Genomic DNA, 44,112 nt, shown 5'->3' with positions numbered 1-44,112 from the left:
ATTAAAAAAATAAAACAGTAAAACTGTTGAGAATAATATTAAAAGAGATAAAGATAGCACAAAATTACTGAACAAATTACTCAATACATTACTTTTTTCACCTACCGATATTATAGAGATTAATATAAAAAATAAAACAATGAAAGATATTGATAAAATATAGCCTAGTATTATATTGCACAAAAAAGAAAGGGACGAAAATATAAATAAAATAGTTAAAAAAGTTGAAATATTCGGTTTTTTTGATATGTCATTTTTTAACGTATTACTTAAAAGTCCGATAAGTTTAGGTATAAAAAATAATGACAGCAATATCATAATATTTAGTAAATAGAAACTAATAATTGCTATCAAATTATAAGATTTTGAAATGATATCTGGAAATAAAAAAGATTTGTCTATGATATCAAGATATATTCTTATATTTATAAAACCTATTACAATGCTAAAAACAGTAATAATGGGCAGTAATTTTACAAAAAACCTAAGACAGATAATAATTTATTTATTATATCATCATATTTTTTATCAATATTACCATTATTGATAGTGTTCAAAAATTTATTAAAATCCACTTCTTCTTTGGATTCCAAAATTGGATTTTCATCTTTCAATTCTTTTCTTGGCATTTTGAAGCTCTTAAATTAAAAATTAGACTCAAACAATCCTTTGTTTGAGTCTTTATTACTATATAACGTCTAGCTCCCAATCTTCTTATACTTCATCCGCTTAGGCGTGGCATCTGCCCCAAGTCGCTCTTTACGCCATTTTTCGTATTCGGTGTAGTTACCGTCAAAGAACTCTGGCGTTTCGTTTTCAAACGACAAAATGTGCGTACAAATACGGTCCAAGAACCAGCGGTCGTGGGACACCACCATGACCGTACCAGGGAACACCTGCACCGCATCTTCCAAGGCACGCAAGGTCTCCACGTCAAGGTCGTTGGACGGTTCGTCAAGCAGGATAACGTTCGCCCCTTGTTTTAGGGTTTTGGCAAGTTGCAAGCGATTTCGCTCACCGCCTGACAGACTGCCCACACGTTTTTGTTGGTCTTGACCCTTAAAGTTAAAGCGTCCGATGTAGGCACGGCTTGGCGTGGTGTATTCGCCCACGGTAATCATGTCAAGTCCGTCTGACACTTCTTCCCACACGGTTTTGTTGTCGTCAAGCTCATCTCTAACCTGCCCCACATAGGCGACTTTGACGCTCTCGCCCACTTCTACCGTGCCGGTGTCGGGCTTGTCTTTGCCCGTAATCATATTAAATAGGGTCGTTTTACCCGCACCGTTTGGTCCCACGATACCCACAATTGCCATGGGTGGCACGCTAAACGATAGGTTTTCGTACAGCAAACGGTCGCCAAAGGATTTTGAGATGTTATTAACTTCAATCACTTTATTGCCCAAACGGGGTCCTGGTGGAATATAAATCTCTGCCGTCTCGTTACGCTGTTGGAACTCACGAGAGTTCATCTCTTCAAAGCGTTCAAGGCGAGATTTGGATTTGGCTTGCTGACCTTTTTGGTTTTTACGAACCCATTCTAGCTCTTGTTTTAGAGCCTTAGCAAAGGCTTCTTCTTGCTTTTGCTCTTGTTCTAGGCGTTTGTTTTTCTGTTCTAGCCATTCGGTGTAGTTGCCTTGGTATGGGTAGCCATAGCCACGGTCAAGCTCCAAAATCCACTCGGCGACATTGTCAAGGAAATAGCGGTCGTGGGTAATCGCCACAATCGTGCCAGAGTAGTCTTTTAAGAAACGTTCTAGCCACGCCACAGACTCTGCATCCAAGTGGTTGGTCGGCTCGTCAAGCAGGAGCATATCAGGCTTAGACAGGAGCAGACGGCACAGGGCAACACGGCGTTTTTCGCCTCCTGACAGCTTGGAGACGTCAGCGTCCCACGGTGGCAAACGAAGTGCGTCCGCTGCTTTTTCAAGCTGGGTGTTTAGGTTGTGAGCGTCCCACGCCTGAATGATGTCTTCCATTTTGCCTTGCTCGGCGGCCAATTTGTCAAAATCGGCATCAGGCTCGGCATATTCGGCATAGATTTGGTTAAGGCGTTCTAGGGCATCAAGGGCTTCACGCACGCCGTCTTCCACGTTGCCACGCACGTCTTTGGTGGGGTCAAGTTGGGGTTCTTGGGGCAGATAGCCCACCTTAATGCCCGCTTGCGGACGAGCTTCCCCGCTAAATTCGGTATCCACGCCCGCCATAATGCGTAGCAAGGTGGATTTACCGGCACCGTTAAGACCCAGCACGCCAATTTTTGCCCCTGGGAAAAAGGACAATGAAATGTCTTTTAAAATTTCACGCTTAGGCGGAACAAGTTTTGACACTTTGTTCATGGTGTAGATGTATTGAGCCATACAAATCCTTGAATTAAAAGAGATTTTTAAAAATTGGTCTGATTTAGAACTTGTCAAATTTTTGCCAATTTAACCGCCTATTATCGCATGGTTTGGGCGGTGGGGCAAGGTGTTTGGTTATGAGTTAAAATCAACCCGAATGCCTTTATCTATCAAAGTATCGTGATTACCGATGAGATTTTTGATGTCATCAAATGATTTTTGACTATTTTTTCCACTTCTTGACCACATTAATGAAGAATTGTGCTTGATTTTTTCTAATTTTTTAATCAAATGCTTTTCTTTGTTGATATTGCTTTTAAGATTGTCAATACCTGTTGCTCCAAAATGAGAATACAAATGACTAATTTTACAGTTACAAGAATAACATAGCTCATCTTCAAAATTTTCACATTGTAAAATGACAATTGGTGCTAATTTACAATGCTTTTTAAGACTGCTGATATTATGAATAAAATTATTGATTTCCTGTAACTGGTCGGTATCGGCTATGACGACAATTTGTGAGCTTACCTTGATTGTTCGCAATAGTGATTTTATCTTAGCTTCTGTAGCTTGCCAAAGATTAAACTTTTTTGTTTTACCTAAAAATCTTATGGCATCCCAATATTTTTGCTCATTTTCGCCTTCAACCAATACAACGATTTCAGGAATTTTTTTAGGTTTTAACATCATTCCCCCCAAATCAATTCATCTAAAAATTGTGTAGAAGGTATGGTTTTAAAATAATTATTTCTGACATAACCTTTTAATGTTCTGTCATTTTTTGAAAAACCTAATTTTTCTGGCTGTTCTGCCATACAGTACCCATATTCTTTATGTAGAAAAACAAAGCTATGACTTGGTAGATTTAAGTCCAAAACATCGTAATTATGGGTTGTATAAAAAAATTGCGAATATCTATTTAGTTTTTGAATAATCAAATTTAAAATAGTAATCTCTAATTCAGAATGGCTTGATGACAGTTTTTCATCAAGAAAATAAATAGAGCTATAAAAGTCATTTTTAATAACAGATAATATAAAATCCGCCACGCTCAATACATCATAAGTGCCTTTTGAAAAGCGATTTTTACTTCTTTGTGTAAAAGTCTCGCCATTGTCGGTTACTTTAACAGAATCGCCATTTTCAAAAAACACTGTGTAACCCTCAATGATATCCTCATCATCTTTTCTGGTTGTCTTTAAAGGTGCTACATCAATAATAGAACAATCAAAAGACTTTAAAATTTTTAACAAAATTTCAAAATCATACTCTGTTGATAATCTAATTGGTCTGATTTCATTATTATGATTTTCTGCAAATACATAATAAAATGAAAATTCTTTATCTTGATAATATTCAGCTATTTTATCACTTTCGCTATCAATTGGATTGAGCAAATCCCTACTAAGTTTATCCTGTTCTTTTTGATTTTCTAAGCGATTTTTTGCTGTAATATTGCTATCACTTTTATTTAAAGTGATAGCGGTATGTTCAATGGTGACAATTTTACCATTTTTCAAAAACTCCAAAGAAAGTGAGATAAATTGATTGCTTTTAGAAAAAACAAATTCAATTTCAATCCGTGCAGACTTATCAATGTTACAAACCGCATCATACAAGATACTAGGAACAATAATAGAATTTCCATTTAACATCCATTGAATACCCAATAAAATTTTCCCTAGCGACGTTTTACCGCTGGCATTTGTTCCCATTAAAATGCACACTCGTTTAAATTTGAATGCTGGCACATCTTCTAAATATTCAAAGTCTAATAAGGGTTGCGAATGCTTTCTTGGGTAAGTCAAGTCAAGCTCAAAATCTTGAAATCCATATAAATTATCCACATACAGGCGAGTAATTATCATGCTAATAAATCCAATTTTTGGAAAAAATAATGAAGTTATTATACAAATTTCACGCTTTGTATGCAATCACATAATAAAATTAAATTTTAAATTTTCAATTACTTACAAATTTAAGAATGCAAAAATAGCTGTTTTAGACCCCAAAATTAGCTATAATAACAAACCTAGCTACAAAAGCAAATAACCACTTATCACTCCTGCCAGATTTATCAGAAATACAGTCATGCCCGAATTACCCGAAGTTGAAACAACCAAAGCCAGCCTTGCCCCACTCATCGGTCAGCGTGTCAGCGACATTTACACGTCCGCCCATCGCTTGCGTGAAGTGATACCAGACGACCTAGACGAGCTTGTCGGGGCGAAACTTGTGCGTGTGGTTCGCCGTGCCAAATATCTACTGCTTGATTTTAACAAAAACGGCTCGCCCCTGCGTCTGCTCATTCATTTGGGCATGTCAGGCAGTCTGCAACAACATGACTCCCTTGCCCCACGCAAGCATGACCACGTCATCTTTGGCTTTGATGACTCATCGGTGCGTCTGCATTATCATGACCCCAGGCGTTTTGGCATGGTGATGTGGGCAGATGATGCCGAGCGTTATCTTGACAAACTCGGGGTAGAGCCTTTGGATGATGCCTTTGATGCTGACTATCTGCACGGGCTGATTCATAAAAACCCCAAACGCCCCATCGCCCGCCCCATCAAATCCGTCATCATGGAGCAGTCCATCGTGGTTGGTGTGGGTAACATCTACGCCGTGGAGAGCCTGTTCATGTCAGGCGTACACCCTGCCACGCCTGCCCATCAGATAGATAAAGACAAGATGGCTGTACTGGTCGATAACATCAAGGCGATACTCGCTCGCTCCATCGAACAAGGCGGGTCAAGTCTTCGGGACTTTACCGTAGGGGCGGGCAAAACGGGCTATTTTCAACAAATCCTACTGGCTTATGGACGAGCAGGTGAGCCATGTACGGCATGCCAAGAGATTTTGGAAAACATTAAAATCGGTGGGCGAGCCAGTGTGTACTGCCCGAGCTGTCAGCCACTTGACCCAGCTGTTAACCCCACTGTTTAATTCAACTGTTTAATTCATTAGCTTTTAGCAATCATTGGGCATCGCCAAATGTTACCGATTTGTTTACCCCTTGTCGGAAAATTTTACCGTCCACCCACTTTCTGGCAAAATAGGCTTGATAATATGGGCGGAACTTGTTTTAATAATAGCATAAATCTATCTTGGGCAAATCGCCCCCATTAGGATACTCTCATGAAAATCAAACACACTTTATTGGCACTGACTGCCACCGCCCTTATCAGCACCACCGCTCACGCTGCCATCGAGATTGATGAAGAGCATTTTGGTCCTACCTATGGCTCTGCGGTGCTTGATATTACCGTTGCCAAACCATTACAGTTGGTTGGTGCGGTTGCAGGCACAGCACTTCATGCGGTAGGCTTACCATTTTCTATGGCATCAGGTAGCGTGGAGAGTTCTTATGAGACTTTGGTTGTCAAGCCTTGGTCGGCACTCTCTCGCTGTGTGGGCTGTACCGAAGCCTATGACAACTATCGTAACGCCAACGAAGTAAACCCTAACGAAGTACGTATCGTTGTGGACAGACCTTCTGAGATTATCATCAATACCGACCAAAATGTGGTTGTAAACCCACGTTGATTGATGGCTGATTTTTTACTTGTTTTTGTTTCTCCAACCTATTTACCACCCTTTGGTAAATAGGTTTTTTATTTGGATATCAAAGTGATAATATGGCAAACTTTACAAATCAAAGCCCTTATATAAAATTGCCCAATCCATACAGACTGGGCGATTTTTAGATTTCTTGTTTATTAGGGAGTTTCTTGTTTTTTACGCCATGATTGCCATAGGCTTTCATGTTGGATTTTGGGAACTTTTAAGGTGATGGTGTTAGATAGCATGTCATGCACCGCAAGCCCCCGAGTATTGAACGCACAAAACAGATAATTAAACAAAAACCCCAGCATGGCACTCATCAGCACCGCCAGTCGTGAGCCGTGTAGCACCCCACCGATGGTCGCACAGAGTATGGGCAGTAGGCAGGCACTGATGATACGGCGAGTGCTTTGTACCCACGTCAGCAGATGTCCTGCGTTATCCACTGTCTTTAATCGCCATGTCTGCATGCCGAGCGTCTGCCCTGATTTTCGCCAAAACAGTCCATAAAAACCTATCAAGGTCAGCACAAACAGCGGTGTCATGACCCCATTTTGATACCAAGTTGGCAGTCTTTGGGCGTGTGCCGAGTCCGTCCCCACTTCCATAAACAACAGCGTACCGACCACCGCCCCAATCGTCCCCACCAAAAACAACATCGCCAATATCAACATGCCATCATATAGTAGTGCCGTCACTCGCACCAAGGGTTTGGCGATGACAGGTAGCTCATCAGGGTCTACCTGTATGGGCTTGTCTTCGCTGTGTGTCTTAGTTGATGGACGGGGTTTTGGGGTTTTGTTTTTTTTAGCCATGGTGATAAATAGAGTCAAAATAGGCTTTATTTTACCATGACTTTTGGGGCGTGTTGAACATTTATGACACTTTTATGTGTTAAAGTCTTAGGGTGCGATTGTCATTAATACCATTTTATTGGCATTTGATAAAATTTCACGCTTTCATCCGTCTTACATAAATGACTATTTGACACTTGATACTTCATTACTTAAAATGGTAACTTATTGATTATTTGATAATTATTTTTTGGGTCGTAGGAGTGAATTGCAATTCGCCCTTGATAAACCAATCATTTATACAAAGTTGAGAATGGCATACTTAATCTCAAAAGCTAAGCCAAACCCTAAATTTATGCCATGTCAAACCATCAAATTATCTTTATAAATCCATTTGACAAACCCACACAAACAAAAACACCAAAACTTAATCAAGTTTTGGTGTTTGGTATATGGCGCACCCGGAGAGATTCGAACTCCCGACCCCTTAGTTCGTAGCCAAGTGCTCTATCCAACTGAGCTACGGGTGCAGTACAACTGATGTGATTATCAATCTTTACCACTCGTTGTGGTGGGCTATTATACATCAAAAATTTAGGATGTCAAGCCTTTTTATTTATTTTTTAAAATAAATGGCGGTGACGGAGGGATTCGAACCCTCGATACAGTTTCCCGTATGCATCCTTAGCAGGGATGTGGTTTCAGCCACTCACCCACGTCACCGTTTTGATTGACAAATTTGTCAAAAGCTGTGGGCGATGATTATAGCAAAGTTTGGCAAAAATGCAAGGGGTTTTTTAAATTTTTGCGATAAATTTTTAAAAACCATCAAAAACCCCCACCAAACCCATCGCTACACACCATAAAAATTAACCTCTTCATTCCCCACACGCTTTTGCTTGACATATTTTACAAAAAGACAATCCTGCCCCAACAAACCAAACTTATTTTAGATGATTTGGCAAATCAGTTTGGCAAATGGCTTAGTAAATGACCTGATAAATGGTTTAGTAAACCACTTTAAAAATCCCTTGTCATCAAACAAGGGATTTTTTATCGTCTAATAAGATTAAGGCGTGTAATAAGTCGCAGCCCCTGGCCCTACGGGCAGACCTAAGGCAAACACCCAAACACAAAACAGCACCGTCCACCCCACCAAGAACAAGAGCGAGTACGGAATCATAAGCGACATGAGCGTGCCGACCCCTGTGTCTTTTTTGTAGCGAATCGCCACTGCCATGATAAGCCCAAAGTAGCTCATCATCGGCGTGATGATGTTGGTACTGCTATCGCCGATACGATAAGCCGCCTGAATCATCTCTGGGGCATAGCCTGTCAGCATGAGCATTGGCACAAAAATCGGTGCGGTAATCGCCCACTGAGCCGATGCCGAGCCGAGCATAAGATTGACAAAAGCACAAATCAAAATAAAGCCCACGAGCAACAAAGGTCCTGTCAGCCCAATGCCGTTTAGGAAGTTCGCTCCTGATACCGCCATGACCGAGCCGATGTTTGACCAATTAAAAAAGGCGGTAAACTGAGCGGCAAAGAACACCAGCACGATGTACATACTAAGCGAACTCATGGCAGCACTCATGGCATCCACCACGTCATCATTGGTCTTGATGGTGCCTGTAATCTTACCATACACAATCCCTGGAATGGCAAAGAACACAAAGATAAACACCACAATCCCATGCAAAAATGGCGAGCCTGCCACAAGCCCTGTCTCAGGATGTCTTAAAATCCCATCGGTAGGCACAATCGTCCATGCCAATAGCAAACAAAAAATCAGCATGGACACGCCCGACCAAAGCAGTCCCTTTTTCTCCAAAGCAGTCAGTCTCTCTACCTTAGTATCAAGTACGCTTGGGTCATCGGCATCATCAGGATTGTATTTACCCAAAGATGGTTCTACGATTTTTTCGGTAACAAAGTAGCCAATGCCACTCACCAAAAATGTGCTCACCGCCATAAAATACCAGTTGGCTTCTGCACCCACGACATACTCAGGGTCAATGATGCGTGCCGCTTCTTGGCTGATGCCCGACAGCAATGGGTCAACCGTGCCGAGCAATAAGTTGGCACTATAACCGCCCGACACGCCTGCAAAGGCAGCAGCAAGTCCTGCCAATGGGTGTCTGCCCAATGAATGAAAAATCATCGCCGCCAGCGGAATCAGCACCACATAGCCAAGCTCTGAGGCGGTGTTTGACATGATACCTGCAAAGACCACCACAAAAGTTACCATCTTTGGCGGGGCGTTCATGACAAGCCCCCGAAGAGCTGCCGAAATCATGCCCGACCGCTCAGCAATGCCCACCCCGAGCAAGGCGACAAGCACCGTCCCAAGTGGCACAAAGCCTGTGAAGTTGGACACGAGATTTTCAACAATCTTGGCAAGCCCATCGCCATTTAAGAGATTGACGACATAAATCATACCGTCTTCACTGCGACCCTTTGCCCCTTCTGGGCGTGGATCAACCACCGACACGCCCATCATTGACAAAATGGCAGACGCTACAAGCAGAATGACCGACATCCATACAAATAAAATGGCAGGATGTGGCAACAGATTGCCAAGCCATTCCACACCTCTTAAAAATCTCTGCATTTGAGAAGATGTTGCTTTTTCTTGCATAACCTTTCCTTTTTAAAAAACCCAATAAAATGCAATCTTATCAAGTAGTTAGATAATAAATAAAAAGTGCCATCATTTAGCACGATTGTTAAATCACAATTTAGTAATAAAAACAAACATTTTGGTACATATTGTATCAAAATGTTTGTTTCAAGTTTTTAAAATCTAAGATAAAATCACAGAAAAATTCATACTTTTAAACATGCTGATGAATCATGTCATCACAATCCCAAATCTGCGATGAATACTTAACTTTTGGATTACATTAGCTTACATTGTAATGACTTGTAAAATCAATGCTGTTGATGCTTAGTTTATGACATTTCATCTGTATTTTATTGCATAAGACCTGATATCAGCTAGAATAAGTTTAGTATCAATTTGTTTTTTAAATAAACGATGAGTTGATTTAAATCTTAATTTAAACACACTCATACCATGCTTAATCTATATCATTACCATCCACCCATCATTTAATCCATGGAGTATCTTATGTCTCAATCTCAATTTAACCTAACTGTTGCTGACCAAGCTGCCGCTGATGCTTTGGTTGCCAAAACCGAAAATATCGCTGGTGTTAAGTTTGTCAATATCAACGTTGAAAAAGGCACTGTGGTTGTCACTCACGGTGATGACTTTGATGAAGCTGCCTTTAAAGCCGCTGCTGGCATCTAAGCAGTCTGACTGTTTTTAAAGTCAAAACCCTTTGTGTCATACAAAGGGTTTTTTATGCTCACCATCAAAAACTACCGCACCACTTGCCCTGTATTGGCATTAATGATTTGGCTGGGCTTGTCATAGCCTAGGGTATCGCCAAGCAGATAACAGATACCATTACCAAAATACTCCCATGCCGTATCAAAATCATGGGCGGGGGCTTGCCCACCAACATTACAACTGGTGGACACCAAAAAACCAAAAGGATTGTGATTATCAGCGGTGGCAAACAAATCACACAACTTGGCGATTTTGGCGTGATGTATCACCCGAATGGCAAGGTTCTCATGCTTGCCACGCACACACGGGGGGATATAAACCCCATCAGGAATATCAAACAGCCATGTACTCGCCTGCTGTCTGTCATCGACACACGCCCAGCTTTTGATGATGTCATCTTGGCGAGCCTTTGGTAGATTTTTTAAAAATACATCAATGCATGATTCATCCGAAGTCAGCACAATCACGCCCTTTTCGGCAGGGCGTTGTTTTAGGGCGAGCAGTCTGCTTACCGCCTGCACATCAAAAGCATGACAGCCTAGCCCCCATACACTCTCTGTGGGATAAGCCAAAATCCTACCCTGCTTGACCCATTCATACGCCACATCAACGCTATCGGTGACATACTCACGCCCGCTCATAACGACCCCCAACCACCTTTACCACGCCAAGCATTTCAAGCTCCAACAAAGACGCCAGCAACGTCCCAACATCTAGTGACGTCGCCATAACAAGCGTGTCTAAGTCTGTAGGCCGACCAGAGAGCTTGTCAAACACGCCCTGCAAATGGACTGGAATGGCAACTGGTGCGGGCACAGGGGGTTTTTCATGAGTATTATCAAGTGCTAAGACACCCCGAGAGAAGGTTTTGGGCAGGGCGTTACAACCCGTCACGCTCTCACTTAGCTCATCGATAATCTGACTGGGATGGTAGATAAGGGTCGCCCCTTCACGAATGAGATGATGACAACCTTCGGCATTAACATTGTCAATAGAGCTGGGTACGGCAAAGACTTGCTTGCCTTGTTCGGCGGTCAGGCGGGCGGTAATGAGTGAACCACTGGCAATAGCAGCTTCGGTAACCAACGTAGCAAGCGACAGCCCAGCCACCAAACGGTTACGGCGTGGAAAGTTGTGCTTGGTGGCGGGCGTGGCAGGCAGTAGCTCGCTGATGAGACAACCGCCGTCATTGATAATCTGAGCATACAGAGCGTTGTGGTTCTTAGGATAGCACACATCAATGCCCGTTCCCATTACCCCAACTGTCTGCCCACGCCCACCTGACAACCCACCCAAATGTGCCGCCCTATCAACACCGCCTGCCAATCCGCTGGTCACAGTCAGCCCCTGATAAGCCAGATATTCTGCCATATTAAACGTCATCTGATAAGCAAACTCTGTGGGCTGACGACTGCCGACGATTGCCACCTGCCTATCTGACAAGCGTGCCACATCTCCCCGATAAAACAGTACTGGTGGTGGGTCGTACATCTGTCTTAGCATCTCAGGATAACGCTCATCATCCATCAAAAGCACCCCGTACGTCCCACGCCCTGCTTCGTCATGCAGTCTATCCACCATCGCCATGACATCATCAACATCCTGCCATCTTTTGATGTGGGCATTATGCACACCAAGCTCTTGCCACGCCCCAAGCTCTGCTGACAGTGCCTGTTTTGCATCACCAAATTGTTCGGTCAATTTATAAAAGGCAGTCAAAGATGTGTTTACCACATACCACAAGGCAAGTGTGGCGGATGTCTCATTTAGTGATTGGTATCTCATAATCATTACTTGTTTTTATCTTAGATGGCATTATACCACCACCGCCTTTTTTGTAAAATTTCATTGACAAAATAAAATTGCCAATACAGTGTACTGGCAATTTGAAAATAAAAACTTACAGATAGTCAGGTGGCACCAACTGGTCGCCTTTGTTAAGTGGCAACTCTGACGAGAGAACATAAGCATAGCTGATGTGGTCAAATACTTTAAACACCATGACTTGACCTGCTTTTTCGCTGGGCAGACGAACCGGTGTATCGTTGTCATGAACATCACGCACTAATACCCCTTTGCGATAGACATCAAGAACGTGGCCCGCTCTTGCCCCTTGGGCAGCACCGATATTGATGGCGACCACACTGCCTTTGGCGGCACTGCCGATACTACCCATCACGCGTGCAATACTACCGCCACGAGTCACCTGAGCGGGGGCAGGATAGAACACCAAAGGCAGTTGGGTGTGAATCTCAGAGAATACACGATCACCTTCACGAATCTCTGTGTCAAATGACTGGGTAATTTGAATGCTTGATACGCCATTACCTGCCACATCAGTCACGATACCACGAGCCACTTGAATGGCTTCTAACCCCATCACCGCACCAGTTTTTACGTCCACATAAGGCTCGGATTTGCGATAAACGCCATAAGTCTGACCTGGGGTGAGTAGTGCACCTTTGACATAAATCTTATCGCCTGTTGCGGTAATGAGATTGCCTTTTTTAGATGCCAGTACATAAGGGGTTGTCTCAAAATCATCGGGATTGACAATCACCGAACGGTCAAGCCAATGACGGATGTTTGATAATGGGATGGTGGGCACACTGCCTTCTGATGAGTTAAGCTGTACAGGGGTATCGTTGGCTGGCGTCTCTTGCATCTGACGTTCAATGCCTGCACAGCCTTCGCCTGTATCCACACCAACCAAAGTCTGACCCTTAATGATACACATGATAAGGATGTCACCGGGGTAGATAAGGTGTGGGTTTTTGACTTGCTTATTGGTCGCCCAAATCTCACGCCATCTGTGCGGTGCATTTAGGTATCTGCCAGAGATGTCCCACAACGTGTCGCCTTTTTTGACGGTGTAACGGTTAGGGGCATCTGCTTTGATGGTTGGAGCAGGGTTATTTGCATGGGCTGATGACATCATCACACCACCGATCAGGCAAGCAGTCATCAGGCTTTTTAGGGCTGTTAGCTTCATATCATTATCCATTATTAAAGGCAACAAGTGTGTCTTTTTAGACATCAAAACACGAACTTGCTAAAATCTTGCTTAGCATACCACAAAATGTAAAAAAATATTAACTATTTTATCATTATTTGGCGGTAACTTTCCGACAAAAATACAACTTCTAAAAAAATTTAGCCAATCTGGCAGCAAGCCCATCTCGAACAAACTTTAAAAATCTAGACTGGCACACCTTACAAAGACTGCTCACACCTTACCATTGTCGCACTTAGGCAAGCTTTATCACACATCTCATGACAAACAGTGAACATCACGGCGTTTAATGGGTTTTAATTTAATCTGATTTTACCGCCAAACTCCAAAACCATATCTCATCATCTATCCAAGTTTGTTTTGGGTTGTGATACATCAAAATATCTTGAGCTATCATTTTATCAATGAGAGCATTGGTGATTTCTTGATAATCTTGATATAAGGACATATCGTCATCGTAATCATTGACAAAACAAATTTCATCACTTTTATTGTCATTAACATAACAGACAACCATTGCACTGGCGACATGATTCATCATTATCTCGCCAATTGTTGAAACAGGTAGATGACAAAAGCTTAATACCTGTTTCTTTGTATGGTTAATTAAATAAGACGTAGCAGACATAGTTTTTCAAATATAACTTTAAATAATCAAAAGCCATTTCATTTCTAAAATGGCTTTTTTATTTTACAACTTCACAAACTTCTCAATCTGCTCTTTAACCAGCTCCGCTTTATTATCAAGCACCACGACTTTTTGCGGTAGGCTTTCAATGTCTTTGGTATGATCAGGACGTGGAATGTCAATCTGCCCAACCGCCTCTATAATGGTCTCGGCAAATTTGGCAGGCAAGGCAGTCTCGGCAACGACAATCACTTCATCAGCCAGACGCACTTCACGGGCGACCTTAACACCGTCTGCCGTGTGCGGGTCTAGCAAATCCTTATCGCTCTGCCACACCGCCTTAATCGTGGCAATGCGGTCAGCGTGCGTGGATTTACCCGACACAAAGCCGTATTTGTCATTGGCATCATTTAATAAATGCGACAAATCAAATCCCTTACCGCTATTGACATCTTGCCACAGATTATTTAATTCATTACCATTTTTGCCAATGAGCAAATAAATAAACCGCTCAAAATTAGACGCTTTTGAAATGTCCATAGAAGGGCTTGACGTTACATAAGTCTCGCTTGCTTTTCTTGGAATGTATTTGCCTGTTTTAAAAAATTCATTTAATACATCATTTTCATTGGTCGCCACAATTAAGCGATGAATTGGCAATCCCATTTCACGGGCAATATGACCTGCACAGACATTACCAAAATTACCAGACGGCACGCAAAAACTTACCCACTCGTCATTATTATTGGTGGCATTAAAATAGCCTTTAAAATAATAAACAATTTGAGCCAAAATACGACCCCAGTTAATAGAATTAACCGTGCCAATTTGATATTTGTCTTTAAATGCTTTATCCTGCTGAATGGCTTTAACAATGTCTTGGCAATCATCAAACATACCGTCAATGGCGATATTGTGGATATTATCGTCCATAAGGCTATACATTTGAGCTCGCTGAAATTCGCTCATTTTGCCGTGTGGCGACATCATAAAGACATCAATATTATCTTTACCACGCAAGGCATATTCAGCAGCACTGCCTGTATCGCCAGACGTTGCTCCGATAATGGTTAGGCGTTTGTTTTTTTGTTTTAGGACATATTCAAAGGCATTGCCCAAAAATTGCATTGCCATATCTTTAAAAGCAAGCGTTACACCATTGGATAATTCCAAAATTTTAATGCCGTCTTTTAGCGTGCGAACAGGGGTAATCTCGTCCGTGCCAAAGGCGGTTTTGGTGTAGGTTTTGTCAATGAGTACCTTTAAATCATCGCTTGGAATATCGGTGGCAAATAGCGACATAATCTCAAAAGCAAGCTCGGTATAAGACAGCGAACGCCATTTATCCAAAGTCGCACGGTCAATCTGTGGGTAGGTTTCAGGGAGCATCAAACCGCCGTCAGGGGCAAGCCCCATAAGCAAAACATCGCTAAATTGCATGGGGGCGGTATTGCCACGAGTGCTGATATAGTTCATAAAAGTACCTTTTAAATTAAAAAATTATATTAAATCCAAACCAAACTTTTGATATTCATTGCACTTATCATCAATAGAAACCAATGTTAATTTATGATAAATACAATAATAAATCATAATTCTATCAAATGGGTCTTTGTGTTTTTCTACTTTTGGTAATTGATAAAAATTTGCCATAATATCATGATTAACTTGTATAATTTCAATACTCATTTTTATGGCAATATTAGGCAATTCTTTGGGCGATACGCCATTTAAATCCAATTTACCCAGATTATATTTAATGGAAATTTCCCAAAAACTGGTATTACAGATAAAAACTTGATTATTTTTATCTTCCAATAAACGTCTGATTTTATCATTGATTTTATTAGGATTAAAAACCAACCATAGAAAAATATGCGTATCTATAACGTACCGATTTTTCATGTTATAATCCCAATAGTTCTTCTTCGCTCATCTCCCAATCATCAGACAACTTAAAACTGCCTTTACCTTGATATAATCCAAATTGGCGTTTTTCTTGATTTGTTTTTGACCTGTTTTGATAATCAATCATATCCGCATACAAATAATCAAAAATACCTTGCTGTCTTTGGACTGGAATGGATTGTATATATTGAACAGCTTGTTCAATGGTTTGTATTGGCTTAATATCCATAACAACTCCTATTATTTATCAATCATAATACATCTGATATTTTTCTTCAAACACCTATCTGTCTAAATTGATATAATCTTGACAAATGATTTTGGCGGTTGGTTATCTATTTCATTAAACAAATAATGTTCATATTATCATTTATTTTGCCTTTAATCCACTTTTTGTAGCAACGCATAATAAAACCCGTCTCCGTCATCGTCATTTAACGGCAAACATTGATAACCCACCGTTTGCTTGATTTGATTGGGTAAGGTCAATTTAAATTCCACCGCTTTGGCGTTTGGCGTACTGGCAAGGAAATTTGTCATTTGATGTTCGTTTTCCACCTTTAACAAGGAGCAAGTAATATACAGCAAATACCCGCCCACCGCCAGATTTTGCCACAGATTTTGTAAAATTTCCGCTTGCAAGGCGACCGTTTGGGCGACATCTTGCTCGGTGCGAAGTAGGGCAATGTCAGGGTGTCGCCTGATGACCCCTGTGGCAGTACACGGAGCGTCAAGCACAATGACATCAAAGGGCGTATCCGTGCGATAGCTCGTGCCGTCCGCCCAAATCACGTCCGCCTTGCCCGCCAACCCCAAGCGAGCCAAGTTGTCATGCACATGATTTAGGCGTTTTTCGTCATTATCCAGTGCCGTGATATGTTCCACGTGAAACACATCGTTTGACAGTTCAAGCAGTTGGGCGAGTTTCCCCCCAGGGGCGGTGCAAGCGTCCAATAATCTTAGATTTTTGGATAGGTTTAACGCCTTTAAAATATGCCCACAAAGCTGGGCATGGCGGTCTTGCACACTCACAAAACCGTCTTGAAAATGCGGTAAAGATTGCACTTTTTGCGAAGTGGTCAGCTTAATCACACACTCATCCGCCACGCCAAGTGGTAGAATTTCATGGGCAATATCGGCAGAATTTAACAAATCGGCATAATATGTAAGCGTGCTAAATTTACCATTGACACGCAAAAATATCGGAGCAGACTTTCGCAAATTTTGCCCCAAATTTTCATAATATTCGCCCCAATCTTGCTTTAATTCTTTGGCAAGCCAATTAGGCAGACTGTGATTTTTATTTATCTTTTTGGCGAATTTTTCTTTTTTGTCTGCCACTTTTCGCAATATGGCGTTAATTAGCCCTACGCCATAATTTTTATTTAAAGATTTGACCGCATTTAATGTTTCGTTGATAATGGCATAATCAGGCGTGTTCATATATAAAAGTTCATACAAGCCCATATTTAAAGCACAGGTAATACCAATATCGGTTGGGGGCTGTTTTATCAAACTCTCACCAATGCGACTAATGGCGTGCCAATGGCGAAGCGTGCCTAATAATAATTCGTGGGCGAAGCCTTTTTCATTATCTTTGACGGCGTTTAATAAATCGTCCAATAATAATGCTAAGGATTGCCCTTGATTGATTTTTTCAAGGGTTAAAATAATATTGGCTCGGACGGGTAATTGTGGATTGATTTGCATATTATTGCCCATTGTCAGCGTAATTATCAAAAACTTGTCCGTCTTTTAATTTATCGCCCACCGCAATTTGTTCAGCAGTCAAAGGCTTACCCCCCGCCCATTGCATTTTTGTGATATTTATCAAATGCTTATCGCCATTTTCATCAGCACCGCACGCCACCAGCACCGCCTTTCGCCCCACACTCACAATCTTACCTGCCGTCTCGGTCGTGGTTTGGTCAGGCTTTATGGGCGTACATTCTAGCACCTTGATACGCTCGCCATTTAAAAAAGCAAACGCATTTAACGCACGGATTTGGCGATTGATTTGATGAGCGGAATTTTGCCAGTTGATTTGCCCTTCATCGGTGCTGATTTTTTCGGCATAATTGGCAAGGCGGTCATCTTGTGGCTCGGCATTAGCCTGATAAGTTGCCAAATCTTTTAGCACGGTTATCATCGCCACACCACCAAGCTCGGCAAGTTTGTCGTGAAGCGTTTGGGTCGTGTCGGTGTCGGTAATGTCGCAAGGAAGTTTGTAAAGCATATCGCCCGTGTCAAGCCCTTGATTCATCTGCATTATCGTAATGCCTGTGGTCGTATCGCCTGCCAAAATCGCCCGATGAATAGGAGCCGCGCCACGCCACCTAGGCAGTAGCGAGCCGTGAATGTTTAGGCAACCATAAGTCGGAGTATTTAGCACGCCAAGCGGTAAAATCAAGCCATACGCACACACAATCATCACATCAGGGCGATAATTGGCAAGTGTTTCACGTGAAACCTGTCCGTTTTCATGCTTTAAGCTAAAACTTATCGGCTGTTCCACAGGGATATTATGAGCAAGGGCAAGCTCTTTAACGGGGCTTGCGGTCAATTTTTGCCCACGTCCTGCCTTGCGGTCAGGCTGAGTATAAACCGCCACAATGTCAAGATTTAGCCCGTCTTGGCGGTCAATTAGGGCTTGTAAGGCGACTTTGGCAAATTCTGGTGTGCCTGCGAAAATTAGGCGTAATTTTTGGTTCATTTTTTACCTTTATATATATTTTTAAATTACCGCAATCCAATTTAATAACGTAAACGTAGGGACGTGCGTTAAATATTGAGTTCATTAAATCTACTTAAAAAACCCACTTTTTATCAACAACTCTTCGGTAATCCTGCTTTGTGGCGTGTCGGTTTTTGCCCCGATAAGCCGTTCCAAATACCGTGCCACCAAATCCACTTCAATGTTTACCGCTCGCCCCACCGTCCAATGCCGTGCGATGTTGGTCATCTCGGCAGTGTGCGGAATGATATTTAGGCAGACGATATTTTCAGACGGTTTTATGCGGTTGGTCGTCAGACTGATGCCGTCCACCGTGATTGAGCCTTTGTCGGCGGTGTATTTCATCAGCTCGGACGGTAGGGCGACTTCGATATAGACCGAGCGAGCGTCTTTGGCAATTTTGGCGATTTTGCCCACGCCGTCCACATGACCTGCCACGATATGCCCGCCAAAACGTGTGGTTGGAAGCATGGCTTTTTCTAGGTTGAGCGTGTCGCCCACTTTCCAAACATTTAGGGCGGAAATGGCTAATGTTTCACGTGAAATATCTACCGCATAGCTGTTGCCGTCTATCGCCACCACCGTCAGGCAAATGCCGTTGGACGCAATGGAATCGCCCAATTTGACATCGCCAAAATCCAAATCAGGAGCAGAAATGGTCAATCGCACATCGCCCCCCGTGGGCGTAATGGCGGTCAGCGTGCCTGTCGTCTCTATGATACCTGTAAACATGGTTTACCTTTTATGATTGGTTTTTTAAATGATTTAAAATTTCTTAATGATTTAAAAAACTAATCTATGATAATTTTATAAAAATCAATTACTTATCATAAACCTTTATTTGTTAAGTTGAATTTTATTTAATATTTAGGCTTTGGTTCAAAAAGTATGCTACAAGGAAAACCGTTCGTGGTGAGCTTGTCGAACCATAACGGTTTTCCTACCCTTCGACAAGCTCAGGGTGAACGGAAAACCTAGTTCAGCATACTTTTTTAGACTACCACCAATATTTAATCTTATGTGCCGTTGGCTTGCCATTTAACTTAGCTAAATACAATCATCGCAAACCTTTAACAAAACACCGTTCTTAATTCTTAATAGGCGAATGTAATTCACCCCTACAATCCACCCAAAACATCGCCAATTAACACCAATTAGCCTTGATAATCGACTGTGGATAACTTTTTAATCATTAACCCTTTACAAATAATCCGATTAACTTATCCACAACCTAAATATGTTTCATGTGGAACACGGTTAGTCGTTTTTGGTTTCACGTGGAACACTTTAAAATCAAGGCTTATGGCGTGCTATCAAACCCCATTTTGAATTAAAATCGTCAATTTTTAAAAAGTTTTCCACAGTTTCACGTGGAACATTTTTTGCCAAATTTTTGCTCAACTATTTAAGTAATCAAGCTGTGGATAAGTTTTTTGGGCGAAAAATCATCTTAACATCATCGCCAAGTCGTTCTACATCCACAAGCGTAAAATCTAGCTTATCCTGCAATCGCTCAAACTGCCCCCCAAACATCGGACGAGCAGTCGCTCCCAAAAGGCAAGGGGCTTGATAAATAATAAGCTCATCCACCAAATTTTGACTTAAAAAACTCGTGGCAAGCGTTACCCCTGTCTCCACCAGTACATCGTGGCATTGATACTGTGCCACAAGCGTTTTTAAAAGCGTAGGTAAATCATCTTGCCAAATTAGCGTATTAGGGTTTTTAAACACCGTAAAATCATCATCAAGCGACAACTTACCCCGTCTATCCACCACCACGATTTTGGGCTGTGGTATGGCGGTTGTGCCGATATTATCAAGCTCCACATCGGGCAAACGCACATTTAGGGCAGGGTTGTCAGCGATAATCGTATTTGAGCCTGTAATAATCGCCCCACTTTTGGCACGCAAGTTTTGCACGTCTTTGCGAGATAATTCGCCCGTTATCCATTTAGACTGCCCATTTTGCATGGCAATGCGACCGTCCAAACTGATACCCATTTTTAGGCGGACAAAGGGCAAACCTGTCGCCATTGCCTTTAAAAAGCCTGCATTTAGCTCATACGCCTGTTTTTGGCACACCCCAAGCGATACCGATATGCCAGCATCTAGGAGCTTTTGTAAGCCACGCCCTGCCACCTGTGGATTGGGGTCGGCACACGCCACCACCACCCGAGCCACCCCTGAGCGAATCAGAGCGTCCGCACAAGGTGGTGTTTTGCCTGTATGACTGCACGGTTCTAGGGTAACATAGGCGGTTGCCCCCTTTGTGTCTTGACCGCTATTTTTGACATCAGTTAAGGCGAATACTTCGGCATGGGGATAGCCTGCTTTGGGGTGAAAACCCTTGCCTATTATTAAGTTATTCTTAACAATGACACAGCCCACCGCAGGATTGGGGCGAGTGGTAAATTCGCCTTTTTTGGCTTCATTTAATGCCATAAGCATGAATGTTTCATCATCAGGCAGGGCAGGGCTTAGGCGAGACTTGACACTATCAGACAACATATTGTCAGACCAAATATCAGCAAAACTATCACTCATGACCTTGTCCTTGTAGGTTATCATGACACACTTTGGGAGCGAAGTTTTCAAGCTCGGCTTTAAAGGCTTCTATGTCCTGAAAATCCCGATATACGCTGGCAAAACGCACATACGCCACATCGTCAATCGCCTTTAACTCCGCCATGACAATCTCGCCAAGCACCTTGCTGGATACTTCACGTTCGCCTGTTTGGCGTAGGCGTTGCTCTATTCGGTGTACGATTGTATCTATCTCGTCAATGCTCACAGGGCGTTTTTGCAGGGGCAATGCCATAGAACGGCGAAGTTTATTATAATCATAAGGCTCACGCAAGCCATTGCTTTTGATGATACGGGGCATGACCACTTCCATAACTTCAAAGGTGGTAAACCGCTCGCCACACTCGGTACATTGGCGACGACGGCGAACCTGCGACCCTTCAGCAGCAAGGCGTGAGTCAATCACTTTGGTGTCTATGGCACTACAAAACGGACAATGCACATCGCTCTCCTATTTTCCGATACAAAAACTTGAAAAAATCCGCCCAAGCAGTTCATCTGCCGTCATCTGCCCCGTAATCTCGCCCAATGCCGTTTGCGACAGCCTCAAACTCTCCGCCACCAGCTCCCCTGCCTGATAGACGACAAGCTGAGTGTGAGCGTCTGTGACGTGTGATTTGGCACGTTTTAGGGCATCAATGTGGCGAGTACGAGCGATGAGACTGTTCTCTGGCGGATGAAAGCCCACTTTGTCTTTTAATAAACCCACCAAGTCATCAAGCCCTTGCCCTGTGGTGCAAGAAACTCGGATTTGGCTGATTGTTTCACGTGGAACATTAGAATCATCTTGGTTGTTTAAGTTGTTTAAACTATTTTGTATGGTTTCACGTGGAACATTTTCGCCATTTTGGTTATCATTGTGGTTATTATTAGGGTTAAAATCAGCCATTGTTTCACGTGAAACATTGCCCAATAAATCGGCTTTATTGGCAATCATGACGAGCTTACGCTCAAAATTCTCCATGCCAATCTCATCAATGATATCGGCAAACAGCTCTTTGGCAAGGATAAATGGCTCGCTCTCACTACTCACATCATAGACAAACAGCAAAATATCGGCTTGTTTGACGGCAGATTTGGCACGGTCAATGCCGATTTTCTCCACCTTATCGGACGTATCTCGAAGCCCTGCGGTGTCGGTCAAATGCACGGTCAAGCCGTCCAGCACGAGCGTCTCGGACAGCGTATCTCGTGTCGTCCCTGCAATGTCGGTAACAATGGCACGCTCCACCCCTGCTAGGCGGTTTAGCAGACTTGATTTGCCAGCGTTAGGCTTACCTGCCAGCACCACCTGCACCCCGTCTCGCAAGAGCTGACCTTGTTTGGCGGTTACCAAAATGTCATCAATGGCACGCAAAATCTCATCAATTTTTGACTCAATCACCCCGTCCGACAAAAATTCCACGTCATCTTCATCAGGAAAATCAATGCTCGCTTCCACATACAGGCGGATATTGGCGATTTTCTCAGATAACTCATTGATTTTTTTGGAAAATTCCCCTGACAGCGAACGCATGGCACTGCTTGCCTGAGCGACACTCGTAGCAGAAATTGCATCCGCTATCGCTTCGGCTTGCACAAGGTCAATTTTGTCATTTTCAAAGGCACGCATTGAAAATTCCCCTGCGGTTGCCTGCTTTGCCCCAAGCTCAAAACAGCGAGCAAGGAGCAAGTTTTGCAAGACCATACCGCCATGCCCTTGGAGTTCCACCACGTCTTCGCCTGTGAACGAATGTGGGGCGTTAAAGTAGATGATGACCCCTTCATCGATAACCGCCCCCGTATTGTCCTTAAATTTGGCAAAATGGGCGTGGCGTGGGGTGAGAGTCGATTTGCCCGATATGGCACAGCCAATAGCGTGGGCGGTGCGACCTGATAAGCGAATCACGCCCACACCGCCTTGACCGATAGGGCTTGCTATGGCGACAATGGTGGGTTGTTGAGATAGAGTTGGCATAGTGGTAGTTGATAAAATTTTTGTCATTTTACCATTATTTAGCCAACTTTGCCCACAAAAAATCCGCCCAGATAGGCGGATTGGCTTGGGACTAATCATCATCAGTCGGACAACACTTTGACAGGTTTGTTGTAGGCTTTTTCAACTCGTTTATTGACAAACTGCTGATGAGCCATGCTAAATAGGTTGTTTACCGTCCAGTATAGCACCAAACCTGCGGGGAAAAACAGCATAAACACCCCGAAAATGAGTGGCATGATTTTCATCATCTTAGCCTGCATGGGGTCGGTGGGCTGTGGGTTTAGAAGTTGTTGAAAATACATGGTCGCCATCATGATAATCGGCAAAATAAACCACGGATCCATGGCGGACAAGTCTTTAATCCACAAAATCCAAGGGGCGTGGCGTAGCTCCACACTCTCCACCAAACACCAGTATAATCCCAAGAAAATCGGCATTTGTAGCAAAATCGGCAAACAGCCCGCCATCGGATTGACTTTTTCATCACGATACAACTGCATCATCGCCTGACTCATCGCCATGCGGTCATCACCGTGTTTTTCTTTTAGGGCTTCTAATTTGGGGGCAATGGCACGCATTTTTGCCATCGACACATAGCTTTTGTTGGATAGCCAAAACAGAGCAATTTTGACAATCAAAGTCAAGCCGACAATCGCCCAGCCCCAGTTGCCCAAGATTTTGTGCAAGGCTTCAAGGATTAGGAACATTGGCTTTGAGATTGGCCAAAATATGCCATAATCTACCGCTTTTTCAAGCCCTGTTGCCACCCCTGCCATCTCATCTTGCACCTTAGGGCCAGCATAGAGTGTGGCATCTATGGTCATTTGTTTGCCGGCAGGGACAACAACGGCAGGGCTATTAAAGCCGATAAAATGCTCGCCACCGCTTTCACGGGCATAAAATTGCCCATCAAAATTACCTGGTGTCCATGCCGAGACAAAGTAGTGCTGAACCACGCCCACCCAGCCATCACTGCTGACGGCGTTAAGCTCGCCACTGTTGAAGTCTTTGAATTTTAACTTATTATAAGGCTCACTTGGCACGCCCCACGCACCGCCCAGATAGGTTGCCATGCCCATCATGCCCTTATCATCAAGACCAGGGTCGGCAGAGCCATCACGTTTTAGCTGGGCGTACATATTGCCCTGCCACACCTTGTCGGACGCGTTATTGATGTTATACGCCACGTTAATGGGGTACTCGCCGGCGTTAAAGGTGTAGGTTTTGGTAATGGTTACGCCGTCTTTTTCATGAATGAGTGGCACGGTTAGCACCGCCGTGCCTGCCATGTCATAGCTGGTTCTGGGGCTTTGATAAATGGCACGCCCTGCATTGGTGTCAATGCCGTCTTGCCCTGCCAGTCCCGACTGAGCGACATAGGTGCGACCCTGCTCACTCTCTAACAGCACAAAACGCTCGCTACTGCCAAGCGTGGCATCATATTGCTTCAACCCTGCATAAACGATGTCCCCACCCACAGGGTTAATCTTGATGTCATAGCGGTCGGTTGAGACGCTAATCAAGCCACTGCTGACATTTGGTGTCATCACAGGCGTGGCTCCGCCCACCACTGGCACATCGCCACCGCCGGCACTTGGCACATCACTTGCCCCTTGCACTGCCACAGGCTGTGTCGCTGTTACAGGCTTATTGGCATAATCATCTCGCCACGCCAACACGAGCAGATAAGACGTGATGAGCATGGCAATAATAATTAGGGTCCGTAAAATCTTTTGCATAAGTTTTAGCCTTTGCAATGTTTAAAATAGAAAACAAAATAGGCTATTTTACAATAAAATAACAAAAATTACCCCATTTTTTTGTAAATAAACCCAAGGATTATCACCAATTTTGGAATATCAATTTACTTAAAACACTGTAAAATCATTGGTAAACAATTATTTTACCAAATGGTTTTGACGAGCTTGATAAGAATGGCGGTCTTTTAAGGGGTAGCGGTGCAGAATCATCGCTGGCACAAAGGCGTAGCGGTATAACGGCACCGGCACAAAATCAATGCCCGAACCACCAAAAGGCTGACAAGACAACACTCTTTTAATAACAAGTATCAGAGCCTTTGGCGTGGTGTGGGTTGTTAAGGCGGTATGGGCATACGCCGAGCAAGTGGGGTAATAGCGACAGCGAGCAGGGACAAGCGGGCTGATTGCTTTTTGATAAAATCTGACAAGCCGTAGTAAAAGTTTGGTTAGCATGACTGATTAATTTTAGATAAATCGCTAGGAAACAGCATGGCTAATTTTTCAAAAATATGAATCAGCTCATCATGCAGGTCAGTCTCTTTTGTGTAGTTTTTCTTAACAATCAGCACCACGTCCACCGCCCCAAGCGTGGGGGCAGTATGGCGAAAGTATTCACGGGTAAGTCGTTTTAGGCGGTTACGCATGACCGCCAGTTTGACCTTTTTTTTGGTAATGGCAAGCCCTAAGCGGGCGTGCGTTTGCTCTGGCATGCCTGTTTGGACAAATAGGAGCAGATGCTCTGAGTGAATTTTTTTGATAGGATTATCAAACACCCGTTTAAAGTCATTGGGGCTAAGCAGACGCTGGGCTTTGGTAAAACAAAATGGCGGGGCAGGAGTAGCAGATTGTGGATTTGTCATGATAAAGCTATATTAAATCAGGCTATCATACAAGGCTTGGCGTGTTTCGTCAATGGCTTATCCGACTTACAATCATAAGCCAAAACATAAGCCAAAATTTGAGCAAATAAAAAGCACCCCAAAAGAGTGCTTAGTTTTATAATCTATCAGATTATACGGTCAAACGATGACGACCTTTGGCACGACGGCGAGCTAGGACTTGACGACCGTTTTTGGTTGCCATACGAGCACGGAAACCGTGGGTGCGTTTGCGTTTTAGGTTAGATGGTTGGAATGTACGTTTCATGATAATTACCTTAAGGTTGTATCACAGGCTCTGCAGAAGCCATTTCTTGTGATGGATTATGTTTAACCAAACAGTTAAGCCATCAGACTTATATTTAGCTATCGGCCAATGTGGTCATGATGGATGTTTGGCGAAAAACCTACGGATTTTACTAAAAAAACATTCCCAAGTCAAGGTTTTTTACAATATTGTTTTTTCTATGGTGTTTGTGTTTGTCGTTGTTATGTCGCATGGATTAAGTGTTATCATTGAAAATGAGTTGGTTTTTAATATATTTTTAAAAAGTTATCCACAGATTTACCGCTGACTTATTTTTTATTTAAATATAAAAATAATAATAATAAAGGATTGGTATTTCTGTGGATAAGTAATAAAAATTTATTAAAATCATGTATTTATATTGTTGATAAACCTGTATATAACCTGTGGGTAAAATGTGAATAAGTTCTTTGTTTTAGTTATCCACAAACTTATCCACAAACTTATCCACAGAAAAATTATCGTTGAAAAATGTCAAATTTGTGGTATTATAGGCAAAAATTTAAGGGTGGGCAAGTTGGTATTTGATTAAAAATTAGTCAAATACCAAGAATTGCAGGATTTTTGCCCGATTTGTGTTTTAGTTATTTTTATTTTTTATTAAAAACTTATGGTTGTGATTATTTTTAATTATAACTTTTGGTTTTTAATGATGTTTTAAGTGGGTGCAAGCACAACATGCAAACATGAAAAGGTGGGCAGGTTCGATGTTGGTTGGTCGCCTAAGTTTGTTTTAAGTTAAATTTATTATTTATCCAAGTTTGTTATTTGAGTTAATTTATCATGCAAAACATATCGCTGTTTGATGAAACCATGCCGGAACACCTACCGTCTGATAAGACGGATGTGGGCATGGATACAAATGTCAGTTATGATGCTAATTATAAGGGTGATGCCCCTGTCGTCGGCGATAAAGACTCGGCAGGTGTTGGAGTGGGCGATGATGGTGTGATTGGCGATGTTCAAAAACATGATGCCGATGCTGAGCTGTTTTGGCAGTCGTGCCTGTCTGAACTAAAACATGAGTTAAAAGAGAGCGAGCTGAACCAATGGCTACGCTCTTTGAAGCCTGTATTTGCGGATGAGACGCTGGTATTGTTCGCCATTAATGATGTGTTTATCCGCCGCATTGAGACGCATTATTATGACAAAATCTGTGCGGTGGTGACACGTCTGGCAGATGGTGGTGGTTGGGATGTATCAAGTGTTGCCCTGCGGGTCATGCCCCTTGTACCAAAAAGCGACAAGACAGACAAAGCCCCAAAAAAACAAAAGCCCAAATCACCCAAAAAACCGACGAGCATTGAAGAGAGTCAGCCCCTAGAAGAGCGGTTTACCTTTGAAAATTTTGTCAAGGGCAAATCCAATGCACTGGCATATAACGCCTGCCAAGAGCTGACCAAAAACCTGACCGATAAAACCGCCAAGCATGACACGCATTTGTATTTTATCTACGGCTCATCAGGGCTGGGCAAGACCCATCTCATGCATGCGGTGGCTCACCGCTATGAACGTGCTGGGCTTTTGGTGTGTTATTTTAGCAAAGACCAGTTTTTTAAGGTGACCATTAATGCCCTGCGTGGGGGCGAGGGTGGGGCGGATTCTTTGCTTCGGCGGATTTGTCAGGCGGATTTGCTCATTGTTGATGACGTGCACATGATTAACAACAAAAACGGCCCGAAAGTCTCGCAGTTTTTGATGACGCTATTTGGCGAATTTACCAAAGGCAACAAACGGCTGATTTTGGCGTCTGACAGACCACCGTCACAAATGCAGGATTTTGACACACGCTTTTTGTCTCGCTTTGAGGGTGGGTTGTCGCTTGCCATCGAACCGCCTGACATTGAAATGCGTATGCAAATTTTGCAAAAAAAGGCGACGTTGCTTGGCATGGAACTACCCAAAGACTGTGCGATTTTTATGGCACAAAACATGCCCCCAGATGTTCGCCGATTAGAAGGGGCGTTAAACCAAGTGCGTGCCAATGCCCTGTTGGTGGGCGGTGAGGTAACACTCTCGCTGGTGCGTCATGCCATCAAAGACCGTATTGAGGCACGAGCAAGGGCGGTCAATGCAGAGAATATCCGTGACCTAGTGGCGGAGTATTATGGTGTGTCGGTCAAAGATTTGATTGGTAAAAAGCGGGCTCGCAACATCGCTCGTCCCCGTCAGATGGCGATGGCATTGGTGCGTGAGCTGACCCAAGATAGCTTTCCTGAGATAGGACAAGTGTTTGGCGGACGAGACCATACCACGGTCATGCATGCTTGTGAGAAAATTAGTGAACTGCGAGCCGAAGATTCATCGGTAGAAAAAGACTATCAGGCTTTGCTTGCCACGCTTGAATTTGCTTGATGGTAACAGCCATCATGAAATGCGGTGTGAAGTTTGTTATAATAGGCCATGTTAAATTTTTGTAAACATTAAGGATTTTTATGAAGTTAGTCATTGATAAAGCCCTACTCATCAAAGCCATGACGCTCATCATTGAGGCGGTGGATAATCATCACCAAATGGCGATTTTGGGCAACCTAAAACTGGTGCTAGAACCACAAAGCCTGACGATGACCGCGTCCGATTTGGAGGTGGAACTAACCAATGTCATCAGTCTGCCCGAGGGGGCGTGCGTGACAGCAGGGGCGGTAACCATTCCTGCGGATAAGTTTTTTGGCATTTGCAAGGCTCTGCCTGATAATATGGTCAGCATTGAAGTGGCAGGCAGTCGCTGTCACATCACCAGTGGCAAGGGTAAATACATGCTTAGCACGCTACCTGCTCAGGATTATCCAAGCATTGGCGAGCCACGTTCAGAAAAGCTGGTCAAAATCGGGCGTGATACCCTATTTAATCTCATCAAGCACACCCGCTTTGCCATGGCGACCCAAGACGTACGCCACTACTTGACGGGACTGCTCTTTGAGATTGAGGGCGACAAACTGACCGCGGTGGCAACCGATGGACATCGTTTGGCAGTGGCGTATCAAACCTTGGCGGACAGTCATGATGAAACCAAAGTTATTATCCCCGGTAAGGCGGTCAGTGGTCTAGAAAAGCTCTTGACCGACCTACTAAAAACCGCCGAAGAAAATGGCGACATGGTAACTTTGGGATTAGATAGCGACTTTTTGACCGTCAGTTTAAACTTTGGTGGGCAGATGATGATATCTTTGACCGCCCGTTTAATTGAGGGTAAATTCCCCGACTACCGCCGTGTCATGCCAACCAATAACGATAAAATCGCCATTTTTAATAAAGACAGCATGGTTGAGGTCTTGCGTCGGGTGGCGGTGGTGAACACCAAAGACTCCCCTGGCGTGCTACTGCACTTTGCCAAAAGCGAGACGGTGGATGTCATCTCCACCAACCGTGAGCAAGACGAAGCCAGAGAAGAGGTGGCGGTCAATTACACAGGTGAGCCGATTGAGATTTCATTTAATGAGTCCTATTTGCGTGCTGTGCTAAATGTGTTAGAGGGCGACATCCGCCTAGAAATGGTACACCCGACCAGTCCGACACGCATTTATCAAGTGGGTGATGACCACAATTATCAATATGTCGTCATGCCCATGCGTGTGTGATGGGCAGGGCATGATCACACAGCTTCAAATCACCCATGTACGCAACCTAGCTCAGATAAGTCTGACACTCGCTGACTGTAATGTGTTCGTGGGGCGTAATGGCAGTGGCAAAACATCGCTTTTAGAGGCGGTGTTTTTGTTGTCTCGGGGTAAAACTTTTCGTCATCACGAGCCCAAACGCTACATCAGTCATCATCAAAAATCCTGCACGGTGTGGGCGATGACAGAGTCTGACATGCTAGCAGTGCAAAAAAATCTGGATGAGCGACAGCTGGCAACGACGGTGTTAAAACTCAATGGGCAAACCGTAGCCACTCAAAGTCCACTGACTTATGCCTTACCAGTGTTACCCATTGACCCTAGCGGCATGGCGGTGCTAGAAGAGGGCAGTCATGCCAGACGGCAGATGTTGGATTGGCTGACGTTTCACGTGAAACAGGAGTTTTATGGAGAATGGCTTGCCTATCAGCGACTGCTCAAACAGCGAAATCTATTACTAAAATCGCCCCGTGTGCGTGAGCGAGGCGGTGAAGTGCGGGCATGGGACAGTCAGCTGGCGTATCATGCAGACAAGCTACACCAATGTCGGCAGGCGGTCTTTGAGCGGTGGCAGGTGTGCTTTGATGAGATGATGGGGCGACTGCTACCACATTATCAGGGCGATATTTATCTGTCCTATCAGGCAGGTTTTGATGATAAGGCAGGACTGCTCTGTGTACTGGCGTCTCGCTTGGACTCTGACATGGAGCTGGGCTATACTCGTGTGGGGGCTCACCGTGCCGATGTGATGGTGATGTTAAAGCAGTCTGGCGATGGCGGACAAGTCAAAAGTCAGGCGGTGGATGTGCTCTCTCGGGGCGAGAAAAAACTGCTCATCATCGCCCTAAGACTCTCGCAACTACAAGTGATGTGTGCGTATCAGCAGATACAGCCTGTGGTGCTTGTTGATGACATTGATGCGGAGCTTGATGTGGGAGCGATGGATATGCTACTTGATACACTACTGTCACTGCCTTGTCAGCTTATGATAACCAGTTTGCAAGACGAGACGGCAAGGATAGTCGCCCAAAAAATATCAGCCCTGCATGAGCCAAAGAATTTTAAAAAGTTTCACGTGAAACAGGGTGGTATCACACCAGATGAGTGTTTCACGTGAAACAAAAGGGTGTGATAACATAAGCGATAAAAAGAGCTTGATATTCAAGCTCTTTTGTTTTATTTGGGCTTTCCTGTTTATTACGCCTTAATCTCTTGGACGGCTCGCCATGCTTGGTCTATTGCCCCATCGGCATAAGGCATCCAGTCGGCGTCAGAGTTTGCCATGTGGATATTGTCATGAGCTTGTTTGACACTGTCCAGTGTTTTGCCAGCAACATCATCGTCATCAAACAGTGTATTCTGTTCATAACTATACCCGTGACCCCAACGGTTGATGGTGATGGCAAGAATTTTATCATCAAGAGACTCCCCTGCCACGTCGTACATCTCACGCAGTTGGTCAAGGGCTTGTTTTTCTAAGTCATGATAACTGGCTCGGTACAGCTCGGAGCGTCCGATTTTACAGGCTTCACGCACATCTTTACCTGTGCCATAAGGCACAGCGATACGCACCATGTGAATGACCATAGGCTCGCTCGGGTCTTTGGGGCAGTGATAACCGCCCATGCTTACAGGATAGTCGGTCATGATAAAGCAGTAAGGGGCTTTGGGGGCGTAAAACTGCCATGCACCGAGCTTTTTAAAGGCTTGCCAGTCTTTGACCAAGATTTTGGTATAAATCATGGGTACACGGATGTTTTGTAGATGGTCATCCTTTTGGGTTTGGGGCAGGTCGCTATCGATGAGTGGTATCATGCCATGCTGACATGCTAGAATACAGTGATGAGCGTTCACACGGTAGAGCTTACCGTCCTTTTTGTAGCCTATCATCACGCCCTTTTTGCCGTCGATTTCGATGTTTTTGACTTGGACGGCGGTGGTATTTAGGCGGATATTGACAGACTGCTCGGGCATGTCAAGTTTGGTGTAGTCAAATTTATCTAGTACGATGGCTTCCATCTCGCTTTTGCCGTTGGCGTGGTCGGGGTTGGCGACAACTGCGGGTATCATCTTTTTGACCAGTAGGCGAGCGATGGAGGCGTTGCCGTCAGGAAAGTGAAAAATATAAGGCTCGCTCTCGCCATCGTCATCAGCTTCTAGCCCCGATAATTCAAGTCCTGCACGGCCTTCATAAAAGGCGTCATAAGCTGACAAACCATCAATGTTAAATCCCCAGTATTCCAAACAAATCTCTTCCATGTACGCCATCGCTCCTTGGGGGAGTTTGACGTGGTCTTTTAAAAATTTGTCATAACTGATGGATTGCAGGTAGTCTTCTCGCTCGCTCGGTGCCATGTCGCCCAAATAGTCTTTGGGGGTGGTGTATAGCTCTATCAGGGCGTTTTTGTCTGTATCCGCTAAGGGGGCTTTGGCAAACAACTCTGCAGCGTTGTCAGCATTCGGCTCATCGGGCAGTACCACGCTTTGTCCAAAGGTGGCTTTGTTAAAAAACACGCCCTGCTTGTTCATGCCTAGATTTTTAAAATAATCTTGGTCATAATAGGTGTAGAATTTTTGAACATCAATGCCAAGCTCATTAAGCAGTCCCATGGCTTCATCGCTATAATCGCTTGGGGTATCGATGGATTCACTACCGCCATAGCTGATGCGAAAAATGTCTTTGCCGTCAACACTCTCACTAAACTCATTGCGTTTGGCATGACCGCCAAAGTCATCGTGGTTGTCTAGCACCAAAATTTTGGCACTAGGGAACTTTTTTTGGTAAAAATAGGCACTGGCAAGCCCGCTAATGCCTGCCCCGACCACGACCAAATCCACCGTCTCTGATACACTCTCGCCTGAGACATCAAACTGTACTTTTTTCCATGCCATCTCATGAGCGACATCATAACTGCCTGCATGGTCGCCACGCAAGCCTGTCAGTTCGGGCGGATAGTTGGAGCTGGTCTTGGCGGTGGGTGGTGGGGTGTTGCCACTGGCTTTGGGTGTATCTGTCTGTGGCGTGGGAGTATCATCACTGCAAGCGGTTAGTGTGCCTGTGGCAAGGGAAGTGATGAGTAGGGCTGAGCCGTTTAAAAAATCACGGCGAGTGATGTGTCGTGTCATGAGTATATCAAATGTCTAAAAGGCAAATTTTAACGTAAAATTTGTAAAAATCAATGAAAAAATAGACTTCTTTCCAAACCCCGATTTTTGTGGATTTTTAAAAACTTCAACCCCAATACTTATAAAGGTTTATTTTTAGTTTGGAAAGAGATTTAATGATGAGTGAAAAATGGTAAGTTTCAAAAACGATAAAGCCCCAACTTGCGTTAGGGCTTACCGTATGGGTTTTGTAGTCCGTCCATCATCCATGGTTCATGTATCAGCGGTCATCCGTGGTGGTATAACCATGTGCCGTCTTCCTTGCTGATGGGTGTATTATGTCAAAAGTTGGCCTGTAAGAAAATACGCAAAAATCGCAAAGTTTTGTAAGCATATGCTTACAAACGCAAATCACGCCCCAAATCCCTTTATTAACGCCCGCACGCCCAATATCAGCAAAATGACAAGCACGATTTTTTTAAACATTGCTTGGGATATTTTATCCCGAAAATAAAACCCCAAATATACACTCTACAAAATGAAAAAGTACTACGGTTCCCGTTCGTGGTGAGCCTGTCGAACCATAACGGAAACCGACCCTTCGACAAGTTTAGGGCGAACGGTTTCCGTAGTAAAATTCAATTTTATTAGCTGTAAAAACATCACACTCGCCACACCAATCATCAGCCAGTCATTTTTGGGCAAGGCAGTCAGAGCTTGTCACAAGACGATAAGCTGGGCGATTTTGCCAACGACATAGCATAGGTTACTTGCCTTGATAAGCTCGGTTTTTGGGTCATCGGTGTATTCGGTGGCGGAGAGCAAATACATCACGAGCAGGGGCGACATGGCGTTGGTGGCTCCGCCCAACACCCCTGCAATCGTACCGCTTATCACAAGGCTTGGAGTGGTGTTGGGCAGTTTAAAATTTTTGCCCACGCTCATCGCCACAAACTGCATGGCGACATAGCCAACAATGAGTAGCCCTAACGCAATCAGTAGATGATGAGATGCGATGATAAAAACAAGTTTTGTGCCAATAAAACTGCCAACAAAACTTGTCAGCACAAGGAGCCAGTACTTTTTAAGATAATAAACAATCCGTCCACCGTCCAAAAACACGACCAAATTGATAAGCAAACAAGGAATGACCGTCAGCACCAAAACGTGCGACATCGGATAGCTACTTGCCAAAGCGGTGGTAGCGATGAGTGTTACGCCAATGCCTGTCAGCCCATGAAAGATACTGGCGATGATAAAGGTTAAGATGATAAGGGTAAAGGCGGTCATGGCACTTCTGACAAAATGGGTAAAATAGGTAAAAGTAAAATAGGTAAAACGGGTAAATGCAGGTGTAGATTTGTGCCTATCAAACACCCCTAAAACTTGTTATAATAGCACATTTATCATTCTCATATAAGTAGGATATTATGGATACCCAAGCCACAAGCCCTAATCCCATCAACCACACCGCCATCTACCAAAAACTTGCCACAGACCATGCCGTGCGTGCCGAGCAGGTTCAAGCCTTTGCTGATTTGCTGGACGAAGGGGCGAGCGTGCCATTCATCGCCCGTTATCGTAAGGACAAAACAGGCGGACTTGATGATGGCATGCTTCGTACCCTAGAAAAAGCCCTAACGCACGAACGGGATTTGGCGGTTCGCCGTAACAAGGTGCTTGAGCTTTTGACCGCCCAAAACGCCCTAACGGACGAACTTACCCTGCGTGTCAAAAACGCCATGAGCAAGTTGGAGCTTGAAGCGATTTATGAGCCCTACCGCCCAAAACGCCGTACCTTGTCGGCTAAGGCGACTTTGGCAGGGCTTCGCCCGATTGCCGAGCGGATTTTGGCAGGGGAAAGCTTGGATACGGCACTATCGGACTACACGCCTGTTAGCACGGTAACGGATGAGCAAGGCGAGAGCTTTGATGTGGATTATAGCACTCGTGATTTACAACTAGCAGGCGTGCAAGCGATTATCCTTGATGAATGGGCGTTGAATTTAGATTTGTTTGACAAGGTGCGGACAGGCTTTAATGCCACAGCAAGCATTCACGCTAAGCTTGTGGGCGAAGAAAAACGAGAGACAGGCGAGAAATTCAAAGACTATTTTGACCATACCGAAACCTTTGCCAAGCTCTCCAATCATCGCCTACTTGCCATGCTTCGTGGCAGACAGGCAAATGTGCTTGTCCTATCCGTGCTTGGCGAAGATGAGCCGTTTGTCGCTCAAATTAAAACCACTTTTGGGGCAAGCGATACGGACGAGCGTGGGCAGTTTTTGAGCGAGACGGCAGACAGATTATGGAGTGCCAAATGGCGACCACAGATTGAGCATCGCCTATTGACCGAGAGACGACTGGACGCTGAAACGCACGCCATTGGCGTATTTGCCCAAAATCTAAAACACCTACTCATGACCGCCCCTGCTGGACGCAAGGTTATCCTAGGCGTGGACCCTGGTATCCGTCATGGCGTAAAAATGGCGGTGATTGACAGCACAGGCGATGTCGTGGCGACTGACACCGTGTACCCCTTTACCGACCCCACGACCGACAAGGCAAAGGCGGTGATTGCCAAGCTTATCGCTGATTATGGTGTGGAGCTTGTCGCCATTGGCAACGGCACAGCAAGCCGTGAATCGGATGAGCTTGTCAAGGCGGTCATTAGCGAGAACAGCCTATCCGCCAAAGCGGTGGTGGTATCGGAAGCGGGAGCGAGCGTGTATTCGGCAAGTGAGATTGCCAGTAGCGAGCTACCTGAGCTTGATGTGTCGGTGCGTGGGGCGGTGTCTATCGCCAGACGATTGCAAGACCCCTTGTCCGAGCTTGTCAAGGTTGAACCAAAAGCAATCGGTGTGGGACAATATCAGCATGATGTCAATCAAGCCGAGCTAGAATCAAGCCTTGACAAAGTTACCGAAGACTGCGTGAATGCGGTGGGTGTGGACGTGAACACGGCAAGCCCTGCCATTTTGGCTCACATTGCAGGACTCAACAAAAATGTCGCCCAACAAATCGTGAACTACCGCCGTACCAATGGAGCATTTAAAAACCGTGAAGAGCTAAAAGCCGTGCCACGTTTGGGCGTAAAGACCTTTGAGCAGTCGGCAGGATTTTTGCGTATCAAAGACGGCACCGAGCCACTGGACGCAACAGGCGTACACCCCGAAAGCTATGGGCTGGTGTATGAGATTTTGCGTAAGGCGGACAAGTCGTTGTCGGACGTACTGGGCAATGAAACCCTTGCCAAATCGCTAAACGACAGCACGGACAATTTTAGTCAGCTTGCCACGGTGCTTGCCGAGCTTGCCAAACCTGCTCACGACCCCCGTGGCGAATTTAAAACCGCCAAATTCCGTGATGATGTGAGTGAAATCAAACACTTACAAATCGGCATGGAGCTAGAAGGCGTGGTAACGAACGTAACTGCGTTTGGTTGTTTTGTGGACATTGGCGTACACCAAGACGGATTGGTGCATATCTCTGAGCTGTCCGACAGTTTTGTGGCTGACCCTGCGGACGTGGTCAAGCCCCAAGACATTGTCAAAGTGCGTGTGCTATCGGTGGACGAGCCAAGAAAGCGGATTGGGCTTTCTATGAAATCGCCTGACAAAAAAGAAGTGCCAAAGTCTGACAAATCGGATAAAGCATTTAAAGACAAAACAAACGCCAAGCCAAGCAATAAGCCCAATAATAAGCCAAAACGTGAATTTAACAAAGCCAAAAACGAACCTGCCAAAGTGGGGAGTTTTGGGGCGTTGTTGAAACAGGCGGGGCTTAAATAGTTTGGGTTATTGAGAATGAAGGTGGGGTTGCCTGCCTTTGTTTTGTCGTGTATAAATCTACACCTAACAAACTCGATATTTACCACGGGTTTGTAGGGGTGTGCTGAGCACACCTTTTGATGATATTATTGTGCAAGGCGTGCTCAGCACGCCCCTACGTCCACACATCATGGTATTTGTAGTAATTTTAAAGTTTTTTAGGTGTAACAGTAAAAACAAAGCCACAAATGGGGGTCATTTGTGGCTTTTGTCATGGGGTTTTGCTACCTGCGGTGTTCCATTGGGTTGTCCATAATATCAGCGTTCATCCATGTTGGCTTATCCATTTGCCATCTCCTTGCTGATGTGTGTATTATGCCAAAATAGCACCCATAAGAAAATACGCAAAAATCGCAAAGTTTTGTCAGCATTTGCTTACAAATGCTTATTCGGCGTTTTTATCCAAAAGTGTCAATAGCTCTTTGTCATTGACCAACACGTCAGCAAGGGTATAGCCATCTAGCACCGCCACAAAGGCAAGCATGGCTTTATAAAACACCCCCTTTAAACGGCAGGCAGGCGAGATGACACAGCTGTTGGTGTCATCGCCGATATTGACCAAGCTGATTTTACCGTCTGTGTTTTTAGAGTTATCATCTAAGCATTCTAATATGCCAAAATCGCTCTCGGTGTGGCGAATGAGTCGCCCGATGTTAATCTCGCTTGGGTCTTTGGCTAGGCGAATGCCCCCGCCTTTGCCACGCACGCTCTCGATGTAGCCCAATTTACCCAGTTGATGAATGATTTTGGTGAGATGACTTTTTGAGATGTCATAGGCTTGGGCGATGTCGTCAATGTTGGCAAGCTCGCCATCTTTGGGTGTTACCGCCAGATAAATCAAAGAACGTAGAGCATAATCGCTATAATTGGTCAGTTTCATGTTGTTATTCTTCAAGTTAAAAGAATATTATAACAAATTTATGGGGGTTTTACTGTTTTTTGCTTGTTGCTGTTTGTGTGGGTTATGACGGAAATAATCAATGAAAAATCAATCAAAAGTGACAATAGGCATTTATTTTAAGCGTTTGCCGTCTTTGTCAAATATTCCGTATTTTTTACGCTGTGTAATTCGGTGTTGTCTTTCACTTTTGGCTTCTTCCAAAAATTCTGGGCGAATGCCAAACGGAGCTGAGCTTTTGCGTTTTATTCTTAGTTTATTAGGTTTGTCTTGTTGGTTGTTTTTGGAGTTTTTAAGAACAGTATAAAGACAGATAAGCGAAATGATAAAAGCCCCAATGCCAAAGATGAGTGCCATGCCTTGCGTATCAAAAACTGCGGTATTTTGTTCCGAAGGTGTGAGTTGGTGTGTTTTGATTGTGCTAGTGGTGACTGTATTATCAGGCTGTTCTGATAAGATGCGTTGATTGCTAAGTTCTTGAAATTCTTGCCAGTTTTGATTATTGGTGTTGTCGCTCATGATTTACGTTATGATAATTGCCATAAGGTTAGTATAGCAAGGTTTTTATCATTTGGGTAGCGTATTTGGAAGTAATGCAGAGCAATCGCACCACAACCATCGACAAACCCACAATAAATCATTAAAATGTGAGCAAAAAGGACATTCTTTATGCTCACAAACCCCATTGACTATTTATCACAGGTTCATGACCCAAGGCGTCAAAACAAAAACCTGCTACACCCACTTAAAAACATTCTAACCATTGCTTTAACCGCAGTTATCTGTGGTTATCATGACTGGGTAGACATAGAAGACTTTGGCAATGTCTTTAAACGCCTTAACAAAGATGAACTTAGTCGATACTTTAGTGAGTGGATGAATCAAACCCAAGCCAATCATCCACACATCGCCATTGATGGTAAATTCATCCAAGGTGGCTACAAAAATGACAACGCATTACAGCTTGTTACCGCCTTTGCCAGTCAAACCAAACTCATTCTTGCTCAAGTTGACATTGCTGATAAAAACAACGAAATTAGCACATTACCCCAACTGTTAAAACTCATTGACATCCTGCAAAACCACCCAATCCACCCAAACACCAATTTCACTCTAAGTTCAAACCTTGTTAATGACTTTCGGTAAGTGGTAGAAAACATCTTAAAGGCCTTAAACTTGGCAAAGATGTGTTCTACTCTCACCCGTGTTTTAGACAATAATGCGTTATAATCTTTGGCTTCTTGCACAAGTGGATATTTCTTAGTTTGTTTTAGTGGCGTAAAGGCTTGCTTGTATAAATGCTGTATGCCTTGATAGCCACTGTCTGCTAGGATAAACTTAGCATTTGTTAAATTTGGGTTTGTTCGCTTAAAGAGCTTAAAGTCATGCATTTGAATGATGCTGGTATCTACTTGTAAGATGACCTTGTGGTGATTGATGATACATTGCACCTTTGCGGTATGACACTTTTTCTTGCCAGAATAACTTAATTCTTGCTTTTTTTGGGACGATTAACACGCACTTCGCTCACATCTACAATGACAATGTCATCTTTGGTGGGTGTTTGTGTGGCAATGACAAAGCCTTGCTTGCTTAGTATGTCTTCAATCCAATGGCTTTTACGGATAAGTGTGCTTTCATGGATGCCAAAGTCAGCGGCTATCTGCTCATAGGTGCGATATTCTTTAAAATACTGCAAGGTTGTCATTAACAAATTGGGCATGCTGATTTTAAGTTTTCTACCGCCTCTTTGATGTACAGTCGCTTGTGCTTGCTCTAAACAAGCAAGCATTTCATTAAAACCCTGCGTTCAATGCCAACTAAGCGTTTGAATTTGGTGTCGGATAGGTGTGTGGATGCTTCATAGTTCATTGGGGTATTTTAGCATAGGAAGGGTTTTGCAGGAAGTCTAATAAAGAATTTTTAAAAATTTATATCATTTATACCAAAGAAATGATACTAAAAAATAATCACAAGTATAGTGATTTATTGGTTTTTTTGTATTATACTAGCGGACTTTTAATCAATTGTAAAACTAATTATGTCAAATCGTCCATCCATAGATTGCTTATCTACCAAAACTTTTTATCCGTTGCCTGCGATATTGTCGCCTATTAAAAGCGTGCTGTCGCCCATGAAAACTTTGGCGTGGCTCACAGCGTGGCTTATGTATGCTTCTACTGCCTATGCGTCAAGCGTGCGTAACGATGTGGATTACCAGTACTTTCGTGATTTTGCCGAAAACAAAGGACAATTTGTTATCGGTGAGACTAATGTAGATATTTATAATAAGCAAGGCGAAAAAGTTGGCAAGATGCTTGAAGATATCCCAATGCCTGATTTGGCGGTTGTGGGTGCTAATGGCGTGGCGACTTTGGTTGATGAGCAGTATTTGTTAAGCGTGGCACATAATGGCGGTTATGCTTCAATGCGTTTTGGGGCAAGTGGTACTGATAATCACACCGATAACCCCTATTATGATTATAAGTTGGTGGATAATAATAACTATCCAAAGCCTAGCGATGATATCAAAAATGACAAACAAAAACTTGCTGAATTTCAAAAACAGTATCCAGGTAATTGGGATTATCATTTACCACGCCTGAATAAAATGGTTACCGAAGTTGCACCAATACCTACGCTAGAAGGTGTGAGTACTAGCGAGTTGGTCAAAAATCCTGACCGCTATACTTTTGCTAGGGCAGGGTCAGGTACACAGCGTGCTGAGAGTGTTAAAGGCAGTGATGTACAGTCTATTTCAAGTGCATATGCGTATTTGACAGGGGGTGTGCCAGTTGAAATCACAGGCGACCGCAAAGATTGGCTTGATGCAGGCGGACATCTGTTTGGTAATCGTCATGGTGCTTTGGTAACGCTTGGACTACCGGGGGATAGCGGTTCAGGTATTTTGGTTTATGATAAAGAGCAAAAAGTTTGGAAAATAGCTGGGACTTTAAATTTTTTAGCCGATCGTGGCAAAGGCATCTATTCTAACACTTGGTCAATAGCTCGTTCTGACTATAACAAACAAATGATGAATGATGATATTGGTGTAACACTTGATGTAAACAACCAAGCCATTGTTATTAGTCCAAAACAAGCAGGTAAAGCACAGCTTAGCTATCAAGAAAATGGCAAAACAGTAAATCAAGAGCTTGATGTATTCAACAGTGAATCGCCAGCACGCATAAAACAAATTGACGCTCAATTAAATCATGGTAAGACCTTAGTTATTAACGGTAATAACAATACTTTGCGTTTGACGGATAATTTAAATCAAGGTGCAGGAGCGTTGCGTTTTGCTCAAAATGCGACCGTTACCGCTGATAATCCTGACCATACTTGGGTGGGAGCAGGTGTGGTTGTTGCCAAAGATAAAAGCGTAGATTGGCAGATTAAAAATCCCAAAAATGACCGTTTATCCAAATTGGGTAAAGGCACGCTTGTTGTTGGTGGTACAGGCATAAACCAAGGCGATATTAGTGTTGGCGATGGTACGGTTGTGTTAAACCAAAAAGCCGACAACAAAAACCAAAAACAAGCCTTTAATAGTGTTGGTATTGTTTCAGGGCGTGGCACAGTTGTCGTGGGCGATAATGCTCAAATGGACTGGGATAAGTTGTATTTTGGTTTTAGGGGCGGTAGATTAGATGTCAATGGGCAAGATATTGCCTTTAACCGTATTGCCAATATGGATGAAGGTGCTCAAATTGTCAATCATCATGACAACAAAGCGACCGTATCTATTGCAGGCAATCGGGCGATGACCCCAGATGAGATTAAATGGGGTAAATGGAGTCAAGCAGGTGGCGACATTTATGAGTATGTCAATAACTGGCGTGATAATCGCAAAGATTATTTTTTGTTAAAGGGTCGAGCAGGGGTATTTTATCCAGTAGATCAAAATTCAAATGATCACTGGGAATTTATTGGTTCAGGCGAAGAAGGCAAACAAAAAGCGATAGCACGAGTGCTTGCCAAGAAAAACGCTCAAAACCAACATACCGCTTTTAATGGCTTTTTGGGTGAAAATGACCAAACGCACGGCAAAAATAGCAAGTTAGATGTGGCATTTAATCCGCATATTGATAATGTGTATTTGTTGTTGTCAGGTGGTAGCGATTTAGATGGTACGCTATCAGCACACAAAAACGGCACGCTTGTTTTGTCAGGTCGCCCCACACCGCACGCTTATGACCATCAAAATCGCCAAGAAGTCATCAAAGACAACGATTGGCAAAACCGCCAATTTAACGCAAAAACCTTTAAGGCACAAGACAACAGTAAACTTATCGTCAGTCGCAATGTGTCTGGCGTAACAGGTGATTTTGAACTGTCTAACCAAGCGACCGCAAAATTAGGATTTAGCCAAAATGACAGCGAGTGCGTGCGTTCTGACCGCACAGGATTGACCACTTGTGCTATCAAAAATCTTGATAATTCAATATTTGATACATTGCCTACCACTTCAATTACAGGCAATGTCGCCATGACCGACAACGCCCATTTACAGCTTGGCAGTAAAGCTCATTTGACGGGCAGTGTTAAGGCTAGTGACCAAAGCCATATGACCATGGATACGGGTAGTTTTTGGACTTTGATAGAAGACAGCCAAATACCCAGTTTGAATCTGGATAATGCCAACATCGTGCTAAATGACGGCTATGATGCAGGCAAAAATGACAATTATCATGAATTGACTGTCAGTAATTTATTAGGGCGTGGAACTTTTTATTATTTGACTGATATTGCAGGCAAAAAAGCAGACCATGTTAGTGCTGATAATGCCACAGGCGATTTTTTGTTAAATGTTAAAGATACAGGTGCAGAACCAACACACGCCGACCGCTTGTCGCTTTTGACAGTAAAAAAAGCAGATAATTTGCAAGTTCGCTTAGCCAATGACGGACAAGTGGTGGACAAAGGAGCATATCAGTATAGATTGATTGATGATGACGGCGATTATCGTTTATACAATCCCAAAATGGAAGAAAAAATTAAAGCCGAAGCTGAAAAAGCAGAACAAGCAAGAATTGAAGCCGAACGCCAAAAAGCAGAAGCCGAAAAACAAAAACAAGCTGAAATTGCTAAGCAAAAAGCCGAAGCTGAAAAAGCAGAACAAGCAAGAATTGAAGCCGAACGCCAAAAATATAGACAAGCGGATATTATCAGCCGTCATAGCAATGCTGGCTTGATTGAAAATACTTTACACCAAACGCTATTATCGCAAAATGCTGATGCCTTGACTCGTCATTTGACTGATACATCCATCCGCCGTGTATGGGCGACCAGTGAGCATGAGCTTGGTAAGCACCACAGTGATTTACATCGTGGTTATGATGCCAAAAGCACGCTTGTGCAAGTGGGTATAGATACACCGATTAGTCCAAATGCGATTTTTGGTGTGGCGTTGTCGCACGCCAATGCACAAGCTGATTTTGAGCGTGGCACAAACAAAGCTGATCTAAACGCCTTGTCCGCCTATGCCAAATATCATTTACCACAAGGCTTTGTGGCGGTGGATACGGCGATTGCTCATAGCAATAGCGAACTTGATTTTAATGGGCAAAGCCAAACACTAAAACGCACCAGCACCCAACTTGGGGCGACTGTGGGGGCGGATTTGGTGTTAAGTGATGTTTTTGTTAAGCCTTATATTGGGGCAAGAGTGTATCATACGCCAAGTCTTAGCTATACGCTTGACAATGCCAAAATCTATCATCCCACGACTAATCGCTACGACCGTTTTGTTGGCGTACGCCTTGGTAAAGCCATGCAAGTAGGGGCGGTTACCATTGAGTCGAGCTTAAACAGCAGTTTACGCCAAGGCGGTGGCAACAAACCTATGTCTGTCAATGGATACGCTTTTGATCAAGATACGCCTGTTGTGTGGACAAATGAGTTTGGGCTGACAGCACGCACAGGGCAAGTTATGGCACAGTTGTCGCTTATGCGTACTGACGGCAAAGATGCTGACCATACCAAAGCAGGGGTCAAATTGTCCTATACTTGGTAATTTGGTTTTTTGTGATATTGTGATAGTTAATCAAAATCCCCTTGTTTGGCAAGGGGATTTTAACTTGTGTGGCTATTTATTTTTGGCATTGTAAACTCAAAACGCAAACTTCAAACACCCATTCCACTTAGCAAAGAGTAGGTTAAGAGAACATTCTATCATATGTTGACATTTAGAATAGCATTTAGTTCTTCTTTTGAACCTTGCTAGGTAATGTCGAATCAAGCTGTTATAACCTTCTATGGTAAAAGTCTCTTTTTTGCTTTGTAAATGTTGATGACTTGGGATAATTTCTTGATAGGATTTCCGTCAGAACAAAACAGTTTGATGTTGTATGGGTTTAGTTGGGTTGTACAGTTTCATAAAAGTGTTGGTGTCTTGCTTACCGCAAACAAAGCCTAAGATGCGTTTTGTGTGTCGGCTGATGGCAATCCAAGCCCAACAGTAGTTTTTTTGTGTTTGGTATAACTGTGAATTTCATCAAGTTCTACAAGGTCAATTTCTTGCTTATCATCAAATCTGATTTGATGTTCTTCTCCAAGCTGTTTGACCCATTTATAGACTGTTTGATGAGAAATATTCAGCAATCTACCAATGGTACGAAACCCTAAGCCTTCTAAGTACATCTTGATTGCCATTTGTTTGGTCTCATTACTTTTATGGCGAATAGGCTTTTTGACAGAGAAGTAATGACTACAACCTTTGCACTTATAGCGTTGTCTGCCATTTAGAGCAATCGCACCACAACCATCGACAAACCCACAATAAATCATTAAAATGTGAGCAAAAAGGACAT

The 44,112-nt window shown here is 43.6% G+C and carries 37 protein-coding genes, 2 tRNA genes and 2 pseudogenes; 10 read left to right on the top strand and 31 right to left on the bottom strand.

Annotation, left to right across the window (positions count from 1 at the left end):
- Positions 1 to 473: 473 nt before the first annotated feature.
- The 4 genes from IM753_RS06460 to IM753_RS06445 form a co-directional block, all read right to left on the bottom strand.
- Entirely contained in the window at positions 474 to 629 is a 156-nt protein-coding gene (locus IM753_RS06460) for a hypothetical protein (protein WP_156065099.1), read from the bottom strand.
- Between the two features lie 69 nt (positions 630 to 698).
- Positions 699 to 2,360, bottom strand: a complete 1,662-nt coding sequence (gene ettA / locus IM753_RS06455) for an energy-dependent translational throttle protein EttA (protein WP_062498793.1) — start codon at positions 2,358 to 2,360, stop codon at positions 699 to 701.
- A 117-nt stretch (positions 2,361 to 2,477) separates the two neighbouring features.
- Positions 2,478 to 3,032, bottom strand: coding sequence for a hypothetical protein (locus IM753_RS06450; RefSeq protein ID WP_194108938.1), 555 nt, complete (start codon positions 3,030 to 3,032; stop codon positions 2,478 to 2,480).
- On the bottom strand, positions 3,032 to 4,213 hold the full coding sequence (locus IM753_RS06445) for an ATP-binding protein (protein ID WP_194108937.1): 1,182 nt from the start codon (positions 4,211 to 4,213) through the stop codon (positions 3,032 to 3,034). The genes IM753_RS06450 and IM753_RS06445 overlap by 1 nt, the downstream gene beginning before the upstream one ends.
- Positions 4,214 to 4,436: 223 nt before the next feature.
- On the opposite strand from IM753_RS06445, the gene mutM reads away from it, so the two are divergent.
- Together mutM and IM753_RS06435 are read left to right on the top strand one after the other, a co-directional pair.
- Positions 4,437 to 5,291 carry a bifunctional DNA-formamidopyrimidine glycosylase/DNA-(apurinic or apyrimidinic site) lyase gene (gene mutM / locus IM753_RS06440; RefSeq protein ID WP_194108936.1) on the top strand — a complete coding sequence of 285 codons (855 nt, stop codon included), beginning with the start codon at positions 4,437 to 4,439 and terminating at the stop codon, positions 5,289 to 5,291.
- A 192-nt stretch (positions 5,292 to 5,483) separates the two neighbouring features.
- Positions 5,484 to 5,891 carry a hypothetical protein gene (locus IM753_RS06435; protein WP_062498789.1) on the top strand — a complete coding sequence of 136 codons (408 nt, stop codon included), beginning with the start codon at positions 5,484 to 5,486 and terminating at the stop codon, positions 5,889 to 5,891.
- A 173-nt stretch (positions 5,892 to 6,064) separates the two neighbouring features.
- Here IM753_RS06435 and IM753_RS06430 read toward each other — a convergent pair whose 3' ends face one another.
- The 4 genes from IM753_RS06430 to IM753_RS06415 all read right to left on the bottom strand — a co-directional run bounded on the left by IM753_RS06430 (position 6,065) and on the right by IM753_RS06415 (position 9,344).
- Entirely contained in the window at positions 6,065 to 6,616 is a 552-nt protein-coding gene (locus IM753_RS06430; protein ID WP_062498800.1) for an RDD family protein, read from the bottom strand.
- Positions 6,617 to 7,156: 540 nt separating this feature from the next.
- Positions 7,157 to 7,233, bottom strand: a tRNA-Arg gene (locus IM753_RS06425).
- 103 nt (positions 7,234 to 7,336) lie between these two features.
- Positions 7,337 to 7,426: transfer RNA gene (locus IM753_RS06420), tRNA-Ser, on the bottom strand.
- Between the two features lie 346 nt (positions 7,427 to 7,772).
- Positions 7,773 to 9,344, bottom strand: a complete 1,572-nt coding sequence (locus tag IM753_RS06415) for an AbgT family transporter (protein ID WP_194108935.1) — start codon at positions 9,342 to 9,344, stop codon at positions 7,773 to 7,775.
- Between the two features lie 492 nt (positions 9,345 to 9,836).
- Between IM753_RS06415 and IM753_RS06410 the strand changes: the two genes are divergently transcribed.
- Positions 9,837 to 10,019 (top strand): hypothetical protein, encoded by a 183-nt coding sequence (locus tag IM753_RS06410; protein WP_065255935.1) that lies wholly within the window; start codon positions 9,837 to 9,839, stop codon positions 10,017 to 10,019.
- A 71-nt stretch (positions 10,020 to 10,090) separates the two neighbouring features.
- Here IM753_RS06410 and IM753_RS06405 read toward each other — a convergent pair whose 3' ends face one another.
- From IM753_RS06405 to rpmH, 17 genes are all read right to left on the bottom strand, one after another.
- Positions 10,091 to 10,702 (bottom strand): L-threonylcarbamoyladenylate synthase, encoded by a 612-nt coding sequence (locus IM753_RS06405; RefSeq protein WP_194108934.1) that lies wholly within the window; start codon positions 10,700 to 10,702, stop codon positions 10,091 to 10,093.
- Complete coding sequence (gene dprA, locus IM753_RS06400) at positions 10,689 to 11,846, bottom strand: DNA-processing protein DprA (protein ID WP_194108933.1); 1,158 nt, start codon at positions 11,844 to 11,846, stop codon at positions 10,689 to 10,691. The genes IM753_RS06405 and dprA overlap by 14 nt, the downstream gene beginning before the upstream one ends.
- A gap of 115 nt (positions 11,847 to 11,961) precedes the next feature.
- Positions 11,962 to 13,053 (bottom strand): LysM peptidoglycan-binding domain-containing protein, encoded by a 1,092-nt coding sequence (locus tag IM753_RS06395; protein WP_079363916.1) that lies wholly within the window; start codon positions 13,051 to 13,053, stop codon positions 11,962 to 11,964.
- Positions 13,054 to 13,375: 322 nt separating this feature from the next.
- Positions 13,376 to 13,702 carry a hypothetical protein gene (locus tag IM753_RS06390; RefSeq protein ID WP_156065097.1) on the bottom strand — a complete coding sequence of 109 codons (327 nt, stop codon included), beginning with the start codon at positions 13,700 to 13,702 and terminating at the stop codon, positions 13,376 to 13,378.
- Between the two features lie 63 nt (positions 13,703 to 13,765).
- A complete protein-coding gene (gene thrC, locus IM753_RS06385) occupies positions 13,766 to 15,178 on the bottom strand; it encodes a threonine synthase (RefSeq protein ID WP_065255930.1) in 1,413 nt (470 codons plus the stop codon).
- A gap of 24 nt (positions 15,179 to 15,202) precedes the next feature.
- Positions 15,203 to 15,607, bottom strand: coding sequence for a type II toxin-antitoxin system VapC family toxin (locus tag IM753_RS06380; RefSeq protein WP_065255929.1), 405 nt, complete (start codon positions 15,605 to 15,607; stop codon positions 15,203 to 15,205).
- Position 15,608: 1 nt separating this feature from the next.
- Positions 15,609 to 15,839 carry a hypothetical protein gene (locus IM753_RS06375; protein ID WP_065255928.1) on the bottom strand — a complete coding sequence of 77 codons (231 nt, stop codon included), beginning with the start codon at positions 15,837 to 15,839 and terminating at the stop codon, positions 15,609 to 15,611.
- A 152-nt stretch (positions 15,840 to 15,991) separates the two neighbouring features.
- Positions 15,992 to 17,320 (bottom strand): 16S rRNA (cytosine(967)-C(5))-methyltransferase RsmB, encoded by a 1,329-nt coding sequence (gene rsmB, locus IM753_RS06370; protein WP_227713089.1) that lies wholly within the window; start codon positions 17,318 to 17,320, stop codon positions 15,992 to 15,994.
- Position 17,321: 1 nt separating this feature from the next.
- Positions 17,322 to 18,323 carry a methionyl-tRNA formyltransferase gene (gene fmt, locus IM753_RS06365; RefSeq protein ID WP_065255926.1) on the bottom strand — a complete coding sequence of 334 codons (1,002 nt, stop codon included), beginning with the start codon at positions 18,321 to 18,323 and terminating at the stop codon, positions 17,322 to 17,324.
- Between the two features lie 90 nt (positions 18,324 to 18,413).
- Positions 18,414 to 19,076, bottom strand: a complete 663-nt coding sequence (locus IM753_RS06360; protein WP_194108932.1) for a riboflavin synthase — start codon at positions 19,074 to 19,076, stop codon at positions 18,414 to 18,416.
- Between the two features lie 681 nt (positions 19,077 to 19,757).
- Positions 19,758 to 20,852, bottom strand: a complete 1,095-nt coding sequence (ribD, locus tag IM753_RS06355) for a bifunctional diaminohydroxyphosphoribosylaminopyrimidine deaminase/5-amino-6-(5-phosphoribosylamino)uracil reductase RibD (protein ID WP_194108940.1) — start codon at positions 20,850 to 20,852, stop codon at positions 19,758 to 19,760.
- Positions 20,853 to 20,880: 28 nt separating this feature from the next.
- Entirely contained in the window at positions 20,881 to 21,369 is a 489-nt protein-coding gene (gene nrdR / locus IM753_RS06350; RefSeq protein ID WP_065255924.1) for a transcriptional regulator NrdR, read from the bottom strand.
- 9 nt (positions 21,370 to 21,378) lie between these two features.
- Positions 21,379 to 22,884 (bottom strand): tRNA uridine-5-carboxymethylaminomethyl(34) synthesis GTPase MnmE, encoded by a 1,506-nt coding sequence (gene mnmE, locus IM753_RS06345; protein ID WP_065255941.1) that lies wholly within the window; start codon positions 22,882 to 22,884, stop codon positions 21,379 to 21,381.
- 101 nt (positions 22,885 to 22,985) lie between these two features.
- Positions 22,986 to 24,644, bottom strand: coding sequence for a membrane protein insertase YidC (gene yidC, locus IM753_RS06340; protein WP_065255923.1), 1,659 nt, complete (start codon positions 24,642 to 24,644; stop codon positions 22,986 to 22,988).
- 159 nt (positions 24,645 to 24,803) lie between these two features.
- Entirely contained in the window at positions 24,804 to 25,118 is a 315-nt protein-coding gene (yidD, locus tag IM753_RS06335; protein WP_065255922.1) for a membrane protein insertion efficiency factor YidD, read from the bottom strand.
- On the bottom strand, positions 25,112 to 25,525 hold the full coding sequence (rnpA, locus tag IM753_RS06330) for a ribonuclease P protein component (protein ID WP_194108931.1): 414 nt from the start codon (positions 25,523 to 25,525) through the stop codon (positions 25,112 to 25,114). Before rnpA ends, yidD begins: the two co-directional genes overlap by 7 nt.
- Before the next feature lie 151 nt (positions 25,526 to 25,676).
- Positions 25,677 to 25,811, bottom strand: coding sequence for a 50S ribosomal protein L34 (gene rpmH, locus IM753_RS06325; protein ID WP_062500206.1), 135 nt, complete (start codon positions 25,809 to 25,811; stop codon positions 25,677 to 25,679).
- Between the two features lie 58 nt (positions 25,812 to 25,869).
- Between rpmH and IM753_RS06320 the strand changes: the two genes are divergently transcribed.
- The 4 genes from IM753_RS06320 to IM753_RS06305 all read left to right on the top strand — a co-directional run bounded on the left by IM753_RS06320 (position 25,870) and on the right by IM753_RS06305 (position 30,584).
- Complete coding sequence (locus tag IM753_RS06320; RefSeq protein ID WP_194108930.1) at positions 25,870 to 26,118, top strand: hypothetical protein; 249 nt, start codon at positions 25,870 to 25,872, stop codon at positions 26,116 to 26,118.
- Positions 26,119 to 26,633: 515 nt separating this feature from the next.
- A complete protein-coding gene (dnaA, locus tag IM753_RS06315) occupies positions 26,634 to 28,205 on the top strand; it encodes a chromosomal replication initiator protein DnaA (RefSeq protein ID WP_227713088.1) in 1,572 nt (523 codons plus the stop codon).
- Between the two features lie 80 nt (positions 28,206 to 28,285).
- A complete protein-coding gene (gene dnaN / locus IM753_RS06310) occupies positions 28,286 to 29,428 on the top strand; it encodes a DNA polymerase III subunit beta (RefSeq protein ID WP_065256106.1) in 1,143 nt (380 codons plus the stop codon).
- Between the two features lie 10 nt (positions 29,429 to 29,438).
- Entirely contained in the window at positions 29,439 to 30,584 is a 1,146-nt protein-coding gene (locus IM753_RS06305) for a DNA replication/repair protein RecF (RefSeq protein ID WP_065256105.1), read from the top strand.
- An 80-nt stretch (positions 30,585 to 30,664) separates the two neighbouring features.
- On the opposite strand, the gene IM753_RS06300 is transcribed toward IM753_RS06305, so the two are convergent.
- Positions 30,665 to 32,593, bottom strand: coding sequence for an NAD(P)-binding protein (locus tag IM753_RS06300; protein WP_194108929.1), 1,929 nt, complete (start codon positions 32,591 to 32,593; stop codon positions 30,665 to 30,667).
- 699 nt (positions 32,594 to 33,292) lie between these two features.
- Complete coding sequence (locus IM753_RS06295) at positions 33,293 to 33,862, bottom strand: sulfite exporter TauE/SafE family protein (RefSeq protein ID WP_156065117.1); 570 nt, start codon at positions 33,860 to 33,862, stop codon at positions 33,293 to 33,295.
- Positions 33,863 to 33,999: 137 nt separating this feature from the next.
- Between IM753_RS06295 and IM753_RS06290 the strand changes: the two genes are divergently transcribed.
- Positions 34,000 to 36,363, top strand: a complete 2,364-nt coding sequence (locus tag IM753_RS06290) for a Tex-like N-terminal domain-containing protein (protein ID WP_370582593.1) — start codon at positions 34,000 to 34,002, stop codon at positions 36,361 to 36,363.
- A gap of 424 nt (positions 36,364 to 36,787) precedes the next feature.
- Here IM753_RS06290 and IM753_RS06285 read toward each other — a convergent pair whose 3' ends face one another.
- Positions 36,788 to 37,282, bottom strand: coding sequence for an Rrf2 family transcriptional regulator (locus IM753_RS06285; RefSeq protein WP_062500800.1), 495 nt, complete (start codon positions 37,280 to 37,282; stop codon positions 36,788 to 36,790).
- Positions 37,283 to 37,414: 132 nt separating this feature from the next.
- Positions 37,415 to 37,819, bottom strand: a complete 405-nt coding sequence (locus tag IM753_RS06280) for a hypothetical protein (protein ID WP_065256100.1) — start codon at positions 37,817 to 37,819, stop codon at positions 37,415 to 37,417.
- Positions 37,820 to 37,969: 150 nt separating this feature from the next.
- Here IM753_RS06280 and IM753_RS06275 point away from each other — a divergent pair, with 150 nt between their 5' ends.
- On the top strand, positions 37,970 to 38,446 hold the full coding sequence (locus tag IM753_RS06275) for an ISAs1 family transposase (RefSeq protein WP_065256099.1): 477 nt from the start codon (positions 37,970 to 37,972) through the stop codon (positions 38,444 to 38,446).
- Here IM753_RS06275 and IM753_RS06270 read toward each other — a convergent pair.
- Positions 38,389 to 39,172: pseudogene (locus IM753_RS06270) on the bottom strand (transposase family protein); the annotation flags it as partial. The gene IM753_RS06275 and the pseudogene IM753_RS06270 sit on opposite strands and share 58 nt — an antisense overlap.
- Positions 39,173 to 39,341: 169 nt before the next feature.
- On the opposite strand from IM753_RS06270, the gene IM753_RS06265 reads away from it, so the two are divergent.
- Positions 39,342 to 43,316 carry a S6 family peptidase gene (locus IM753_RS06265; protein ID WP_194108928.1) on the top strand — a complete coding sequence of 1,325 codons (3,975 nt, stop codon included), beginning with the start codon at positions 39,342 to 39,344 and terminating at the stop codon, positions 43,314 to 43,316.
- A gap of 96 nt (positions 43,317 to 43,412) precedes the next feature.
- On the opposite strand, the pseudogene IM753_RS06260 reads toward IM753_RS06265, so the two are convergent.
- A pseudogene (locus tag IM753_RS06260) lies at positions 43,413 to 44,089 on the bottom strand (IS1 family transposase).
- Positions 44,090 to 44,112 lie beyond the last annotated feature (23 nt).

Origin of the sequence: Moraxella sp. K127, from assembly GCF_015223095.1 — a bacterium.
Lineage (GTDB): Bacteria > Pseudomonadota > Gammaproteobacteria > Pseudomonadales > Moraxellaceae > Moraxella.
The sequence above is the reverse complement of the archived record's forward strand: the minus strand, read 5'-3'. Positions and strand labels throughout refer to the sequence as shown.

What these genes read in the sequence shown, in the direction of transcription:
- IM753_RS06460 (WP_156065099.1), bottom strand. Translation starts at nt 629, where the DNA reads ATGCCAAGAAAAGAATTGAAAGATGAAAATCCAATTTTGGAATCCAAA.
- ettA (WP_062498793.1), bottom strand. Translation starts at nt 2,360, where the DNA reads ATGGCTCAATACATCTACACCATGAACAAAGTGTCAAAACTTGTTCCG.
- IM753_RS06450 (WP_194108938.1), bottom strand. Translation starts at nt 3,032, where the DNA reads ATGTTAAAACCTAAAAAAATTCCTGAAATCGTTGTATTGGTTGAAGGC.
- IM753_RS06445 (WP_194108937.1), bottom strand. Translation starts at nt 4,213, where the DNA reads ATGATAATTACTCGCCTGTATGTGGATAATTTATATGGATTTCAAGAT.
- mutM (WP_194108936.1), top strand. Translation starts at nt 4,437, where the DNA reads ATGCCCGAATTACCCGAAGTTGAAACAACCAAAGCCAGCCTTGCCCCA.
- IM753_RS06435 (WP_062498789.1), top strand. Translation starts at nt 5,484, where the DNA reads ATGAAAATCAAACACACTTTATTGGCACTGACTGCCACCGCCCTTATC.
- IM753_RS06415 (WP_194108935.1), bottom strand. Translation starts at nt 9,344, where the DNA reads ATGCAAGAAAAAGCAACATCTTCTCAAATGCAGAGATTTTTAAGAGGT.
- IM753_RS06410 (WP_065255935.1), top strand. Translation starts at nt 9,837, where the DNA reads ATGTCTCAATCTCAATTTAACCTAACTGTTGCTGACCAAGCTGCCGCT.
- IM753_RS06405 (WP_194108934.1), bottom strand. Translation starts at nt 10,702, where the DNA reads ATGAGCGGGCGTGAGTATGTCACCGATAGCGTTGATGTGGCGTATGAA.
- dprA (WP_194108933.1), bottom strand. Translation starts at nt 11,846, where the DNA reads ATGAGATACCAATCACTAAATGAGACATCCGCCACACTTGCCTTGTGG.
- IM753_RS06395 (WP_079363916.1), bottom strand. Translation starts at nt 13,053, where the DNA reads ATGAAGCTAACAGCCCTAAAAAGCCTGATGACTGCTTGCCTGATCGGT.
- IM753_RS06390 (WP_156065097.1), bottom strand. Translation starts at nt 13,702, where the DNA reads ATGTCTGCTACGTCTTATTTAATTAACCATACAAAGAAACAGGTATTA.
- thrC (WP_065255930.1), bottom strand. Translation starts at nt 15,178, where the DNA reads ATGAACTATATCAGCACTCGTGGCAATACCGCCCCCATGCAATTTAGC.
- IM753_RS06380 (WP_065255929.1), bottom strand. Translation starts at nt 15,607, where the DNA reads ATGAAAAATCGGTACGTTATAGATACGCATATTTTTCTATGGTTGGTT.
- IM753_RS06375 (WP_065255928.1), bottom strand. Translation starts at nt 15,839, where the DNA reads ATGGATATTAAGCCAATACAAACCATTGAACAAGCTGTTCAATATATA.
- rsmB (WP_227713089.1), bottom strand. Translation starts at nt 17,320, where the DNA reads ATGCAAATCAATCCACAATTACCCGTCCGAGCCAATATTATTTTAACC.
- fmt (WP_065255926.1), bottom strand. Translation starts at nt 18,323, where the DNA reads ATGAACCAAAAATTACGCCTAATTTTCGCAGGCACACCAGAATTTGCC.
- IM753_RS06360 (WP_194108932.1), bottom strand. Translation starts at nt 19,076, where the DNA reads ATGTTTACAGGTATCATAGAGACGACAGGCACGCTGACCGCCATTACG.
- ribD (WP_194108940.1), bottom strand. Translation starts at nt 20,852, where the DNA reads ATGTTGTCTGATAGTGTCAAGTCTCGCCTAAGCCCTGCCCTGCCTGAT.
- mnmE (WP_065255941.1), bottom strand. Translation starts at nt 22,884, where the DNA reads ATGCCAACTCTATCTCAACAACCCACCATTGTCGCCATAGCAAGCCCT.
- yidC (WP_065255923.1), bottom strand. Translation starts at nt 24,644, where the DNA reads ATGCAAAAGATTTTACGGACCCTAATTATTATTGCCATGCTCATCACG.
- yidD (WP_065255922.1), bottom strand. Translation starts at nt 25,118, where the DNA reads ATGCTAACCAAACTTTTACTACGGCTTGTCAGATTTTATCAAAAAGCA.
- rnpA (WP_194108931.1), bottom strand. Translation starts at nt 25,525, where the DNA reads ATGACAAATCCACAATCTGCTACTCCTGCCCCGCCATTTTGTTTTACC.
- rpmH (WP_062500206.1), bottom strand. Translation starts at nt 25,811, where the DNA reads ATGAAACGTACATTCCAACCATCTAACCTAAAACGCAAACGCACCCAC.
- IM753_RS06320 (WP_194108930.1), top strand. Translation starts at nt 25,870, where the DNA reads ATGTTTAACCAAACAGTTAAGCCATCAGACTTATATTTAGCTATCGGC.
- dnaA (WP_227713088.1), top strand. Translation starts at nt 26,634, where the DNA reads ATGCAAAACATATCGCTGTTTGATGAAACCATGCCGGAACACCTACCG.
- dnaN (WP_065256106.1), top strand. Translation starts at nt 28,286, where the DNA reads ATGAAGTTAGTCATTGATAAAGCCCTACTCATCAAAGCCATGACGCTC.
- IM753_RS06305 (WP_065256105.1), top strand. Translation starts at nt 29,439, where the DNA reads ATGATCACACAGCTTCAAATCACCCATGTACGCAACCTAGCTCAGATA.
- IM753_RS06300 (WP_194108929.1), bottom strand. Translation starts at nt 32,593, where the DNA reads ATGACACGACACATCACTCGCCGTGATTTTTTAAACGGCTCAGCCCTA.
- IM753_RS06295 (WP_156065117.1), bottom strand. Translation starts at nt 33,862, where the DNA reads ATGACCGCCTTTACCCTTATCATCTTAACCTTTATCATCGCCAGTATC.
- IM753_RS06285 (WP_062500800.1), bottom strand. Translation starts at nt 37,282, where the DNA reads ATGAAACTGACCAATTATAGCGATTATGCTCTACGTTCTTTGATTTAT.
- IM753_RS06280 (WP_065256100.1), bottom strand. Translation starts at nt 37,819, where the DNA reads ATGAGCGACAACACCAATAATCAAAACTGGCAAGAATTTCAAGAACTT.
- IM753_RS06275 (WP_065256099.1), top strand. Translation starts at nt 37,970, where the DNA reads ATGCTCACAAACCCCATTGACTATTTATCACAGGTTCATGACCCAAGG.
- IM753_RS06265 (WP_194108928.1), top strand. Translation starts at nt 39,342, where the DNA reads ATGTCAAATCGTCCATCCATAGATTGCTTATCTACCAAAACTTTTTAT.